This is a genomic window from Kitasatospora sp. NPDC096077 (genome assembly GCF_040303245.1).
GTDB lineage: Bacteria > Actinomycetota > Actinomycetes > Streptomycetales > Streptomycetaceae > Kitasatospora.
On record NZ_JBEOSV010000031.1, the window covers coordinates 1 to 54,232 of the forward strand.

General features: G+C 73.0%; 47 protein-coding genes, 4 tRNA genes and 1 pseudogene. 40 read left to right on the forward strand and 12 right to left on the reverse strand.

Annotated features, from left to right (window positions below; genetic code table 11):
- The 4 genes and pseudogenes from ABTZ03_RS24730 to ABTZ03_RS24745 all read right to left on the reverse strand — a co-directional run.
- Positions 1-191, reverse strand: a pseudogene (locus ABTZ03_RS24730) (ATP-binding protein); the annotation flags it as partial.
- Positions 172-594: a DUF742 domain-containing protein gene (locus tag ABTZ03_RS24735; RefSeq protein ID WP_350515256.1), complete on the reverse strand. Its 423-nt coding sequence runs from the start codon at positions 592-594 to the stop codon at positions 172-174. The pseudogene ABTZ03_RS24730 and the gene ABTZ03_RS24735, both read right to left, overlap by 20 nt.
- Before the next feature lie 161 nt (positions 595-755).
- Positions 756-1,169 (reverse strand): roadblock/LC7 domain-containing protein, encoded by a 414-nt coding sequence (locus tag ABTZ03_RS24740; RefSeq protein WP_030057391.1) that lies wholly within the window; start codon positions 1,167-1,169, stop codon positions 756-758.
- Between the two features lie 10 nt (positions 1,170-1,179).
- Positions 1,180-5,025 carry a sensor histidine kinase gene (locus ABTZ03_RS24745; protein ID WP_350515257.1) on the reverse strand — a complete coding sequence of 1,282 codons (3,846 nt, stop codon included), beginning with the start codon at positions 5,023-5,025 and terminating at the stop codon, positions 1,180-1,182.
- A 638-nt stretch (positions 5,026-5,663) separates the two neighbouring features.
- Here ABTZ03_RS24745 and ABTZ03_RS24750 point away from each other — a divergent pair.
- The 7 genes from ABTZ03_RS24750 (at position 5,664) to ABTZ03_RS24780 (ending at position 9,223) form a co-directional block, all read left to right on the forward strand.
- Positions 5,664-5,882, forward strand: coding sequence for a hypothetical protein (locus ABTZ03_RS24750; RefSeq protein ID WP_350515258.1), 219 nt, complete (start codon positions 5,664-5,666; stop codon positions 5,880-5,882).
- A 365-nt stretch (positions 5,883-6,247) separates the two neighbouring features.
- Entirely contained in the window at positions 6,248-7,048 is an 801-nt protein-coding gene (locus ABTZ03_RS24755) for a fumarylacetoacetate hydrolase family protein (RefSeq protein WP_350515259.1), read from the forward strand.
- 61 nt (positions 7,049-7,109) lie between these two features.
- A complete protein-coding gene (gltX, locus tag ABTZ03_RS24760) occupies positions 7,110-8,540 on the forward strand; it encodes a glutamate--tRNA ligase (RefSeq protein WP_502894574.1) in 1,431 nt (476 codons plus the stop codon).
- Between the two features lie 251 nt (positions 8,541-8,791).
- Positions 8,792-8,863 (forward strand) — tRNA-Gln (locus tag ABTZ03_RS24765).
- Positions 8,864-8,910: 47 nt separating this feature from the next.
- Positions 8,911-8,983 (forward strand) — tRNA-Glu (locus ABTZ03_RS24770).
- A gap of 26 nt (positions 8,984-9,009) precedes the next feature.
- Positions 9,010-9,082, forward strand: a tRNA-Glu gene (locus ABTZ03_RS24775).
- A gap of 66 nt (positions 9,083-9,148) precedes the next feature.
- Positions 9,149-9,223: transfer RNA gene (locus ABTZ03_RS24780), tRNA-Gln, on the forward strand.
- Positions 9,224-9,361: 138 nt separating this feature from the next.
- Here ABTZ03_RS24780 and ABTZ03_RS24785 read toward each other — a convergent pair.
- On the reverse strand, positions 9,362-10,075 hold the full coding sequence (locus tag ABTZ03_RS24785) for an IclR family transcriptional regulator (RefSeq protein ID WP_030246527.1): 714 nt from the start codon (positions 10,073-10,075) through the stop codon (positions 9,362-9,364).
- A gap of 232 nt (positions 10,076-10,307) precedes the next feature.
- Between ABTZ03_RS24785 and leuC the strand changes: the two genes are divergently transcribed.
- From leuC to ABTZ03_RS24805, 4 genes are all read left to right on the forward strand, one after another.
- Entirely contained in the window at positions 10,308-11,738 is a 1,431-nt protein-coding gene (gene leuC, locus ABTZ03_RS24790; protein WP_350515261.1) for a 3-isopropylmalate dehydratase large subunit, read from the forward strand.
- A 3-nt stretch (positions 11,739-11,741) separates the two neighbouring features.
- The gene (leuD, locus tag ABTZ03_RS24795; RefSeq protein ID WP_350515262.1) at positions 11,742-12,338 is read left to right on the forward strand and encodes a 3-isopropylmalate dehydratase small subunit; all 597 of its coding nucleotides are present in this window, start codon (positions 11,742-11,744) and stop codon (positions 12,336-12,338) included.
- Positions 12,339-12,601: 263 nt separating this feature from the next.
- On the forward strand, positions 12,602-12,871 hold the full coding sequence (locus ABTZ03_RS24800) for an SCO5555 family protein (RefSeq protein ID WP_502894575.1): 270 nt from the start codon (positions 12,602-12,604) through the stop codon (positions 12,869-12,871).
- Between the two features lie 133 nt (positions 12,872-13,004).
- Positions 13,005-13,739 (forward strand): HU family DNA-binding protein, encoded by a 735-nt coding sequence (locus ABTZ03_RS24805; RefSeq protein ID WP_350515263.1) that lies wholly within the window; start codon positions 13,005-13,007, stop codon positions 13,737-13,739.
- Between the two features lie 184 nt (positions 13,740-13,923).
- On the opposite strand, the gene ABTZ03_RS24810 is transcribed toward ABTZ03_RS24805, so the two are convergent.
- Positions 13,924-14,148, reverse strand: coding sequence for a hypothetical protein (locus tag ABTZ03_RS24810; RefSeq protein ID WP_350515264.1), 225 nt, complete (start codon positions 14,146-14,148; stop codon positions 13,924-13,926).
- Positions 14,149-14,186: 38 nt separating this feature from the next.
- Positions 14,187-14,870, reverse strand: coding sequence for a 2-phospho-L-lactate guanylyltransferase (gene cofC, locus ABTZ03_RS24815; RefSeq protein ID WP_350515265.1), 684 nt, complete (start codon positions 14,868-14,870; stop codon positions 14,187-14,189).
- Between the two features lie 230 nt (positions 14,871-15,100).
- On the opposite strand from cofC, the gene ABTZ03_RS24820 reads away from it, so the two are divergent.
- The 3 genes from ABTZ03_RS24820 to ABTZ03_RS24830 all read left to right on the forward strand — a co-directional run bounded on the left by ABTZ03_RS24820 (position 15,101) and on the right by ABTZ03_RS24830 (position 18,203).
- On the forward strand, positions 15,101-15,958 hold the full coding sequence (locus ABTZ03_RS24820; RefSeq protein ID WP_350515266.1) for a lysophospholipid acyltransferase family protein: 858 nt from the start codon (positions 15,101-15,103) through the stop codon (positions 15,956-15,958).
- 14 nt (positions 15,959-15,972) lie between these two features.
- Positions 15,973-16,971: an NAD(P)H-dependent glycerol-3-phosphate dehydrogenase gene (locus ABTZ03_RS24825; protein ID WP_350515267.1), complete on the forward strand. Its 999-nt coding sequence runs from the start codon at positions 15,973-15,975 to the stop codon at positions 16,969-16,971.
- Between the two features lie 86 nt (positions 16,972-17,057).
- The gene (locus ABTZ03_RS24830) at positions 17,058-18,203 is read left to right on the forward strand and encodes a D-alanine--D-alanine ligase family protein (protein WP_350515268.1); all 1,146 of its coding nucleotides are present in this window, start codon (positions 17,058-17,060) and stop codon (positions 18,201-18,203) included.
- Positions 18,204-18,272: 69 nt separating this feature from the next.
- On the opposite strand, the gene ABTZ03_RS24835 is transcribed toward ABTZ03_RS24830, so the two are convergent.
- A complete protein-coding gene (locus tag ABTZ03_RS24835) occupies positions 18,273-18,791 on the reverse strand; it encodes a DUF3515 domain-containing protein (protein WP_350515269.1) in 519 nt (172 codons plus the stop codon).
- 20 nt (positions 18,792-18,811) lie between these two features.
- The gene (locus tag ABTZ03_RS24840; protein ID WP_350515270.1) at positions 18,812-19,045 is read right to left on the reverse strand and encodes an Lrp/AsnC family transcriptional regulator; all 234 of its coding nucleotides are present in this window, start codon (positions 19,043-19,045) and stop codon (positions 18,812-18,814) included.
- 228 nt (positions 19,046-19,273) lie between these two features.
- Between ABTZ03_RS24840 and ABTZ03_RS24845 the strand changes: the two genes are divergently transcribed.
- From ABTZ03_RS24845 to thiD, 3 genes are all read left to right on the forward strand, one after another.
- Positions 19,274-20,239 (forward strand): thiamine-phosphate kinase, encoded by a 966-nt coding sequence (locus tag ABTZ03_RS24845; RefSeq protein ID WP_350515271.1) that lies wholly within the window; start codon positions 19,274-19,276, stop codon positions 20,237-20,239.
- A 167-nt stretch (positions 20,240-20,406) separates the two neighbouring features.
- Positions 20,407-21,432, forward strand: coding sequence for an ATP-dependent 6-phosphofructokinase (locus ABTZ03_RS24850; protein ID WP_350515272.1), 1,026 nt, complete (start codon positions 20,407-20,409; stop codon positions 21,430-21,432).
- A gap of 24 nt (positions 21,433-21,456) precedes the next feature.
- Positions 21,457-22,254 (forward strand): bifunctional hydroxymethylpyrimidine kinase/phosphomethylpyrimidine kinase, encoded by a 798-nt coding sequence (thiD, locus tag ABTZ03_RS24855; RefSeq protein WP_350515273.1) that lies wholly within the window; start codon positions 21,457-21,459, stop codon positions 22,252-22,254.
- 171 nt (positions 22,255-22,425) lie between these two features.
- Here thiD and rpmB read toward each other — a convergent pair whose 3' ends face one another.
- Positions 22,426-22,611: a 50S ribosomal protein L28 gene (gene rpmB, locus ABTZ03_RS24860; protein ID WP_014138233.1), complete on the reverse strand. Its 186-nt coding sequence runs from the start codon at positions 22,609-22,611 to the stop codon at positions 22,426-22,428.
- 282 nt (positions 22,612-22,893) lie between these two features.
- On the opposite strand from rpmB, the gene ABTZ03_RS24865 reads away from it, so the two are divergent.
- The 10 genes from ABTZ03_RS24865 to mutM all read left to right on the forward strand — a co-directional run bounded on the left by ABTZ03_RS24865 (position 22,894) and on the right by mutM (position 32,864).
- Positions 22,894-24,525, forward strand: coding sequence for a DAK2 domain-containing protein (locus ABTZ03_RS24865; RefSeq protein ID WP_350515274.1), 1,632 nt, complete (start codon positions 22,894-22,896; stop codon positions 24,523-24,525).
- 86 nt (positions 24,526-24,611) lie between these two features.
- On the forward strand, positions 24,612-26,843 hold the full coding sequence (gene recG / locus ABTZ03_RS24870; RefSeq protein WP_350515275.1) for an ATP-dependent DNA helicase RecG: 2,232 nt from the start codon (positions 24,612-24,614) through the stop codon (positions 26,841-26,843).
- A 125-nt stretch (positions 26,844-26,968) separates the two neighbouring features.
- Positions 26,969-27,502, forward strand: a complete 534-nt coding sequence (locus ABTZ03_RS24875) for a hypothetical protein (protein ID WP_350515276.1) — start codon at positions 26,969-26,971, stop codon at positions 27,500-27,502.
- A 121-nt stretch (positions 27,503-27,623) separates the two neighbouring features.
- Positions 27,624-28,208, forward strand: a complete 585-nt coding sequence (rsmD, locus tag ABTZ03_RS24880) for a 16S rRNA (guanine(966)-N(2))-methyltransferase RsmD (RefSeq protein WP_350515277.1) — start codon at positions 27,624-27,626, stop codon at positions 28,206-28,208.
- A 49-nt stretch (positions 28,209-28,257) separates the two neighbouring features.
- Positions 28,258-28,749 (forward strand): pantetheine-phosphate adenylyltransferase, encoded by a 492-nt coding sequence (coaD, locus tag ABTZ03_RS24885; RefSeq protein WP_350515278.1) that lies wholly within the window; start codon positions 28,258-28,260, stop codon positions 28,747-28,749.
- 182 nt (positions 28,750-28,931) lie between these two features.
- A complete protein-coding gene (locus ABTZ03_RS24890) occupies positions 28,932-30,137 on the forward strand; it encodes a F0F1 ATP synthase subunit B (RefSeq protein ID WP_350515279.1) in 1,206 nt (401 codons plus the stop codon).
- A 174-nt stretch (positions 30,138-30,311) separates the two neighbouring features.
- On the forward strand, positions 30,312-30,956 hold the full coding sequence (locus ABTZ03_RS24895) for a YceD family protein (protein ID WP_350515280.1): 645 nt from the start codon (positions 30,312-30,314) through the stop codon (positions 30,954-30,956).
- A 2-nt stretch (positions 30,957-30,958) separates the two neighbouring features.
- The gene (rpmF, locus tag ABTZ03_RS24900; RefSeq protein ID WP_030056747.1) at positions 30,959-31,132 is read left to right on the forward strand and encodes a 50S ribosomal protein L32; all 174 of its coding nucleotides are present in this window, start codon (positions 30,959-30,961) and stop codon (positions 31,130-31,132) included.
- Between the two features lie 20 nt (positions 31,133-31,152).
- On the forward strand, positions 31,153-31,941 hold the full coding sequence (gene rnc, locus ABTZ03_RS24905; RefSeq protein WP_350515281.1) for a ribonuclease III: 789 nt from the start codon (positions 31,153-31,155) through the stop codon (positions 31,939-31,941).
- A gap of 56 nt (positions 31,942-31,997) precedes the next feature.
- On the forward strand, positions 31,998-32,864 hold the full coding sequence (mutM, locus tag ABTZ03_RS24910) for a bifunctional DNA-formamidopyrimidine glycosylase/DNA-(apurinic or apyrimidinic site) lyase (RefSeq protein WP_350515282.1): 867 nt from the start codon (positions 31,998-32,000) through the stop codon (positions 32,862-32,864).
- Positions 32,865-32,871: 7 nt separating this feature from the next.
- On the opposite strand, the gene ABTZ03_RS24915 is transcribed toward mutM, so the two are convergent.
- Entirely contained in the window at positions 32,872-33,792 is a 921-nt protein-coding gene (locus ABTZ03_RS24915) for a DMT family protein (protein ID WP_350515283.1), read from the reverse strand.
- A 316-nt stretch (positions 33,793-34,108) separates the two neighbouring features.
- On the opposite strand from ABTZ03_RS24915, the gene ABTZ03_RS24920 reads away from it, so the two are divergent.
- From ABTZ03_RS24920 to ftsY, 6 genes are all read left to right on the forward strand, one after another.
- The gene (locus ABTZ03_RS24920; protein WP_350515284.1) at positions 34,109-35,449 is read left to right on the forward strand and encodes a DUF4381 domain-containing protein; all 1,341 of its coding nucleotides are present in this window, start codon (positions 34,109-34,111) and stop codon (positions 35,447-35,449) included.
- Positions 35,450-35,631: 182 nt separating this feature from the next.
- Entirely contained in the window at positions 35,632-36,132 is a 501-nt protein-coding gene (locus ABTZ03_RS24925) for a winged helix-turn-helix transcriptional regulator (protein WP_350515285.1), read from the forward strand.
- Positions 36,133-36,161: 29 nt separating this feature from the next.
- Positions 36,162-36,461 (forward strand): acylphosphatase, encoded by a 300-nt coding sequence (locus ABTZ03_RS24930; RefSeq protein ID WP_350515286.1) that lies wholly within the window; start codon positions 36,162-36,164, stop codon positions 36,459-36,461.
- 410 nt (positions 36,462-36,871) lie between these two features.
- On the forward strand, positions 36,872-37,075 hold the full coding sequence (locus tag ABTZ03_RS24935) for a hypothetical protein (RefSeq protein WP_350515287.1): 204 nt from the start codon (positions 36,872-36,874) through the stop codon (positions 37,073-37,075).
- A gap of 156 nt (positions 37,076-37,231) precedes the next feature.
- Positions 37,232-40,852, forward strand: a complete 3,621-nt coding sequence (smc, locus tag ABTZ03_RS24940; protein WP_350515288.1) for a chromosome segregation protein SMC — start codon at positions 37,232-37,234, stop codon at positions 40,850-40,852.
- A 48-nt stretch (positions 40,853-40,900) separates the two neighbouring features.
- A complete protein-coding gene (gene ftsY / locus ABTZ03_RS24945; RefSeq protein WP_350515289.1) occupies positions 40,901-42,130 on the forward strand; it encodes a signal recognition particle-docking protein FtsY in 1,230 nt (409 codons plus the stop codon).
- A gap of 182 nt (positions 42,131-42,312) precedes the next feature.
- Here ftsY and ABTZ03_RS24950 read toward each other — a convergent pair whose 3' ends face one another.
- Positions 42,313-42,990: a bifunctional DNA primase/polymerase gene (locus ABTZ03_RS24950; protein ID WP_350515290.1), complete on the reverse strand. Its 678-nt coding sequence runs from the start codon at positions 42,988-42,990 to the stop codon at positions 42,313-42,315.
- A gap of 611 nt (positions 42,991-43,601) precedes the next feature.
- Here ABTZ03_RS24950 and nsdA point away from each other — a divergent pair.
- The 7 genes from nsdA (at position 43,602) to ftsH (ending at position 54,121) form a co-directional block, all read left to right on the forward strand.
- Positions 43,602-45,056 (forward strand): transcriptional repressor NsdA, encoded by a 1,455-nt coding sequence (gene nsdA, locus ABTZ03_RS24955; RefSeq protein WP_350515291.1) that lies wholly within the window; start codon positions 43,602-43,604, stop codon positions 45,054-45,056.
- Between the two features lie 288 nt (positions 45,057-45,344).
- Positions 45,345-46,805, forward strand: coding sequence for an ammonium transporter (locus ABTZ03_RS24960; RefSeq protein WP_350515292.1), 1,461 nt, complete (start codon positions 45,345-45,347; stop codon positions 46,803-46,805).
- Positions 46,802-47,140 carry a P-II family nitrogen regulator gene (locus ABTZ03_RS24965; RefSeq protein ID WP_350515293.1) on the forward strand — a complete coding sequence of 113 codons (339 nt, stop codon included), beginning with the start codon at positions 46,802-46,804 and terminating at the stop codon, positions 47,138-47,140. Before ABTZ03_RS24960 ends, ABTZ03_RS24965 begins: the two co-directional genes overlap by 4 nt.
- Positions 47,141-47,268: 128 nt before the next feature.
- Positions 47,269-49,716 carry a [protein-PII] uridylyltransferase gene (locus tag ABTZ03_RS24970; RefSeq protein ID WP_350515294.1) on the forward strand — a complete coding sequence of 816 codons (2,448 nt, stop codon included), beginning with the start codon at positions 47,269-47,271 and terminating at the stop codon, positions 49,714-49,716.
- A 192-nt stretch (positions 49,717-49,908) separates the two neighbouring features.
- A complete protein-coding gene (gene ffh / locus ABTZ03_RS24975) occupies positions 49,909-51,474 on the forward strand; it encodes a signal recognition particle protein (RefSeq protein WP_350515330.1) in 1,566 nt (521 codons plus the stop codon).
- 107 nt (positions 51,475-51,581) lie between these two features.
- The gene (locus tag ABTZ03_RS24980; RefSeq protein ID WP_350515295.1) at positions 51,582-52,106 is read left to right on the forward strand and encodes a GNAT family N-acetyltransferase; all 525 of its coding nucleotides are present in this window, start codon (positions 51,582-51,584) and stop codon (positions 52,104-52,106) included.
- Positions 52,107-52,198: 92 nt separating this feature from the next.
- A complete protein-coding gene (ftsH, locus tag ABTZ03_RS24985) occupies positions 52,199-54,121 on the forward strand; it encodes an ATP-dependent zinc metalloprotease FtsH (protein WP_350515296.1) in 1,923 nt (640 codons plus the stop codon).
- Positions 54,122-54,232: the final 111 nt, after the last annotated feature.

A 54,232-nucleotide genomic window follows, 5' to 3' on the forward strand; every position in this document is an offset into this window, starting at 1 on the left:
CCGGAGACGTGGCTGATGTCGTCGATGCCTGCGGAGGCGGAGGTCATGACGGCTTCGGTGCGCAGGGGGTTGATCTCGGAGACGGCGCCGACGAGTGTGGTCTTGCCGACACCGAAGCCGCCGGCGATGACGATCTTCGCGGAGGTGGTGGCGCGGGTGGGGGCGGCCGCGTTAGAGCTTGCGAAGTCCACTGAGGACCCTTTCGAGCAGCGTGACGTCGGGCGTTCCGCCCGACTCGCCCGCGGCGGCGGGCTGGTGGATGGCGACGAGACCGGCCTCGGCCAGGTCGGCCACGAGGATGCGGGCCACACCGAGCGGCACGCCGGCCAGTGCGGAGATCTCCGCGATGGACTTGACCTCACGGCAGAGGTTGACGATCCGGGCGTGCTCGGGCAGCAGCCCGGTGGTGCGCTCGGCCGAGCCCGTGGTCGAGATCAGGGCCTCGATCGCGAGCTGGTACCGGGGGCGGGTCCGGCCGCCGGTCATCGCGTACGGGCGGACCAGCGGCTGCTGCTCGTAGCCGTCGGACTGCTGCCCGCCGTAGCCGCTGCCGTACCCGTTGCCGTAGCCGGCGGGTGTCGAGGGCGGGGTCATGGGTCCTCCTTGTGCTGCGGCCTTGGGCAGCCGGTTCCAGCTGGGGCGATGCCAGCTGAGGCGGGATCAGCTGCCTGAGGGTAGCTGAGGGTGGTGCGTCGGGTCCGGTCGGGTCGGGCCCGGTGCGGGATGGAACGGTGGGAGATCCGCGTGGGTTCCGGTCAGTGCAGGAGACTGCCCTGGAGTTCCGCGCGGAGTGCGGGGGTGAGGACGGCGCCGGCCCGGTCGACGAGCAGGGCCATCTCGTACCCGACCAGACCGATGTCGGAGTCGGGGGAGGCGAGGACGGCGAGGGCTGAGCCGTCGCTGACGGCCATCAGGAACAGGAACCCGCGCTCCATCTCGACGACGGTCTGGTTGACCTCGCCGCCTTCGAAGATCCGGCTGGCGCCGGAGGTGAGGGAGGTGAGGCCGGAGGCGACGGCGGCGAGCTGGTCGGCGCGGTCGCGCGGGAAGCCTTCCGACATGCACAGCAGGAGGCCGTCCGCGGAGACCACCACGGTGTGGGACACCCCGGGGGTGTTGTCCACGAAGTTGGTGATCAGCCAGTTCAGGTTCTGTGCGGCCTGGCTCATCTGGTTCAACTCAACGCTCCTGGTGATCTGCGCCGTTGCCGTCGCTCCGGCCACCGAAACTATCGAATCCGGGCTGCTGGGCACCATGCTGGAAGCCCGGCTGGTTGGCGGCCTGCTCGGCCCCGGCCCGGCGGCCCTGCTGGATGCCGCGGCGCAGGTTGGTCAGCCGGCCGCGGACCTCCTCGGGGGCCCGGGAGACCTGGGGGCCGTTCAGCGGCGAGGCCTCGGCGGTGCCGGAGACCAGGTTGGCCTGCGGGGTCCGGCGGGGGAGGCCGGACGTCGTGACACCGCTGGTCGAGGGCTCACGGACCTGCTCGGCCCGGCGCCAGCGCTCGTCGTTCGCGGACGGGCGCCACGGCGCGTCCCCGACGCCCGGCTGCGGCGGCTGCGGCTGACCGGGCTGCGGCTGAGCGGGCTGGGGCTGACCGCCCTGGGCCTGCGGGGCCTGCTGCGGGGCCTGGGGCTGAGCCGGACGCGGCTGCTGCGGGGCCTGCTGCGGCCGACCGGGCTCCTGGAACTCCGGTGCGGCGGTGCCGGGTCGGCGCGGCTGGTAGGGCCGCGGCCGGCCGTCGGCCTGCTGCGGGTACCACGGCTGCTCGCCGCCGGCCTCGGACGGGCCGGTCGGCAGGGCCATCGGTTCCGGCCGCTGCGGCACCTGCTGGGGCTGGGTCGGCTGCGGCTGGGTCGGCTGGGGCTGCGGCTGGGCCGGGGTCGGCACGTTCGGCAGCACCGGCTCCACCAGGCCGAGGCCCAGCGGGTCGCGCGGGTCGATCTGGCTGGCCTCGAAGCGCGGCCGGGCGAACTGCTGGGTGCTCTCCACCGGAGCCGGCTCGGCCGACGGCAGCGGCTGGGGCTGCTGCTGCGGGGGCAGTTGCGGCTGGCGGCCCTGCTGCTGCGGCGCGTCCGGACCGGGGCGCTGCGGACGGCGCTGGCCCGGCTGGCCCTGCGGACCCGGTCGGCCCTGCGGACCCTGCTGGCCGGGGGCACCGGGGCCCTGGCGGCCGGGGGTGCGCTGCGGCAGGCCGTCCTGCGGACGGTTGCCCGGCCGGGCGCCCTGCTGCGGGGCGCCGGGACCGCCCGGACGGCCGTGCTGCGGCTGCTCGCCGGTCCGCGGCGCCGGGGCGCCCGGACCGCCGTCGAACTCGCCGTTGGGGCGCGGACGTTCCTGGCCGGGACGGCCCTGGCCGCGGCGCGGCAGACCGTTCGGGCCGCCCTGCGGCGGGCCCTGGCGGCCGGGGGTGCGCTGCGGCAGGCCGCCCTGCGGCGACTGCTGCGGCTGGCCCTGCGGCGCGGGGCCCTGCGGCCCCTGGGCCTGCGGGCCGGACTGAGCGGGGGTCTGCGGGGTCTGCGGGGCCTGGGGCGGCTGGCCCTGACCGCGTCGCCGCGGCTGGGCCGGGCCCGGCTGGCCGGGACCCTGCTGGCCCGGCGGGACCGGGTTCTCGCGCAGCGACTTCCCGACCTGCCGGGTCGGCAGGCCGGTCCGGCCGCCGGGCGCACCCGGAGCGGTCGGGGCGGCGGGGGCACCGGGCGTACCGGGGGCACCGGGCGCGGTCGGCGCGGCGGGAGCGGCCGGACCGCCCTGGCCGAGCTGCGGACGGCCGCCCTGCGGGGCACCGCCGGCCGGGCCCTGCCCGAGCGCGGCCGGACCGGCCTGGCCGAGTGCGGCCGGACCGCCCTGGCGGCCGGGCATCTGGCGCTGCTGGCGCGGCGTCGGGGCGACCCCGCGCTGCTGCTTGCCCGGGCCGCCGGGCCCGCCGGGGCCGCCGGGGCCGGGGCGGCCGGCGCCGCGGCGCTCGGCGGAGTTGGTGACGTCGACCGGGAGCATGACCAGCGCGGTGGTGCCGCCGGAGTCGCTCGGGCGCAGCTGGATCCGGATGCCGTGTCGCAGGGACAGGCGGCCGACCACGAAGAGGCCCATGCGGCGGGAGACCGAGACGTCCACCGTCGGCGGGTTGGCCAGGCGCTCGTTGATCTCGGCGAGGTCGTCCGGGCTGAGGCCGATGCCGGTGTCGTGGATCTCGACCAGCACCCGGCCGTCCGGCAGGGCGTGGCCGGTGACCCGGACGCGGGTCTGCGGGCTGGAGAACGAGGTGGCGTTCTCCAGCAGCTCGGCGAGCAGGTGGACGAGGTCGTTGACGACGCGGCCGGCGACCTCGGCCGACGGCACGGCGGCCAGTTCGATGCGCTCGTACTGCTCCACCTCGGAGGCGGCGGCGCGGAGCACGTCGACCAGCGGCACCGGGCGGGTCCAGCGGCGGCCCGGGTCCTCGCCCGCGAGGACGAGGAGGTTTTCGCCGTTGCGGCGCATGCGGGTCGCGAGGTGGTCGAGCTTGAACAGGTTGGCCAGCTGGTCCGGGTCGGCCTCGCGGCTCTCCAGCTCGGAGATCAGCGACAGCTGGCGCTGGATCAGGCCCTGGCTGCGGCGCGAGAGGTTGGTGAACATCGCGTTGATGTTGCCGCGCAGGAGGGCCTGCTCGGCGGCGAGCCGGACCGCCTCGCTGTGCACCATGTCGAACGCGTGCGCCACGTGGCCGATCTCGTCGGTCGAGTCGACGGCGACCGGTTCGACGGCGGTGTCGACGTCGTGCGGGTCGCTCTCGGAGAGCGTCTTGACCAGCTCGGGCAGTCGGCGCTCGGCGACGTCCTCGGCCGCCTTCTGCAGGCGGGTCAGCGAGCGCACCATCGAGCGGGCGATCAGACCGGCGCCACCGAGGGCGATGATCAGGGTGAGGGCGACGGCGGCACCGATGATCAGGGCCTCGGTGTCGGCCTGGGACTGGAGGTCCTGGGCCTTGCCGTCGAGGTCCTCGATCAGCTTGGCCTCGATCCGGCGCTCTGCGGTGATCTTGGTGGTGGCCTTCTCGTACCAGTCCTTGTACGAGACCGGCTCGGTCTGGTGGATGCCGCCCGGCTGGAGGATCGAGCGCGAGTAGCGGTCGGCCTCGGCGACCACGTTGTTGTAGCTCAGCTGGCCGCGCAGGTTGTCCAGGTCGTGTGCGGTGTAGATGTTGTTGAAACTGGTGAGCGCGTTGTCGTACGTGGTGCGCAGGCGGATGCCGAAGGACTCGTCGCTCGCGCTCAGGTCGGGGGCCTTGGGGTTGGCCAGACCGGCGCTGATCAGCGCGCGCTGCTGCGAGGTGGCGTCCTTGGCCAGCGAGAACTGCTGCAGCGCGCGGGTGGCGACCAGCAGGTCCTTGTTGTTGGACGCGAGCGCGATGTCCTGGGTGATGCCCAGCAGGTCGCGGATGATCACGTCGTAGGCGGTGATCGTCGCCTGGATGTTCTGGTTGTTCTGGTACGGCGTGTTGCGCGCGTCCGCGATCGAGTTCAGGTCCTTGCGGATCTGGAACAACAGGGCCTTCCCGCCGGACAGTTCGAGGTTCTCGAACTTGTCGGAGGAGGCGGTGAAGGTGCGGCTGAGGTCGTCGGTGGACTTGCGGGCGGCGACGATCTCGTCGTCCATCGGGTCGTTCGGACGGTTGGTGATGTAGCCGGCGCTGATGTCGCGCTCGGTCTGCAGGGCGTCCGCGAGGTTGGTCGCCTTCTTGGCCAGGTCGGACAGGTTGGCCATCTGGGCGAGTTGCTGGGAGTTCTCCAGCGAGGTCTGGATGCGCAGGCCGCCGAGGACCAGCGAGACCATGACGGGGAGCGCGAGCAGGGCTATCAGTCGGGTGCGGATGCGCCAGTTGCGCATCGCGAGCCGGCTGATACCGGTGGCGCGGCGCCGGGTCAGGGTGGTCCGGAGTTTGTCCCGGGCGGACTTCCGGTCCGGGCCGTCCTCCTCCGGGCGGGGGACCTCGGGCGTTACGGGGTCGGCCGGGCCGCTGGGGGCCGCCGCCGGTTGAGGGGCTGCCACAGGCTCGTGCGACTCCGGGTTGCCCGCGGCGCCGCTACCCCTTTTGAAACGTCCCTGCACTGGCGTCGCAACCTCTGGACCGGGCGTCCCGCCGCGTCGCCACGGCCTGGACGGTGTCGAGTTTCCTTCCGCACCCCGGCCGGTCCGGGAGAGCGGGTCGCCGGGGTGGACTGCTCCCTACCCACGGTCCGTGGCATTCCAGCACAGCGAGGGAATCCCAACAAGGGCCGCTGGAACCAACGGTCGGGTACTACCGAACGCATGCGCGCTCTCACTGACTGTGCGGTAACCGGACCGGAATACCGCCTTTTTCGGACACTCGCCTGATACATGCCAACGTGGGCCGAGATCGACAAGAGTCGCAGACCTGCTGGAATGCCCGTTGTGTGCGCAATGTCGGATAATTCCGATGCGGCGATATGTCGGATATCTGTGATTTGCACGCTAATTTGTGAGTAAAATCACAGACTAATGTGTAGCTTTGGTCACGACCTCTGTGGAATGAGATCTCGTAACCTGGCTGTCTCCTGGCGCACGGCCCCGATCAGCCTGCCCAGAACCCCTCCGAATCAATCGGAACCACGCAGGCCGGTGCGGTCCCTGGTGATCGGCCCGGCCACGACCACGAGGTGCTCTCGATGTCCCTGGCGAAGAAGGCCACCAAGTCGACGCTGTCCTGCCGCTCCACGGCGAACCCGCGCCGGACCACGCTGGCCTCGGTCGAGGACTTCAGCAAGATCCCGGGCGCCCGCAAGCCCGAGGACGTCGTCACCTACGGCACCGAGCTGCCGGCCAGCACCGCCAACCCGCGCCGGGTCCAGCTGATGGTCGCCCCGGTCGTCACCCCCCGGGACTGACGCACACCGCCGCCGCCGAGGGCGCCGTGGACCCCGCACCCGCGGGATCCCACGGCGCCCTCTGGGTTTTCGCCCGCTCGCCTCCGGGGCGCTCCCGTCCGGTGCCGACGGTCGGCGCTCCCTCGCTCCTCCGTCGCTCCCTCGCTTCTCCCTTTCGGCACCGGCGCGCCCCTTCGGCTCGGGGCGGGGGACTCGCCCGCTCGCCGTTTCCGCCCGAACCGGGCCGAACCGGGGCAGAGCGGCCCGGAGGGGCCCCACGCGATAGCCTGGACGACGATTGACGGGGCCGCGCCCACCACGGGCGAGGCGCCCAGCAGCGCCCGGGGGCGCCCCGGGCGGCCGACGAAGCGAGGGGTAGCCCAGCCGTGCGCATTGCCAGGTTTTCCGTCCGGGAAGGAAGCCCTGCCGCCGGCAGCGTCTCCTTCGGCGTGGTCGAGGGGGATCCCTCCCAGCCCGACTCGCTGGTCGTCCACGAGCTGGCCGGTCACCCGTTCGGCCAACCCCAGCCCACCGGTGAGAGCTACCGCTTCCAGGACGTCCGGCTGCTCAGCCCGATGCTCCCCAACAAGATCGTGGCGGTCGGCCGCAACTACGCGGCGCACGCGGCCGAGCTGGGCCACGACGTCCCGGACGTGCCGCTGACCTTCTTCAAGCCGTCCACCTCGGTGATCGGCCCGACCGAGAACATCGCGTACCCGCCGTTCTCGTCGGAGGTCCACCACGAGGCCGAACTCGCCGTGGTGATCGGCCGGATGTGCCGCGAGGTGCCGCTGGACCGGGTGCCCGAGGTGATCCTCGGCTACACCTGCGCCAACGACGTCACCGCCCGGGACGTCCAGCAGCGCGAGGGCCAGTGGGCCCGGGCCAAGGGCTTCGACACCGCCTGCCCGCTGGGCCCGTGGATCGAGACCGACGTCGACCCGGCCGACCTCGCCGTCACCTGCACGGTCAACGGCGAGCTCCGCCAGACCGGTCGCACCTCCCTGATGATCCGCTCGGTCGCCGAGCTGGTCGTCCACATCTCCGAGGCCATGACGCTGCTGCCCGGCGACGTCATCCTCACCGGCACGCCCGCAGGGGTGGGCCCGCTCAACGTCGGCGACGAGGTCGCCGTCTCCATCGAAGGCATCGGCACTCTCACCAACAAGGTGATCAAGCGTGGCTAACACTGACCCGGCCGTCCGGGTTCGCTTCTGTCCGTCCCCGACCGGCAACCCCCACGTGGGCATGGTCCGTACGGCCCTGTTCAACTGGGCCTACGCCCGCCACACCGGCGGCAAGCTGGTCTTCCGGATCGAGGACACCGACTCCGCCCGCGACTCCGAGGAGTCGTACGTCCAGCTGCTGGAGGCCATGAGCTGGCTCGGCCTGGACTGGGACGAGGGCCCGGAGGTCGGCGGCCCGCACGCGCCGTACCGCCAGTCGCAGCGGATGGACATCTACGCGGACGTCGCCCGTCGCCTGCACGAGGCCGGCCACGCGTACCACTGCTACTGCAGCACCGAGGAGCTGGACGCCCGCCGCGAGGCCGCCCGCGCGGCCGGCAAGGCCTCCGGCTACGACGGCCACTGCCGGAACCTGACGGACGACCAGGTCGCCGTCTACAAGCTGGAGAAGCGCGAGCCGATCCTGCGCTTCCGGATGCCCGACCGGACCATCGCCTTCGACGACCTGGTGCGCGGCACGCTCACCTTCGAGCCGGAGAACGTGCCGGACTACGGCATCGTCCGGGCCAACGGCGCCCCGCTGTACACCCTGGTCAACCCGGTGGACGACGCCCTGATGGGCATCACCCACGTGCTGCGCGGTGAGGACCTGCTGTCCTCCACCCCGCGGCAGATCGCGCTGTACGCGGCGCTCGCCGAGATCGGTGTCGGCGAGGGCACCACCCCGCGCTTCGGCCACCTGCCGTACGTGATGGGCGAGGGCAACAAGAAGCTCTCCAAGCGCGACCCCCAGTCCTCGCTCAACCTGTACCGCGAGCGCGGCTTCATCCGCGAGGGCCTGCTCAACTACCTGTCCCTGCTGGGCTGGTCGCTGGCCGAGGACCGCGACCTGTTCGACATGGACGAGATGGTCGCCGCCTTCGACGTGGCCAAGGTGAACTCCAACCCGGCCCGCTTCGACCTGAAGAAGTGCGAGGCGATCAACGCCGAGCACGTCCGCCGGCTGGCCCCGGAGGACTTCGTCCGCCGGCTGGTGCCGTTCCTCCAGGGCGCCGACCTGCTGCCGGCCGAGCCGACCGCCGAGCAGCTGGACCTGCTGGCCCGGATCGCCCCGCTCACCCAGGAGCGGATGGTCGTGCTCGGCGAGATCGTGAACATGGCCGGCTTCCTGTTCGTCGACCCGGCCGACTTCACCCTCGACCCGGACGACGCCGCCAAGGTGCTCACCGCCGACTCCCGCCCGGTGCTGGAGGCCAGCATCAAGGCGCTGGAGGAGCTCGGGGACTTCACCCCGGAGCCGATCCAGGCCGCGCTGCGCGAGGCGCTGGTGGACGGGCTGGGCATCAAGCCCAAGTTCGCCTTCACGCCGCTGCGGGTGGCCGTCACCGGCCGCCGGGTCTCCCCGCCGCTGTTCGAGTCGATGGAGCTGCTCGGCCGCCCCGAGACGCTCCGCCGGCTGCGTTCCGCCCTGGACGCCGCTCCGACCGCCTGAAGCGGCCGCTGAGCGCCTCCTGAGCAGCCCCGCGGGCCCGGCCTGGTGCCGGGCCCGCGGCGCACCCGGAGGTCATCCGCCGGCCCCCTGGCCGCTGCCTGCGGTTATCGATTTTGGAGCCAGGGCAGACGTCGGGTAATGTTCTTTCTGCGCCGCCCGGGAGGGAACGGACGAGGGAGCGAAAGCCCCTCGGAACGGGACCGACCGAGAGGCGCAACGCCTGAGAAGGCCCCGCTGGGGTTCAACTCTGGTGGGGTATGGTGTAATTGGCAGCACGAGTGATTCTGGTTCATTTAGTCTAGGTTCGAGTCCTGGTACCCCAGCGCAGTACGACCGGCAACGGTCACCCGCAGTACAAGTGAAGATCCAAGCCCCCGTTGTGTAGCGGCCTAGCACGCTGCCCTCTCACGGCAGTAGCGCCGGTTCGAATCCGGTCGGGGGTACTGATCCCGCAAGGGATCGCCAGGATGCCCCCGTTGTGTAGCGGCCTAGCACGCTGCCCTCTCACGGCAGTAGCGCCGGTTCGAATCCGGTCGGGGGTACTTCAGAGCAGGAAGCCGATGGCTGTGGCCCTTCCGGGGGCATGACCATCGGCCCTTGCTTTGCGTTGGGGTATGGTGTAATTGGCAGCACGAGTGATTCTGGTTCATTTAGTCTAGGTTCGAGTCCTGGTACCCCAGCCAGAAAATGAAAGGCCCCGCCCGGCGGGGTCTTTTTGCTTTCCGGCACGAATATCTCGAAAGGCCCCGCTCGACTCCGAGCGGGGCCTTCGTGTTCTTCGGTGGGGGAGTGGGGGTGGGTGGGGGAGTCGGTCGGCCGGGTCAGCTCCGGCGCAGCGCCTCGGTGAGCCGGTTCGCGGCCTCGATGATGGCCTGGGCGTGCAGCCGGCCCGGGTGGCGGGTCAGGCGCTCGATCGGGCCGGAGACGGAGACGGCGGCCACCACGCGGTTGGAGGGGCCGCGGACGGGCGCGGAGACGGACGCGACGCCCGGCTCCCGCTCGCCGATCGACTGGGCCCAGCCGCGCCGCCGCACGCCGCTCAGCGCGGTGGCGGTGAACCGGGCGCCCTGGAGGCCGCGGTGGAGCCGCTCGGGCTCCTCCCAGGCCAGCAGGACCTGGGCGGCCGAGCCGGCCTTCATCGGCAGGGTGCTGCCGACCGGGACGGTGTCCCGCAGACCGGAGAGCCGCTCGGCGGCGGCCACGCAGATCCGCATCTCGCCCTGCCGGCGGTAGAGCTGTGCGCTCTCGCCGGTGACGTCGCGCAGGTGGGTCAGGACCGGGCCCGCGGTGGCGAGCAGCCGGTCCTCGCCCGCCGCGGCGGAGAGTTCGGACAGTCGGGGGCCGAGGATGAACCGCCCCTGCATGTCCCGGGTGACCAGACGGTGGTGTTCGAGTGCGACGGCGAGCCGGTGGGCCGTGGGGCGCGCCAGACCGGTGGCGGCGACCAGCCCCGCCAACGTGGCGGGGCCCGACTCCAGTGCGCTCAGCACCAGAGCGGCCTTGTCGAGAACGCCGACGCCGCTAGTGTTGTCCATGCGCTAAGACTGCAGTCTCATTCCGCGAGACGCAAGTTCAATCTCCGGCGAAAAGCGCCACCCTGGATGCAGCAGCCCGGGAGACATCCAGGATGGGACCTCGTCAGAGTGTCCGCATCGTGGACAGCGATCCGGTGTGCAGGTCTCGCGAACGCGCTCCGCAGGGGCGGCGTGGGCAGCTGACCTCGACGACACGAGAAGGCCGGCAACGCGGCCGGCTGGAGGGAATCCGATGGGACGGACACTCGCAGAGAAGGTCTGGGACGACCACGTCGTGCGGCGCGCGGAGGGCGAGCCCGACCTCCTGTTCATCGACCTGCACCTGCTCCACGAGGTGACCAGCCCGCAGGCCTTCGACGGGCTGCGGCTGGCCGGCCGGAAGGTCCGCCGCACCGATCTGACGATCGCCACCGAGGACCACAACACCCCGACCCTGGACATCGACAAGCCGATCGCCGACCCGGTCTCCCGGGTACAGCTGGAGACCCTGCGCCGCAACGCGGCCGAGTTCGGCGTCCGGATCCACTCGCTCGGCGACGTCGAGCAGGGCGTGGTGCACGTGGTCGGCCCCCAGCTCGGCCTGACCCAGCCCGGCACCACCGTGGTCTGCGGCGACTCCCACACCTCCACCCACGGCGCCTTCGGCGCACTGGCGTTCGGCATCGGCACCAGCCAGGTCGAACACGTGCTGGCCACCCAGACCCTGCCGCTGGCGCCGTTCCGGACCATGGCCGTCACCGTCGAGGGTGAACTCCCCGAGGGCGTCACGGCCAAGGACCTGATCCTGGCCGTCATCGCGAAGATCGGCACCGGCGGCGGCCAGGGCTACGTCCTGGAGTACCGCGGTTCGGCGATCCGGAGCCTGTCCATGGAGGCCCGGATGACCGTCTGCAACATGTCCATCGAGGCTGGCGCCCGGGCCGGGATGATCGCCCCGGACGAGACCACCTTCGCCTACCTCCAGGGTCGTCCGCACGCCCCGCAGGGCGAGGACTGGGACGCCGCCGTCGAGTACTGGCGGACCCTGGGCACCGACGAGGACGCGGTCTTCGACCACGAGGTGGTCATCGACGCGAGCACCCTCACCCCGTTCGTCACCTGGGGCACCAACCCGGGCCAGGGCCTCCCGCTCGGTTCGGCCGTCCCGGACCCCCAGGACTTCGCCGACCCGCAGGAGCGCGCGGCCGCCGAGAACGCCCTGGCGTACATGGGCCTCACGCCCGGCACCCCGCTGCGCGAGGTCGCCGTCGACGCGGTCTTCGTCGGCTCCTGCACCAACGGCCGGATCGAGGACCTGCGGGCCGCGGCCGCGGTCCTGGAGGGCCGTTCGGTCGCCGACGGCGTGCGGATGCTGGTCGTCCCCGGCTCGGTTCGGGTCGCCCTGCAGGCCGTCGAGGAGGGCTTGGACAAGGTGTTCACCGCCGCCGGGGCCGAATGGCGGCACGCCGGCTGCTCGATGTGCCTGGGCATGAACCCCGACCAGCTCGCCCCCGGGGAGCGCTGCGCCTCCACCTCGAACCGCAACTTCGAGGGCCGGCAGGGCAAGGGCGGCCGCACCCACCTGGTCTCCCCGCAGGTCGCCGCCGCGACCGCCGTCCTGGGCCGGCTGGCGGCCCCCGCCGACCTGTCCGCCGCATCCGCCAACGTCGCCGTGGAGGCCTGAGCCATGGAGAAGTTCACCACCCACACCGGCCGGGCCGTCCCGCTGCGCCGCAGCAACGTGGACACCGACCAGATCATCCCGGCCCATTGGCTCAAGAAGGTCACCCGATCCGGTTTCGAGGACGGCCTGTTCGAAGCCTGGCGCAAGGACGAGTCGTTCGTCCTCAATCGGCCCGAGCGCCGGGGCGCCACCGTCCTGGTGGCCGGACCGGAGTTCGGCACCGGCTCCTCCCGCGAGCACGCCGTCTGGGCGCTGCAGAACTACGGCTTCCACGCGGTCATCTCCTCGCGCTTCGCCGACATCTTCCGGGGCAACTCCCTGAAGAACGGTCTGCTGACCGTCGTGCTGCCGCAGGAGGTCGTGGAACGACTCTGGTCGCTCACCGAGAGTGACCCTTCGGCCGAGATCACCGTTGATCTGGAGAGGCGCGAAGTCCGGGCCGAAGGAGTCGTCGAGTCCTTCGAACTGGACGACAACGTCCGGTGGCGGCTGCTGAACGGTCTGGACGACATCAGCATCACGCTGGCGAACGAGGCCGACATCGCCGCCTACGAGGCGACCCGTCCGGCCTTCAAGCCCCGTACTCTGCCTGTCTCCTGAGTTCCCCTCAGAACAGGCAATCGGACGATCCACCGGATGGCCCGCGCTCCCCTTCGGGGGGGCCGGGCCATCCGGCGTTCCGGAGCACGAGTTAGCGGTGCCCCCTCCCCGGATTGCCCATTCGGCTTTGCGGAAGAGGGCCCCGCGCAAGTACAACTGCGGGTAGATGGCACAATCAGTACATGCACCGGCACCATGAACCTCCGTACGCGGGCGGCGAACCCGCGTCCGAGGAGTCCACGGGCCGGGGATCCGAACGCCGAATTGACGATCGGCCGGACGTCACCTCCGCAACACCAGCTGAGGCGCCGGACGACCAGGAAGTCGCAGCGCTCTACGCGCTTGTGGCCGAGCGGTTGAAGCAAGCTCACACCCGCGTGCATGCGCTGAACGTGTCTGTCGATGCAAAGACCGCTCTCACCCGTCAACTGCTCATCGTCACGGAGACCGCCAAGCGCGATCTTCCGGAGGCGGCAAGGCGGTTGAGTCGCTTTGTACATGACCTCGACGAGGGGCGCCCGCCCCTCGACTGAGGTCGCGGACGCGCAAATCCATTGCGACACTAGGGTGATTCGCGCGTTTGGTAATTGAAAGTCCGCAGATACATACCTAACGTGCGAAAAGAACGGATGGAATCATCCGGCGCCCGTTTCCGAAGGGGAAGACGTGAACAAGGCTCAGCTTGTCGAAGCGGTGGCCGAGCAGCTGGGCGGTCGCAAGGCTGCCGCAGAGGCCGTCGACGCAGTGCTCGACACCATGGTCCGTGCCGTTGTGGCCGGTGACCGGGTTTCGGTCACCGGTTTCGGCACCTTCGAGAAGGTGGAGCGCTCCGCGCGCTTCGCCCGCAACCCGCAGACCGGCGAGCGGGTCAAGGTCAAGAAGACCTCGGTCCCCCGCTTCCGTCCGGGTCAGGGCTTCAAGGACCTGGTCAGCGGCAGCAAGAAGCTGCCGAAGGAAGGCCCCTCGGTGAAGAAGGCCCCCAAGGGCTCGCTCACCCCGGGCAAGACCGGTGTCGCCGCGACCCCGGCCGCCAAGCGTGCCGCCACCAAGCGCGCCGCCACCGCTGCCGCCGCCGCCCCGGCCAAGAAGGCCGCCGCCAAGAAGGCGACCACCACGGCTGCCGCCAAGAAGACCACGGCCACCGCCGCGAAGAAGGCGACCGCCACCAAGAAGGCCACCACCGCCGCCGCCAAGAAGACCACGGCGACCGCGACCAAGGCCGCTGCGACCAAGGCCGCCGCGACCAAGAAGACGGCCGCCGTCAAGAAGGCGACCACCACGGCCGCCGCCAAGAAGACCACGGCCACCGCCAAGAAGGCGACCGCCACGGCCAAGAAGACGGCGCCGGCGAAGAAGACCGCCACCCGCAAGACCACCGCGCGCAAGGCCTCGGCCAAGTAAGTCCCGCGCGACCGTCCTCGGACGGGTCTTCGCTTCGGAGCCGCGGCCACCCGACCCCGCACTGCGCGGGAGGGGTGGCCGCGGCTCTTTCGATATCCGGGCGCTCAGTCAGGAATCGAGGGCGGCCGTCGGCCGGGCACGGGGAACCGTGCGACCTGCGGGAACCGGGCGGTGGAGGGGGGGCTCAGCGCCCGTCGGCCGGGTCGGGGAAGGTCTGCAGGGTCACGAAGACCACCCGGCGGGCCCCGCCGGTGCCCTCGGTGCGGATCCGCACCCGCTGGCCGGGCCGCAGCAGCCGCAGGCCGCCGGCGTCGAAGGCGGCCGTGTCGAACGGCACCGGGGTCCCGTCGTCGAGCAGCACGGAGCCGGCCCGGGTGGCGGGGTCGAAGGTGAACGCGGTGGCCTGCATGCCAGCAGCATAGCGAGGGGGTCGGACGATCCGGCCGGTCAGCAGCGGTCCAGGCGGGCGAACAGCGCACGGGTGTACGGGCCGAGGCCGAGCACCGCGGCCTCGCCGAGATCGGCGCCGGTGTCGACGTCCCGGCGCACCGACTCCACGTCCGGCAGGCGCAGTTCGAGCGCCCCGCCGGCCGCGTGCCGGGCCCGTGAGCCGTCCCCGAAGGCGGGGGAGAGCGGACGGCCGGGGGTGCTGGCGAGCAGGGTGGTGCCGAGGCCGGGGGAGTCCGCCAGGAAGGCCCGGCCGTCCGTCGGCACCGCGCCCAGCACCCGGGCGAGTTCGGCCGGGCGCAGGGCCGGCAGGTCGGCGGAGAGGGCGGCCAGCGGGGTCCGCGGGGCGAGGGCCAGGGCGGCCGAGGCGCCGTGCGCCAGCGCCCGGTTGAGGCCGCCGCCGGGTTCGTCGGCGACCACCACGGCGCCGAGCTCGGCCAGTCGGGCACCGGCGGTGGCGTCCCGGGTGACCACCAGGACGCGCGAGACGCCCGGGGTGGCCAGCGCGGCGGTGACCGTGTCCAGGGCGAAGGACAGGGCCAGCTCGGCCCGGTGCGGCCCGGCGTAGGGGGCCAGTCGGCTCTTCGCCAGGGCGAGCGGCTTGAGCGGCAGCACCAGCGACCAGTCGGCGGCGGGTGCGGCGGGCGCGACGGGCCCGCTGGGGCGTACGGTGTCCTGGGTCATCGGCGTCATTCTGTCGCCGGTCCCGGAGCCCTCGCCAGGCCGTCCGAGCTGTGCGGACGTGCGTTTGATCACGCCCGCCCGACGGGTTGGCGCGGTCGCTCGACAGCCGGTGAGCAGGCGGGCGACACTGTTCCGCGCCCGTGAGCCGGGCCCCGGTCGCAGCGGTGCGCGGCACCGGGAGGTCATGACCGCGGCACCCCACGTGCCGCATCGGATGAGAAGGAGCTGGGGTGGCCCGCCGCTCGTACGCCAAGTTCGGCAACGCCGACTACGGGATCTGGTACCGCTTCGCGGCCGTGCTGGTGAAGCCGGTGAACACCGTCCTGGTGAAGCCCGACTGGCGGGGCTGGGAGCACCTTCCGAAAGAAGGCGGCTTCATCGCCGCGGTGAACCACAATTCGATCATCGACCCGGTGATCTACGCGCACTGGCAGTACAACAGCGGCCGCCCCCCGCGGATTCTCGGCAAGTCCTCGCTGTTCTCGATTCCCTTCATCGGATTCATGCTGCGCAAGACCGGACAGATTCCGGTGTTCCGCGAGTCCACCGACGCCGCGCAGGCGTTCCGGGCCGCGATCGACGCCGTCAACAACGGCCAGTGCGTGCAGTTCTACCCGGAGGGAACGCTCACCCGGGACCCGGACCTGTGGCCGATGACCGGCAAGAGCGGGGTCGCCCGGGTCGCGCTGATGACCGGGGCGCCGGTCATCCCGGTCGCCCACTGGGGCGCGCACGAGATCATCCCGCCGTACGGCCGCACCGGCTTCGGCAAGGGCAGGTTCAACCTGTTCCCGCGCCACAAGGTGACCGTCGCGGCCGGGCCCGCGGTCGACCTGAGCAGGTACCAGGGCCAGGAGCTCACCGCCCAGGTGCTGAACGACGCCACCGAGGACATCATGACGGCGATCACCGCCGTGCTCGCCGACATCCGCGGCGAGCAGCCGCCGGCCGAGCGCTTCGACATGCGCAGGGCCGCCCGCCAGCGGGCCGCCGCCGCGCTGGCCGAGCGCCGCCGGGCCAAGGGCGCCCCCAAGGGCGACGCCCAGGACACCAACCAGGACAACGACACCGAGGGGACGGGCCGGTGACCCGCTGCGCAGTGATGGGGACCGGATCGTGGGGCACCGCCTTCGCGATGGTGCTGGCCGACGCGGGCTGCGAGGTCGTGCTGTGGGCCCGCCGCCAGGAGCTGGTGGACGCCGTCAACACCACCCACGAGAACCCGGACTACCTGCCGGGCGTCCGGCTGCCCGACTCCGTCCGGGCCACCACCGACGCGGCCGAGGCGCTGGCCGGCGCCGACTTCGCGGTGCTCGTGGTGCCCTCGCAGACGCTGCGGGACAACCTGGCCGCCTGGGCGCCGCTGATCGAGCCGCAGACCGTGCTGGTGAGCCTGATGAAGGGCATCGAACTCGGCACCGCCAAGCGGATGAGCGAGGTGATCGACGAGGTCACCAAGGTCGGCCCGGAGCGGGTCGCGGTGGTCAGCGGACCCAACCTGGCCAAGGAGATCGCCAACCGGCAGCCCGCCGCCAGCGTGGTCGCCTGCACCGACGAGGCGGTCGCCAAGCGGCTCCAGGCGGCCTGCCACACGCCGTACTTCCGGCCGTACACCAACACCGACGTGCTCGGCTGCGAGCTCGGCGGCGCGGTGAAGAACGTGATCGGCCTGGCCGTCGGCATGGCGGCCGGGATGGGGCTCGGCGACAACACCAAGGCGACGCTGATCACCCGCGGGCTGGCCGAGACCACCCGGCTCGGCGAGGTGCTGGGCGCTGACCCGCACACCTTCGCGGGGCTCGCCGGGATGGGCGACCTGGTCGCCACCTGCTCCTCGCCGCTGTCGCGCAACAACACCTTCGGGATGAACCTGGGCCGGGGGATGTCGCTGGCCGAGACCATCGCGGCCACCCGGCAGACCGCCGAGGGCGTCAAGTCCTGCGAGTCGGTGCTCGACCTGGCCCGGCGCAGCGGCGTCGACATGCCGATCGTCGAGGCCGTGGTGGACGTGGTGCACAACGGGCGGCCGACCCAGGAGGCGCTGCAGGCGCTGATGTCCCGTTCGGCGAAGGCGGAGCGCCGGCAGGCGCACCGGCCCTGATCCGGCGGGAGGCCCCGGACGGGCGGCGACTTCCGGAAAGGCGTTGACTTCCCGGAAACACCTCGCACGGTAGTCTCAAACCCGATATGAGCATCGAACAGACCTCCCCGAACCCGTCCGCCCCGAAGCCGCGCGTCGCGCTGGTCTTCGGCGGGCGCAGCTCCGAGCACGCGATCTCGGTCTCCACCGCGGGCAGCGTTCTCCGGGCGATCGACCGTGACAAGTACGACGTGCTGCCGATCGGCATCACCCACGAGGGCCGCTGGGCGCTGACCAGCGACGAGCCGGCCCGGATGGCGATCACCGACGGCAGGCTGCCGGACGTGGCGCACGTCGCCGAGGCCGTCGACGGGCAGGTCGCGCTGCCGGTCTCCCCGGGCAGCCGTGAGGTGCTGCTGAGCGAGCCGGGGAGCGCCCCCAAGGCCCTCGGCGAGGTCGACGTGGTGTTCCCGCTGCTGCACGGGCCCTGGGGCGAGGACGGCACCCTGCAGGGGCTGCTGGAGCTCTCCGGCGTCCCGTACGTCGGCAACGGCGTGCTGGCCAGCGCGGCCGGCATGGACAAGGAGTTCGCCAAGCGGATCCTGGCCTCGCACGGTCTGGGCGTCGGCCACTACACGATCGTGCGGCCGCGCGACTGGGAGACCGAGGCGGGCCGCGCCGCGGTGCGCGAGCGGGTCGCCGAGCTCGGCCTGCCGGTGTTCGTGAAGCCCTGCCGGGCCGGTTCCAGCATCGGCATCACCAAGGTCGGTGACCTGGCCGGGCTGGACGCCGCGATCGAGGAGGCCCGTCGGCACGACCCCAAGCTGATCATCGAGGCGGGCGTGTCCGGCCGCGAGATCGAGTGCGGGGTGCTGGAGTTCGAGGACGGCCCGCGGGCCAGCGTCCCGGCCGAGGTGCTGGTCGGCGAGGGCTTCGACTTCTACGACTTCGAGGCCAAGTACATCGACTCCTCCGAGGTGCGGATCCCGGCCGAGCTGACCGGGGCGGAGGTCGCCGAGATCCGGCGCCAGGCGGTGGCCGCGTTCGAGGCCTTCGGCTGCGAGGGCCTGGCCCGGGTGGACTTCTTCCTGCTGGAGGACGGCTCCTGGGTGATCAACGAGATCAACACCATGCCGGGCTTCACCCCGATCTCCGCCTACCCGAAGATGTGGGAGGCCAGCGGCGTCTCGTACGCGGAGCTGATCGACCGGCTGCTGCAGACCGCGCTGCGCCGTTCGACCGGGCTGCGGTAGCGGGTCCGTACGCGTCGGAGCCCGCTCCGCCACCGAGGCGGAGCGGGCTCCGACGGTTCCGCGGTCCGGTCAGCCCGGGATGTTGGCCTTCACCGCGTCGGTCAGGGCGGCCGCCGGGTCGAAGGGGTTCTGCGCGGCCCCGGCCGGGACGGTCACCTCGACGTAGGCGGCGCGCATGGTCGTCACGAAGCGGTGGCCGCCGTCGCCGAGCTGCTGGGACCACCAGGTGACGTCGTCGACGGTCGGGGACCAGTCCTTGGCGTGGTCGCCGTCCAGTTCCTCCGGCCGGTCGATGCCGCAGCGCAGCACCACCCGGTGCGAGTCGCCCCAGGCGGCCGTGTACGGCGAGGCGGGCGACGGGTCCTTGCGGGCGTGGCCGAGCAGCTCGGCGGGCAGCGCGGCGGTCAGCTTCCGGCAGTAGTCGGCGGCCTTCCCGCCGGGCTGCGGGGCCGCCACGTCCTGGTCGGCCGAACCCCAACTGCCGACCAGCAGGACGACCGTGCAGGTCAGCGCGACGGGCAGGGCCAGCCAGCGGATCGGTGCGGGGAGCGCCGTCAGCGCCTCGGGGATGCGGAGTCGTCGGGCCACCCGCCGATGGTAGCCGGGGACTACAGGTGGACCACCGGACAGGTGAGGGTGCGGGTGATGCCCTCCACCTTCTGGACCTTGGCGACCACCATCCGGCCCAGGTCGTCCACCGTCGGGGCCTCGGCCTTGACGATCACGTCGTACGGTCCGGTGACGTCCTCGGCGGTGATCACACCGGGGATCTTCGCGATCGTCTCGGCCACCGCGGTGGCCTTTCCTACCTCGGTCTGGATCAGGATGTATGCCTGTACCACGGGTGACCTCCCGGCGGCCTGGTTGGGGGGATCGCCGCCGGGACCGCGCGGTCTGGCGCAGGGGTGGGTGCGGGCTCGCCGGCAGGCTGATCACCACGCTACCGCGCAGCGGGCCGGGGAGGGGAGACTTCCGCACCCCCGAAGGGCGTACGCTGCGCGCGGGGGAGCGACGGGGACCGGAATCCGGAGGGCAGTGCCATCCGGGAAGGACATGCGAGAGGACGGCAGATGCAGGGGACCGTGGGCGAGCTCGGCGAGTTCGGCCTCATCAGGGAGCTGACCGCGCGGGTACCGCTCACCGACGCGGTCGACCTCGGCCCCGGGGACGACGCCGCGGTGGTGAAGGCGCCGGACGGCCGGGTGGTGGCCACCACGGACGTCCTGATCGAGCACCGGCACTTCCGCCGGGACTGGTCCACCGCCTACGACGTGGGCCGCAAGGCCGCCGCCCAGAACCTCGCCGACGTGGCCGCGATGGGCGCGGTGCCCACCGCGATCCTGCTCGGCCTGGTCGCCCCCGCCGACCTGCCGACCACCTGGGCCACCGAGCTGATGGACGGGCTGCGCGACGAGTGCCAGGTCGCCGGGGCGACGGTGGTCGGCGGCGACGTGGTGCGCGGCGACACCGTCACGCTGGCTATCACGGCGCTCGGCGACCTCCAGGGGCGCGCGGCGGTGACGCGCTCCGGCGCCCAGGTCGGCGACGTGGTCGCGGTGTGCGGCTGGCTGGGCTGGTCGGCCGCCGGACTGACCGTGCTGCAGCGCGGCTTCCGCTCCCCGCGGGCCTTCGTCGAGGCGCACCGCCGGCCCGAGCCGCCGTACCACGCGGGCCCGGCCGCCGCCGAGTTGGGCGCGACCTCGATGATCGACGTGAGCGACGGGCTGGTCGCCGACCTCGGCCACGTGGCCCGGGCCAGCGAGGTGGACATCGACCTCAGGGCCGCCGACTTCGACGTCCCGGCGCAGATGGCCGACATCGGTCAGGCGGTCGGGGTGGACCCGCTGGTCTGGGTGCTCTCCGGCGGGGAGGACCACGCGATCGTGGCGACCTTCCCGCGCGGGGTCCAACTCCCGTCCCGCTGGCGGGTGGTGGGCGAGGTGACCGGCCGCCCGCGGGGCTCGCGCAGCGGCCGGGTGACGGTGGACGGCGCGCCCTGGGACCGGGTCGGCGGCTGGGACCACTTCTCCGAATGAGCTACGGCGGACGGGGGATTCGGGCTGGACGCCGGTGCGGCACGTGACGCTCCCCAGGTGCGGCGGACGGGCTTCGAGGGTGCGATTTGCGTAGGCTTGCGTCATCCTGGCCCGCCCGCCGTCCGGCGCGGGTGGTCTGAACCACTGCGAGCGAGAGCACACCACACATGCGCATCGGTGTCCTGACCAGCGGCGGCGACTGCCCCGGCCTCAACGCGGTGATCCGCTCGGTCGTGCACCGGGGCACGGACGTCCACGGCGACGAGATCGTGGGCATCCTGGACGGCTTCCTCGGTCTGATCGAGGGCCGCACCCGGCCGGTCTCGCACGACGACGTCACCGGTCTGCTCACCCTCGGCGGCACCATCCTGGGCTCGGCCCGGGTGCAGCGCGAGCGGATCGCGTGGGCGGTGGAGAACGCCAAGACGCTGGCCCGGGACATCGGCATCGACGCGCTGATCGCGATCGGCGGGGAGGGGACGCTCACCGCCGCCAAGCAGTTCAGCGAGGCAGGGCTGCCGGTGGTCGGGGTGCCCAAGACCATCGACAACGACATCGACGCCACCGACGTCACCTTCGGCTTCGACACCGCGGTGCACGTGGCGACCGAGGCGATCGACCGGCTGAAGACCACCGCGGAGTCCCACCAGCGCGTCATGGTGGTCGAGTTGATGGGCCGGCACACCGGCTGGATCACCCTCACCGCGGGCATGGCCGGCGGCGCGCACGGCATCCTGATCCCGGAGAAGCCCTTCGACATCGAGGCGGTGGCCCGGATGGTCGAGGACCGCTTCGCCCGCGGCAAGAAGTTCGCCATCATCGCCGTCGCCGAGGGCGCCTCCCCGGTGCCCGGCACCATGCGCTTCGACCACGGCGAGGTCGACCAGTACGGCCACCGCACCTTCGGCGGGATCGGCAACCGGCTGGCCCACGAGCTGGAGAACCTGCTCGGCAAGGAGGCCCGCCCGGTCATCCTCGGCCACACCCAGCGCGGCGGCACCCCGACCGCCCGGGACCGGGTGCTCGCCACCCGCTTCGGCTGGCACGCGGTGGAGGCCGTCCACCGGGGCGCGTTCGGGCACTTCACCGCGCTGCGCCGGACCGGCATCGAGCTGGTGCCGATCGGCGACGCGGTGACCAGGCTGAAGACCGTGCCGGAGGACCGCTGGGCGGAGTCCGAGGCGGTGCTCTGAACCCGCGCGGGTAGGTTGGGCGGCATGCACTCCACCGCACCTCCCCGCGTGCTCACCGTCGCCGGCTCCGACTCCGGCGGCGGCGCCGGCATCCAGGCCGACCTCAAGGCGATGCTCGCCCTGGGCGTCCACGGCATGAGCGTGATCACCGCCGTCACCGCGCAGAACTCGCTCGGTGTCCAGGGCTACTGGGAACTGCCGGCCGAAGCCGTCCGGGCGCAGTTCCGCAGCGTGGTGGACGACATCGGGGTGCAGGCGGTGAAGACCGGGATGCTGGCCTCGATCGAACTGGTCGAGACCGTCGCCGAGCTGCTCGCTGGGGTGGACGCCCCGGTGGTGGTCGACCCGGTCGGCGTCTCCAAGCACGGGGACGCGCTGCTGGCCGCCGAGGCGGTCGCCACCGTCCGCGCCAGGCTGCTGCCGGTCGCCACCCTGGTCACCCCCAACCTGCACGAGGTGACGCAGCTCACCGGCCGCACCGTCGAGGACGAGTCGCAGATGCTGTCCGCCGCCGAGGCGCTGGCGGACCTCGGGCCGAGCTGGGTGCTGGTCAAGGGCGGCCACCTGGCCGGCGAGGCCGCCGACCTGCTGTACGGCGGGCCCGGCGAGGTGCACTGGTACCGCGCGCCGCGCTACGACAACCGGCACACCCACGGCACCGGCTGCACCCTGGCCAGCGCGATCGCGGCCGGTCTGGCCAAGGGCGAGTCGCTGCCCGAGGCGGTGGGCTCGGCCAAGGAGTACGTCACCGGCGCGATCGCCGGGGGCTTCGCCCTGGGTGCCGGGATCGGCCCGGTCGACCACGCCTGGCGCTGGCGCTAGTCCGTCCCGGCGGGCCCGTCCGGCCGTCCGGAGAACGACGACGGGCGGGCCCCCGAGGGGGTCCGCCCGTCGCCGGTGCGTCCGGAAAGCCTGACCGGTCCCGGAAACAGCGAAGCCGGCTCATCCGGGGATGAACCGACTCACTGGAGGACCGGCATGCCGGTCTGCGCGTCAGCGCGAGACCTTACCGGCCTTGATGCACGAGGTGCAGACGTTGAGCCGCTTCGGCGTCCGCCCAATCACAGCGCGCACCGTCTGGATGTTGGGGTTCCAACGACGGGGGGTACGGCGGTGAGAGTGGGAGATGCTGTTGCCGAAGCCCGGCCCCTTGCCGCAGACGTCGCAGTTGGCAGCCACAGGAGTCACTCCAAGACTTCAGATCAGTTACTTTCGAAAACCCCACTCAGCCACCAGAACACTCGCGTGCACCGGACCGGACAAGGGGGTGAGCCTGGACGGTTCCAGGCAACCGGAAGAGCATACAACGCTTGCTTCCGTCCCACGAAACTACCATGACCGGCCGAGTGATCGCTCCGGTCGCCGGTCCGGGCGGCCCTCCCCGGCCCCCGATAACCTGCCGTTATCACCCCTTGCCGTTCATCGCCCGGCCATGTCGGCGTCCCATCCGGAGGAGACCTGGTGCTGCACACGCTCGACGCCCCGGCCGTGCGCACCTGGTGCCAGCTCGCCCTGCGCGCGCTCGGCCAGGCCCGCGAGGAGATCGACGCGCTCAACGTGTACCCCGTCCCGGACGGCGACACCGGTACCAATCTCTACCTGACCGTCGAGTCCGCCGCCGCCGAGGTGGAGAGCCGCTTCGCCGACCCGGCCGCCGACCCGGCGCCCGGACTGGCCGACACCGTCCGGGCGATGGCCCGCGGCGCGCTGGTCGGGGCCCGCGGCAACTCCGGGGTGATCCTCGCCCAGTGGCTGCGCGGCACCGCCGAGACGCTCGCCGAGGGCGGCGGCGCCGAACAGCTGCGGGCCGCCCTGCAGCGGGCCGCCGACTCCGCCTACCAGGCCGTCGCGGAGCCCGTCGAGGGCACCCTGCTGACCGTGGCCCGGGTCGCCGCCCGCGAGGCGGTACGGGCCGGGGACGGCCTCGCCCAGGTCGCCGACACCGCCCACCGGGCCGCCCGGGACGCGCTGCGGCACACCCCCGAGCAGCTCGCCGTGCTGGCCGAGAACGGGGTCGTGGACGCCGGCGGACGCGGCCTGGTGGCCGTCCTCGGCGCGCTCGCCGACGCCGTCGCCGGCCACCAGCCGATGGGGCCGGTCGCGCTGCGCGGGGACGTCCGGGCGGTGGAGCGCTGCGCGACCCATCTGCGGCCCCCCGGCCCCGGCCACCCCGCCTTCGAGGTCATCTACCTGCTGGACGCGCCGGACGAGGCGCTGCCCGCGCTGCGCGAACGGCTCGCCGCGCTCGGCGACTCCCTGGTGATCGGCGGCGGCGACGGCCTGTGGAACGTGCACGTCCACGTGGACGACGCGGGCGCCGCGGTGGAGGCCGGGGTCGGTGCCGGGCGTCCGCACCAGATCCGGATCACCCACTTCGCCGAGGCCGCCGCCCGGGCCGGTACCGCCGCCGAACGCGGCGAACGCGAGGAGCGGGCCCGCGCGGTGCTCTCGGTGGTGTCCGGCGAGGGGCTGGCCGAGCTGTGCGAGCAGGCCGGCGCCGTCGTCCTGCACGCCGACCCGGACCGCCGCCCGGCCAGTGCCGAACTCGCCGACGCCGTCCGCGGCTCGGCCGCCCGCGAGGTGGTGCTGCTGCTCAACAACCCCGAACTGCGCGCCGCCGCCGGGGCCGCCGCCGACCAGCTGCGCGAGGAGGGCGTCCGGATCGCCGTGCTGCCGACCCGCTCGCCGGTGCAGGGCCTGGCCGCGCTCGCGGTGCACGAGGGCGGCCGCCGCTTCGACGAGGACGTGGTCGCCATGACCTCCGCCGCCGGGGCCACCCGGTACGCCGAACTCGCCGTCGCCGAGGGGGAGTCCTGGACCATGGCCGGGGTCTGCCAGGCCGGCGACGTGCTCGGCCTGATCGACGGGGACGTCGCGGTGATCGGCGCCGGGCTGGCCGAGGTCGGCGAGAGCGTGCTGGACCGGATGCTCGGTGCGGGCGGCGAACTGGTCACCCTGATCCTCGGCGAGGGCGCCGACCGGACCCTCGCCGACCGGCTGGTGGCGCACGTCCGCCAGCAGCGGCCGGAGGTGGACTCGGTGGTCTTCCACGGCGGCCAGGAGTCCACGCCGCTGCTCATCGGGGTGGAGTGAATCCCCGCCCCGCCCCTTCGGCTCGGAGGCGAGCGGGCGAGTAGCAGCCCGCTGTTCGTCGGTCCTGTGGTGTAGACAGGGGCCTGATGGGCGCTCTCGATGAACCACTGACCAAGCTCGTCGGCGACCGCACCGCGAAGGTGCTCGCCGACAGCCTCAAGCTGCGCACGGTCGGGGACCTGCTGCACCACTATCCGCGCCGCTACGTCGAACGCGGCCAGCTCACCAGCCTGGACGAGCTGGAGATCGACGAGCACGTCACCGTGCTGGCCCGGATCGAGAAGGTCACCCTGATCCCGTTCCGCGGCCGCAAGGGCGACCGGCTGGAGGTGGTGGTCACCGACGGCCGCAGCCGGCTCTCGCTGGTCTTCTTCAACCAGGGCTGGCGGCAGAAGGAGCTCAAGGCCGGCGCCCAGGGCCTGTTCGCGGGCAAGGTCGGCGTCTTCAACCGCAGCCGCCAGCTGGTCTCGCCCGACTACCAGCTGCTCGACGAGGACGCCGGGTCGGACGCCGCGAAGCAGTTCGCCGGCCGGCTCATCCCGGTGTACGGCGCCAGCGCGCAGATGCCCAGCTGGAAGCTGTCGATCTGCATCGAGACCGCGCTCACCAAACACCTCGGCGACGTCGGCGAGCCGCTGCCCGCCGAACTGCGCGAGCGGCACGACCTGATCCCGCTGCCCGAGGCGCTGGAGCTGATCCACCGCCCGCGCGGCCAGGCCGACCGCGAGCGCGCCCAGAGCCGGCTGCGCTGGGACGAGGCCTTCGTCCTCCAGGTCGCCCTCGCCCAGCGCCGGGCCGCCGACTCCGCGCTGCCCGCCAAGCCGCGCGAGGCCCGTCCCGGCGGTCTGCTGGACGCCTTCGACGCCCGGCTGCCGTTCACCCTCACCGAGGGCCAGCGGAAGGTCTCCGCCGAGATCGCCGCCGACCTGGCCACCGAGCACCCGATGCACCGGCTGCTCCAGGGCGAGGTCGGCTCCGGCAAGACCCTGGTGGCGCTGCGCGCCATGCTCGCGGTGGTGGACGCCGGCGGCCAGGCCGTCCTGCTCGCGCCCACCGAGGTGCTGGCCCAGCAGCACCACCGCTCGATCGTCGAGATGATGGGCGACCTCGCCGAGGCCGGCCTGCTCGGCGGCTCCGACCTGGGCACCCGGGTGGTGCTGCTGACCGGCTCGATGGGCGTCGCCGCCCGCCGCCAGGCGCTGCTGGACATGGCCTGCGGGGCCGCCGGGATCGCCATCGGCACCCATGCGTTGATCGAGGACAAGGTCCAGTTCCAGGACCTCGGCCTGGTCGTGGTGGACGAGCAGCACCGCTTCGGCGTCGAGCAGCGGGACGCGCTGCGTGCCAAGGGCGAACAGCCGCCGCACCTGCTGGTGATGACCGCCACCCCGATCCCGCGCACCGTCGCGATGACCGTCTTCGGGGACCTGGAGACCTCCGTCCTGGACCAGCTCCCGGCCGGCCGTTCGCCGATCTCCACCCACGTCGTCCCCGCGCTGGAGAAGCCCAACTTCCTCACCCGGGCCTGGGAGCGGGTCCGCGAGGAGGTCGGCAAGGGCCACCAGGCGTACGTGGTCTGCCCGCGGATCGGGGACGAGGAGCCGACCGCGGACCCGAAGGCCGCCAAGAAGCGGCGCAAGGCGGTCGAGGAGGACTTCGAGGACCTCACCACCCCGGACGCCGGCGCCGCGAGCGACGAACGGCGGCCCCCGCTCTCGGTGGTGGAGACCGCCGAGATGCTGGTGAAGGGCCCGCTGAGCGGCCTGCGGGTGGAGATCCTGCACGGCCGGCTCGCCCCGGAGGCCAAGGACGAGGTGATGCGCCGGTTCTCGGCCGGGGACGTGGACGTCCTGGTCGCCACCACGGTCATCGAGGTCGGTGTCAACGTCCCCAACTCCACCGCGATGGTCATCATGGACGCCGACCGCTTCGGCGTCTCCCAGCTCCACCAGCTGCGCGGCCGGGTCGGCCGGGGCAGCGCGGCCGGTCTGTGCCTGCTGGTCAGCGAGATGCCCGGGGGCAGCGCCGCCCGGGCCCGGCTGGACGCGGTGGCCGGCACCCTGGACGGCTTCGAGCTGTCCCGGATCGACCTCGAACAGCGCCGCGAGGGCGACGTGCTGGGCCAGGCGCAGTCCGGGGTGAAGTCCTCGCTCAAGGTGCTCTCGGTGCTGGAGGACGAGGAGGTCATCCGCACCGCCCGGACCGAGGCCACCCGGCTGGTCGCCGAGGACCCTGAGCTGGCCGCCCACCCGGAGCTGCGCACCGTGCTGGAGAGCCTGCTCGACGAGGACCGCGCGGCCTTCATGGAGAAGGGCTGAGCGGCCCGGGGAAGGGTCGGGCGGGTCCTCGGCCGGCCCGGATTGTCAGACCCCCGCGAGAGAATGTAGTTGTTCAGGGCGCACCCCCAAGGTGCGTACCTGGCACGACACTTGGGGGTCCTGCCATGGCATTCCGTCATCTCAACGAGCTCCCGCTGGGCGACAAGGTCTTCCGGATCGAACTCGCCAGCGACGACGACCGAGAGGTCACCCTCACCCTGACCGGCTGGCGCGAGGGGGCGGCCGCCACGCCGCTCGCCTCGGGCCGGCTCCGCCTGCCGGTCGAGGACGTCGCCTCGCTGCGGATCGCGCTCAACCGCGCGCTGCGGGCGCTGGCGATCGTCGCCGACGTCTCCGAGCCCATCCCCGACCGCGACGTGCTGCGCGAGCTGTACCCCGGCCACGGCGCCCCCTGGGTGCCGCAGCACGAGGAGGAGCTGGTCCGGCGCTTCCACGACGGCGAGACCGTCGCCCGGATCGCCGCCCGCTTCGGCCGCACGCCCGACTCCGTCCGGACCAAGCTGCGCGAGCTGGGGCACGACCCGCGCCGCCCCGAGTTCTGCCCGCCCGACGGCTGCCTGTCCTGGTCCCGCTACGCCTCGCCGGCCCTGCTCGGCGCGGCGGTCCCGGGCCAGGGCGCGGGCTCCGAGGCGAGCTGACCCTCCGCGCGGGCGCGGTGCGGCCCGGGGGAGAGCCCCCGGGCCGCACCCGCTCGGCGTGAGGGCGGGGCGGAGATCGGGATAGCGTGGTCGGGCAGCGACGAAAGGACCTTCCACCACCATGACCCGCGTGATCGCCGGGTCGGCCGGCGGCCGCCGGCTGGCCGTACCGCCCGGCCGGGGCACCCGTCCGACCTCCGACAAGGCCCGCGAGGCGATGTTCTCCACCCTGGAGGCGTTCCGCGGCACCCTGCACGGGGCCCGGATGCTGGACCTGTTCGGCGGATCGGGCGCGGTCGGCCTGGAGGCGCTGTCCCGCGGCGCCGAGCACGTCCTGCTGGTCGAGGCGGACGCCCAGGCGGCCCGGGTGATCCGGGAGAACGTCCGGACCATCGCCCTGCCGGGCGCCGAGGTACGGGCGGCCAAGGCGGAGAAGGTGATCGCCGGGCCGCCCCCGCAGCCCCCGTACGACCTGGTCTTCCTCGATCCGCCGTACGCGGTGACGGACGACGAGGTGCGCGAGATGCTGATCACAATGTCGGCTGGAGGCTGGCTCGCGGAGGACGCACTCGTCACCGTGGAGCGCAGCACCCGTGGCGGCGAGTTCGGCTGGCCCGAGGGCTTCGAGGTGCTGCGCTCCCGCCGTTACGGCGAGGGCACCCTCTGGTACGGTCGCGCCGCCGCCGGGGCCAGCGATCACGAGTAGCGGGCCGCGACCCGCAGCAGCCGTCACCCCACGAGGGAGCACACACGCCATGCGCCGAGCCGTCTGCCCCGGTTCGTTCGACCCGATCACCAACGGTCACCTCGACATCATCGAGCGGGCCTCGAAGCTGTACGACGTGGTGCACGTCGTGGTCGCGATCAACCCGAACAAGCAGGGCATGTTCACCATCGAGGAGCGGATCGGCCTGATCGAGGAGGTCGCCGCGCCGTTCGGGAACGTGGTGGTCGAGTCGCACCAGGGGCTGCTGGTGGACTACTGCCGGGAACGCGGCATCCCCGCGATCATCAAGGGCCTGCGGGCGGTCAGCGACTTCGACTACGAGCTGCAGATGGCCCAGATGAACCACGGTCTGACCGGCGTGGAGACGCTGTTCGTGCCGACCTCGCCGACGTACAGCTTCCTGTCCTCGACGCTGGTCAGGGAGGTCGCCTCGTACGGCGGCGACGTGTCGCACCTGCTGCCGGAGACGGTGCACCGCCGGCTGGTCGAGCGGATCGCGGAGCGCCGGGCCCAGCGGTAGCGCCGGGTCTTTCCTGCCGGTTCGTCATGGCTTGTCCGGGGCGGCGGAAGCGGGTTCGGCTCGGGCGTTGTGAGCTCGCCGCACGGGGGCCGTACAGTCTGTAGTCCTGCCCTGCGGTGAGGTCCACCGCGCCGGGCCTGCCTCCGCCGGACCGTCGGCGGCACACGGAAAGACGAAGCCCCGTGGACGTGCAGAACAAGGTCGACGAGATCGTGGCGGCGGTCGAGAACGCCCGCTCGATGCCGATGTCGGCCTCCTGCGTGGTGAACCGGGCCGAGCTGATCGGCCTGCTCAACGACCTCAAGGCGGCTCTGCCCGCCGAACTCGCCCAGGCCCAGTCGGTGATGGCCGACCACGAGCAGGTGGTGGCCGGGGCCCAGGCCGAGGCGGACCGGATCATCCAGGGCGCGCACGCCGAGCGCGGTTCGCTGATCTCCGACACCGAGGTGGTCCGCCGGGCCCAGTCCGAGGCCGACCGGATCCTGACCGAGGCCCGCGCCGACGTCGACACCCAGCGGGCCGAGGCCGACGACTACGTGGACAGCAAGCTCGCCAACTTCGAGGTGGTGCTGACCAAGACGCTCGGCGCGGTCGGCCGCGGCCGGACCAAGCTGCGCGGCGACGCGGGCTTCGAGGCCGAGGGCGAGACCGACGGCGAGGAGTTCCAGCCGCAGCGGCTCAGCCCGAGCCCCGAGGTCGACGAGTACGTCGATGTGAAGCTCGCCACCCTGGAGAACGTGCTCGGCGCCACCCTGGAGGCGGTCGGCAAGGGCCGCGACAAGCTGCTCGGCAAGCGTCCGATCGACGAGCTGGGCGCCTACCTGGCCGCCGCCGACGAGGCCCAGCAGGCCAAGGAGCGCGCCGAGGCGGTGGCCGCCGGCTTCGCCGAGGACGCCGACGGCGCCGACATCGCCTGGTACCGCGAGGACGTCCCGCAGCAGCAGGCCTGGCCCGAGCAGACCCCGGCCGCGGCCGGCTGGCCGGCGCCCGGCGCCGACCAGTACGCGGCCGCCCAGCACCAGCACCCCCACCAGCACCAGGAGCAGCACCAGGGCGGGCAGTACGCCGAGGTGTACGGCGGGGGCTTCGACCCGGCCGTCCAGGGTGACCCGTACAACACCCAGTGGGGCCAGCAGCAGGGCGGCTACCCGCAGCAGCAGCCCGACTACCAGGGCCAGCAGCAGCACCAGGGCCAGCAACCGGTCGGCTACGGCTATCCGCAGCAGCAGGACGGCTACGGGGCCCAGCCGTACGACGGCTACGGCTACCCGCAGCAGCCCGCCCTGCCCCCGGCCGTGCCGCAGCAGCAGCAAGGCCTGGACGAGACCAGTTTCTTCGACACCAGCATGATCGACATGACCCGGCTGCGGGAGCTCGGCGGCCGCTGAGCACGCCCCGGTGGACGGTGCGGGAGTCTCCTGACGGGACCGAAGTTGGGCCTGGCGGGAGACTCCGGTAGTCTGACCACTCCGGCATCCCCATGTCCGGCTCTCGGCTTGCCCTCGCGGCGCCGACCGGGACACGGGGGACCCAGCGTCGATTCCTATGGAAGTCAGGACACCTTGAACCGCCTCGACCACCGCGACCCCCTCGTGTTCGACACGCACGAGCTCGGTCGTCGTCCGGGCGCGATGCGCAAGGTGAGCCGGACCCTGGAGGCCCCCGAGGGCCTCGGGATCATCGACGTGATCGGCGTCCCGGAGAAGAGCCCGATCGAGCTGGAGCTCCGCCTGGAGTCCGTGGTCGAGGGCGTGCTGGTCACCGGCACGGCCGACGCCCAGGTCGAGGGTGAGTGCGTCCGGTGCCTGGAGCCCGTCGAGTTCGACATCGACGTGGACTTCCAGGAGCTGTACTACTACCCGGAGTCCGACGAGCGTCACCGCGCCCGGACCACCGGGACCGAGGACCTCGACGAGGACTCGGAAGAAGAGACTTACCGCCTGGAGGGCGACCTGTTCGACCTCCAGCCGGTGCTGCGTGACGCGGTGGTGCTCGCACTGCCGCTGCAGCCGGTGTGCCAGGAAGACTGCCTGGGCCTGTGCTCCGAGTGCGGAGCGCGCCTGAGCGACGACCCGACGCACCACCACGATGCCGCCGACCCCCGGTGGGCGGCTCTGCAGGGACTCTCCGCCACCCCCGGCGACGAGGGTGACGGGATCAAGAACAGCGACACCCGTGAGGGTCTCGCCGAGAACCAGGAGAAGTAGCCGTGGCTGTTCCGAAGCGGAAGATGTCGCGCAGCAACACGCGCCACCGCCGGTCCAACTGGAAGGCCGTTGTTCCGGCCCTCGTGGCGTGCGACCGCTGCCACGAGCCGAAGCTGGGCCACATCGCGTGCCCGAGCTGCGGCACGTACAACCGTCGCCAGGTCCTCTCGGTCTGATCGGCGGGGTGTACGGATCGATGTCGGACGGTAACTCCACCCGCAAGGCGTCCTCTGCCTCGAAGGGTTCTTCGGGCGGCGGCAAGGCCGGCGGGCCGGCTTCGACCGAATACGACGTCCTGGAAGGGCGCCTCGGGTACACACTTGAGCGCGCCCTTCTGGTACGTGCCCTGACCCACCGCTCGTACGCGTACGAGAACGGGGGCCTGCCCACCAACGAGCGCCTGGAATTCCTCGGCGACTCGGTGCTGGGCCTGGTGGTGACCGACACCCTCTACCGCGTCCACCCGGACGTCCCGGAGGGCACGCTCGCCAAGCTGCGCGCCGCGGTGGTCAACTCCCGCGCGCTCGCGGACGTCGGCCGGGGCCTGGACCTCGGCGTGTTCATCCGGCTCGGCAAGGGCGAGGAGGGCACCGGCGGCCGCGACAAGTCGTCGATCCTCGCCGACACGGTCGAGGCCGTGATCGGGGCCGTCTACCTGGACCGCGGTCTGGAGGCGGCGACCGAGTTCGTCCACCGGCTGTTCGACCCGCTGATCGAGGAGTCCTCTCAGCTGGGAGCCGGCCTGGACTGGAAGACCAGCCTCCAGGAGCTCACCGCCTCGGTGGGTATCGGCGTGCCCGAGTACGTGGTCATGGAGTCCGGTCCGGACCACGAGAAGACCTTCACCGCGGCGGCCCGGGTGGCCGGCGAGGACTTCGGCAGCGGCGTCGGCCGCTCGAAGAAGGAAGCCGAGCAGAAGGCCGCCGAGAGCGCCTGGCGCGCGATCAAGGAGAAGTACGCCGACCGGCTGCCCGCCGGCGCGTAGTGCTCCCGCAGTAGCCTTTCCTCCTGATCCCTTTCGACGCAGGAGGTCCGTTTCCCGTGCCCGAACTCCCCGAGGTCGAGGTCGTCCGCCGCGGACTGGCCAACTGGGTCGCCGGGCGGACCGTCGACGACGTCCAGGTGCTGCACCCGCGCGCGGTGCGCCGCCAGCCGGCCGGCCCGGCGGACTTCGCGGCCCGGCTGACCGGCACCACCCTGGGCACCGCGCAGCGCCGCGGCAAGTACCTCTGGGTGCCGCTGGGCAACGGGTTCTCGTTGATCGGCCACCTCGGGATGAGCGGCCAACTCCTCGTCCAGGACCCGTCCGTACCGGACGAGACCCATCTGCGGGTCCGGCTGCGCTTCACCGACGGCGGCCGCGAACTGCGCTTCGTGGACCAGCGGACCTTCGGCGGCCTGGCCGTCGAGGAGGCCGAGGACGGCGACCCGGAGGGCACCCCGGTCTCCATCGCGCACATCGCCCGGGACCCGCTCGACCCCCGCTTCGACGACGCGGCCTTCGCGGCCGCGCTGCGGGCCAAGCGCACCACGGTCAAGCGCGCCCTGCTCGACCAGACCCTGATCAGCGGCGTCGGCAACATCTACGCCGACGAGGCGCTGTGGCGCTCCAAGCTGCACTACGACCGCCCGACCGCGACCCTCACCCGCCCGCAGGCCGCGCTGCTGCTGGCCAACGCCCGGGACGTGATGACGGCGGCGCTGGCCGTCGGCGGCACCAGCTTCGACAGCCTGTACGTCAACGTGAACGGCGAGAGCGGCTACTTCTCCCGCGACCTCGACGCCTACGGCCGCGAGCACGAGCCCTGCCGCCGCTGCGGCACCGCGATCCGGCGGGCCGCCTGGATGAACCGGTCCAGCTACTTCTGCCCCCGCTGCCAGCGCGTGCCGCGCGCCAACGGGGGCTGAGCGACGGCTACTTGTGGGCGAGCTCGGGGTGCTCGGCGGAGGACTCGCCGAGTGCGCCGTGGTCGCCCTGGCCGAAGTAGGCGACGCCGACCGCGGACACCACCGCGAGTAGGAAGCCGACCACGCCGAGCCAGCCCAGGCCGGACTTGGAGGAGTCGCCGAGCCAGAGCACCCCGACCGCGCCGGGCAGCACCGTCTCGCCGACCACCAGGGCGGCGGTGGCGCCGTTCACCGAGCCGATCTGCAGCGCCACGGTGTGTACGTACATCCCGCCCAGGCCGCCGACCAGGATCGCGTACAGCGCCGGGTCGGAGATCAGCTGGACCAGGTCGAACGGCTCCACGCCGTTCAGGATGCGCACGCCGACGCCCAGCGCGCCGAAGCCGAGGCCGGAGAGCAGACCGGCGACGATCGCGCCCTTGGAGCCCATCCGGCGCACCAGCAGACCGCCGCCGACCAGCAGTACGGTGGTGATGATCAGCAGCCCCCAGTGGAAGGCCATCGCGGCGTGGTGCCCGCCCTCGGGGCCGGCCGAGACGGCCAGCAGCACCAGCGCCGAGCAGAGCACGCCGATCGAGGCCCACTCCAGCTGCTTGAGCCGGATCCCCAGCAGCTTGATGCTCAGCACCGCGGTGATCACCAGGTTGGCGCTGATGATGGTCTGGGAGAGGAACAGCGGCAGCAGCCGGGCGGCCAGCGCGCCGAGCCCGAAGCCGATCAGGTCGAGCACCGTCCCGGTGATGAACTCCCAGGTGACGGCGGCCTTCGCGGTGGAGGACAGGCTCGGCCCGCCGTGCTCGGTGGTCGAGGAGGTGGCACCCTTGGCCGCCTCCTCGCGGGCCGAGCGGCGGGAACCGACGGCCTGCAGGACCGAGCCGGTGCCGTAGCAGGCGGATGCCGCCACGGCCGTGACGAGGCCGATGATCACCAAGTGCTCCGATCGGGAGTCGGGTCAAGAACGAGTAATGGGACCAGCGGTCCGGGAACAGTGTGCCCCGTCGCGCGGTACGGTCGGGACGCACCCTCGGACCGCTCCGGGCCGGCCCCCGCACCGCTCCGGGCCCGCCGGGACGTACGTCCGGCCGTCCCGTCCGGTTCCCCGATCCCACCGGTCTCAGGGTTTACTCGGGGAAATCTCATCCGCGAGAAGGGGTGCCGCCCCGGCGGACGGCGGGGAATCCTGACATAACCAGTATGCGAAGGGTATGCCGTGCCCGGCGGCCGATCACGGTAGCGTCGAGGGCATGAGAACCCTTGCACGACGTTCCCGGGGCGCCGGGCCACTTGCCCTGGTGGCGGCGCTGCTCGGGGTGCTGCTCCTGTTCGCACCCGCCGCCTCGGCCGCCGGCGGCCTGAGCGACGCCGCGGCCGCGCTGAAGAAGGGCCAGGTCTACGTCGCCCCGACGATGCAGGACCGCTTCAGCCAGGCCCAGGCGGACGCGCTGACCAAGAAGATCGAGAAGGCCGACAAGCCGATCTTCGTCGCGGTCGTCCCCGAGGCCGCCAACAAGGCCACCATCGGCACCGACCTGCGCACCCTGGTCGGCATCGACGGCGTGTACGCCGTCTGGCACGGGGACAACGACTTCCTGGCCTACAGCGACCGCGGCGCGATGAGCGCCGGCGCGGCCGGCCGGATCGCGGGCGCAGTCCACCGCGCCGACAAGGGCGACATCAACGCCACCCTGAACGACTTCGTCGACCAGGCCGCCCCGCAGACCAAGGGCACCGGGGTCAACCACAGCACCTCGATCGCCTGGGTGATCATCCCGGTGCTGCTGGTGGCACTGGCCGGCGCCGGCGTCTTCTTCCTCTTCCGCCGCGCCAAGAAGCGCAAGGAGGAGCAGGCCCGGGCCGAGCTGGAGCAGCTGCGCCGCGTCGTCGACGAGGACATCACCGCCTTCGGCGTCGAACTGGAGCGGCTCGACTTCAACCCGAGCGCGCCGGACGCCGACGACGCCCAGCGCACCGACTACGGCCACGCGCTGGACTCGTACGAGAAGTCCAAGCGGCTGATGACCGAGGCCAAGCGGCCCGAGGACGTCAAGCAGGTCACCGAGACGATCGAGGACGGCCGGTTCCAGCTGGCCGCCCTGGCGGCCCGGCGCGCGAAGCGCCCGCTGCCCGAGCGTCGCCCTCCGTGCTTCATGGACCCGCGGCACGGCCCGTCCGTCAAGGACGTCGACTGGGCCCCGGCCGGCGGCTCCCCCCGGGCCGTCCCGGTCTGCCAGGCCGACGCGGACCGGGTCGCGGCCGGCCTCGACCCGGCGGTGCGCACCGTCGACACCGAGCACGGCCCGCAGCCGTACTGGAACGCCGGCCCGGCCTACGCGCCGTACGCGGGCGGGTACTACAGCGGCTTCGGCGGCGGTGGCCTGCTGCCCGGCCTGCTGGTCGGCACCATGCTCGGTTCGATGATGAGCAGCCCGGCCTACGCGGCGGCGCCGATGATGGAGGGCGGCCACGGCGGCTACCAGGACCAGTACGAGGGCGGGGACTTCACCGGCGTGGACTTCAACGCGTCCGACTTCAGCGGCGGCGACTGGGGCGGCGGCGACGACTTCGGCGGCGGCGGGGACTGGTGACCCGCTGACCCGCTGATCGTTCCGCGATCCCGACGGCCCCGCCGGTTCCGACCGGCGGGGCCGTCCGCGTACCCGGCGCGGGATCGACGCGTGAGTACCCGGGGCGGGACCGAGCTGCGGGACCGAGCTGCGGGTTCGAGCTGCGGGTTCGAAAAGCCAACCCGGTGTGGCAGGCTGGCGCTGTGACCCCCGACACCCCGCCCCGCGCCCCGGCCGCCGTCCCCGGCCGACCCTGCTCGATGGCCGTGGCGCTTCAGGTGGTGGGCGAGAAGTGGGCGCTGCTCGTGGTGCGCGAGCTGTTCTACGGCAACCACCGCTTCGACCGGATCGCCCGCAACACCGGTGCCCCGCGGGACCGGCTGACCGCACGGCTGCGGGCCCTGGAGGAGGCCGGGGTGGTCGAGCGCCGCCCGTACAGCGAGCGGCCGCCGCGCTACGAGTACCACCTCACCGCGGCCGGCCGGGACCTCGCCCCGCTCGCCCACGCGCTGCGCACCTGGGGTGACCGCTGGCTGGTGCCGGACTCCCCGGTGACCTTCGCCCATGCGCCCGAGGACCACCCGCCGCACCCCTTCGACCCGGCCTGGGTCTGCCGCACCTGCGGCCGGGAGGCCCGCCGCGGCGAGCTGCACGCCGAGGTGCACACCCCGGGCTGGACGGTCGAGGGCCCGGTGGAGCTGTGACCGGCGGCTTCGCCGGTTAGGGTCGTGGCATGCACGGTCGCGACGCCCACAGTGATGAACCGGTCCGGGTGACCGCCTGGGTCCGGGGGAAGGTCCAGGAGGTCGGGTTCCGCTGGTGGACCAGGGCACGGGCGCTGGAGATCGGCCTGACCGGCTACGCCGGCAACCTCGGCGACGGCCGGGTGCAGGTGGTGGCCGAGGGCCTGGCCGCCGACTGCGAGCTGCTGCTGGCCCTGCTGCGGGGCCCCGACACGCCCGGTGCGGTGAGCGGGGTGACCGAGATCTGGACCGCCGTCGGTGCAGGCTACGAAGGTTTCGAGATCCGCTGAGCCCGCTTTTCCGGGGTGACACTCCCGCGTCCCGGAAATGATCGGCAAGCGTCGGTGTCATACGGTTGCCATTCGGGCAGACTCGTGGTTGACTCCGCATCGAACGATGATCCACGAGCACGTGGTGGACCCGGGCCCGAGACCCCCAGGCGTGACGACACCGCCGGGCAGGTGACAGGGGCGCGGTAGCGTGCGGTGATCGTGTTGACCCGTACCGTCTTTGGTGAGACGCTTGAAGCCCGCGCACACGATCGCGTTCCCCGGCAGGTGCATGCCCTCGTGAGCCCAGCTCACGGTGGTTGTGCCGTAGTGCCCAGCCAGCACTTCCGGTGCGCGCCGCGCGTGCGTCCCCCTTCCCCCTAGACCTGTACCGTTCCGGTTCGGTCACTCAGCGTGGAGGACCATTCATCATGGCAAAGGCGCTTCTCGGGTACGTCGGCGGCCCCGACCCGCGAATGCTCTCCGAGATGCGACGGCTTCAGCAGCGCGTCCAGGACCTTGAAGCCGAGCTCCTTCGGATGCAGGCTGAGAACGACGCACTCACCGCTGTCGCTGACGAGCACTCGCTGCTCAGCAGCATCGATCTGGATCAGCGGGAGCCGGCTCTCACCTGAGCCCCGCCCGGTCCTCACAGGTCGACGCCGCTGTGCACTGAGCCGCCCCGAAAGGGACGCAGCTTTGCAAGGGACGCCCGGATGTGGCGTCCCTTCGTCGTGTCGGACTCCGGATACAGTCGGTTCCCGTCGTGAGCGAATGAGGGGACCGGCCGCGTGCACCTGAAGAGTCTGACGCTGCGCGGGTTCAAGTCCTTCGCCTCCAGCACCACCCTGCGCTTCGAGCCGGGCATCACCTGCGTGGTCGGCCCGAACGGCTCCGGCAAGTCCAACGTGGTGGACGCGCTGTCCTGGGTGATGGGCGAGCAGGGCGCCAAGACGCTGCGCGGCGGCAAGATGGAGGACGTCATCTTCGCCGGGACCAGCGGGCGCGCCCCGCTCGGCCGCGCCGAGGTCAGCCTCACCATCGACAACGCCGACGGCGCCCTGCCGATCGACTACTCCGAGGTGACGATCACCCGGACCATGTTCCGCAACGGCGGCAGCGAGTACGCCCTCAACGGCGAGACCTGCCGGCTGCTGGACATCCAGGAGCTGCTCTCCGACTCCGGCATCGGCCGGGAGATGCACGTCATCGTCGGACAGGGGCAGCTCGACTCCGTGCTGCACGCCGACCCGATGGGGCGGCGCGCTTTCATCGAGGAGGCGGCCGGCGTCCTGAAGCACCGCAAGCGCAAGGAGAAGGCGCTGCGGAAGCTGGACGCGATGCAGGCCAACCTCAACCGGGTGCAGGACCTGGTCGCCGAACTGCGCCGCCAGCTCGGACCGCTCGGCCGACAGGCCCGGGTGGCCCGTCGAGCCGCCGGCATCCAGGCCGACCTGCGGGACGCCCGGTTGCGGCTGCTCGCCGACGACCTGCTCGCCCTGCGCCGGGCCGTCGAGGCCGAGGTCGCCGACGAACTGGCCCTGCGGCTGCGCCGGACCACCGTCGAACAGGAGCTGACCCGCGCGGTGCAGCGCGAACGGGTCCTGGAGGCACAGGTCCAGCAGCTCGGCCCGAGCCTGGAGGCCGCCCGGCAGACCTGGTACCGGCTCTCCGCGCTCGCCGAGCGCAGCCGCGGCACGATCGGCCTGGCCGAGGCCCGTGCCCGGCACGCCGCCGCCGGGGGCGCGGCCGAGGAACGGCGCGGCCGGGACCCGGAGGAGCTGGAACAGGAGGCCGAACGGGTCCGGGCGGAGGAGGAGGCGCTCGCCGAGGCACTGGAGGAGGCCCGGTACGCACTGGCCGAGGCGGTCGAGCACAAGGGCGAACTGGAACGCGGGCTGGCCGCCGAGGAGCGCCGGCTGCGGGACGCCGCCCGGGCCATCGCGGACCGCCGGGAGGGCCTGGCCCGGCTCCAGGGACAGGCCGCCGCCGCCCGCTCCAGGGCCGGCTCGGCGCAGGACGAGATCGGTCGGCTCACCGAGGCCAGGGACGAGGCGCTGCTGCGCGCCGCGGCCGCCGAGGGCGAACTCGACGAACTCCAGCAGCAGGTGGACGGCCTGGCCGGGGACGACGAGCAGGCCGAGACCGGGCACCGACGGGCCCGCGAGCGGCTGGCCGAGGTCGAACGGGACCTCGCCGCGGCCCGGGAGACGGCCGCGGCGGCCGAACGGGAGCGGGCCGGGCTCGGCGCGCGGCACGAGGCGCTCTCGCTCGGGCTGCGCCGCAAGGACGGCACCGGCGCGCTGCTGGACGCGGGGGAGCGGCTGACCGGGCTGCTCGGCCCGGCGTCCGCGCTGCTGCGGATCGAGCCCGGCCACCAGGTGCCGGTCGCCGCGGCGCTCGGGGCGGCCGCCGACGCGGTGGCCGTCGACTCGCCGGGCGCCGCCGTCGACGCGCTGCGACTGCTCCGCGCCCAGGACGCCGGGCGGGCCGCGCTGTTGGTCGCCGGGGCCGCCGAAGCCCCGGTCGGGACGTACGAGTTGCCGGACGGTGCCCGCTGGGCCGTCGAACTGGTCGACGGTCCGGCCGAGTTGCTCGCCGCCGTGCGCAACCGGCTGGCCGGGGTGGCGGTGGTCGCCGACCTGGACCAGGCGTTGCGGCTGGTCGCCGACCACCCCGAACTGTCCGCCGTCACCGCCGACGGGGACCGGTTGGGCGCCGGCTTCGCCCAGGGCGGCTCCGGCGGCGCGCCGAGCCTGCTGGAGACCCAGGCGGCCGTGGACCAGGCGGCCCGGGAGCTCGGCGAACTCGACCTCCGCTGCGCCGGATCGGCCGAGCGGCTGGCCGAACTCACCGGACTCCGCCGGGAGTCGGCCGCCGAGGTCGAGCAACTCGGCGAGCTGCGACGGCAGTCGGAGAAGGAGCGGGCCCAGGTCGCCGGAGCGCTCGGCAGACTCGGCGGACAGGCCCGGGCCGCCGCCGGCGAGGCCGGCCGACTGGCCGCGGCGGTCACCCGGGCCGACCAGGGACTCGCCGAACTGCTGGCCACCGCCGAGGAGTTGGCCGAACGACTGGCCGCTGCCGAGGAGTCGGCGGACGCGGGCGAGGACGAGCCGGACCACACCGAGCAGCAGCGGCTGGCCGAGGCGGCCTCCGCCGCCCGGCAGGCCGAACTGGAGGCCCGGCTCGCGGTGCGCACCCACGAGGAGCGGGTCCGCGCGCTGGCCGGCCGGGCCGACCAGCTGGACCGGGCCGCCCGGGCCGAGCGCGAGGCGCGCGCCCGGGCCGCCGAGCGCCGCCGGCGCGCCGAGCACGACGCCCGGGTCGCGAACGCCGTCGCCGCGGGCGCCCGGCAGCTGCTGGCCTGTCTGGAGGTGTCGCTGGCCCGCGCCGACGCCGGGCGCGCGGCGGTCGAACAGGCGCTCGCCGAGCGGGAGCACGAGCTCCGGGAGCACCGGGAGCACGGGCGCGGCCTCAAGGAGGAGCTGGACAAGCTGGTCGACGCCGGGCACCGGGACGAGGTGCTGCGGGCGGAGAAGCGGCTGCGGATCGAGCAGCTGGAGGCCCGCGCGCTGGAGGAGTTCGGCATCGACGGGGGGGAGCTGCTGGCCTCGTACGGGCCGGACCAGCCCGTCCCGCCGGGCACGCCGGAGGAGGGGCGGGAGCCGGGGGAGCCGTACCCGTACGTCCGGGCCGAGCAGGAGCGGCGGCTGCGGGCCGCCGAGAAGGCGTACCAGCAGCTGGGCAAGGTCAACCCGCTGGCGCTGGAGGAGTTCTCCGCGCTGGAGGAGCGCCACCGGTTCCTCGGCGAGCAGCTGGACGACCTCAAGCGCAGCCGGCGGGACCTGCTGGACATCGTCCGGGACGTGGACCAGCGGGTCGAGCAGCTGTTCACCTCCGCCTACCACGACACCGCCGCCCAGTTCGAGGGCGTCTTCGCCCGGCTGTTCCCGGGCGGGGAGGGGCGGCTGGTGCTGACCGACCCGGACAACATGCTGACCACCGGGGTCGAGGTGGAGGCCCGGCCGCCGGGCAAGAAGGTCAAGCGGCTGTCGCTGCTGTCCGGCGGCGAGCGCTCGCTGACCGCGGTGGCGCTGCTGGTGGCCATCTTCAAGGCGCGGCCCAGCCCGTTCTACGTGATGGACGAGGTGGAGGCGGCGCTGGACGAGACCAACCTGCGCCGACTGGTCGGGATCATGGAGGAGCTGCGGGAGAGCTCCCAGCTGATCGTGATCACCCACCAGAAGCTGACCATGGAGTCCGCCGACGCGCTGTACGGCGTGACCATGAAGGGCGACGGGATCTCCCAGGTGATCAGCCAGCGGCTGCGGGAGGGGGCACGTCCGAGCGGCCGGGCGGCGGGCGGGCACCGGGAGCGGGGGCCGGCAGGCGTCCGTACGGTGACGGTGTAGGGCGGCTGCGGTCCAGAACGGCTCCGGTCACGGATACTGGGGGGCGTTATGGAATACGTGATCCTTGCCGTAGTCATCGCCGTGATCGCCGTCGGCGCGATCGCGGGCCTCGTCGTTTCCGGCAGACGACGCCAGCAGCTGCCCCCGAAGTCGCAGGCGCCGGTCATCACGGCGCCGAAGACCACCCCGCAGGAGCCCCAGGTCGGCGAGGAGGCCGCGCCGCCGACCGAGGAGCCGCGCCGCACCGTCGAGGAGGTGCCGCTCCCCGAAACGGCCGAGACCGCCGAGGTCGTCGAGGTCGTCGAGATCGAGGCGCCCGCCGAGGCCGAGGCGACGCCCGCCATCGAGGTCCCCGAGCCCACTGCCGGCCGGCTGGTCCGGCTGCGCTCCCGGCTCTCCCGCTCGCAGAACTCGCTCGGCAAGGGCCTGCTCTCGCTGCTCTCCCGCGAGCACCTGGACGAGGACACCTGGGAGGAGATCGAGGAGACGCTGCTCACCGCGGACGTCGGCGTCACCCCGACCCAGGAGCTGGTCGAGCGGCTGCGCACCCGGGTGAAGGTGCTCGGCACCCGCACCCCCGACGAGCTGCGCGCCCTGCTGCGCGAGGAGCTGGTCGAGCTGGTCGGCAAGGACGCCGACCGCACCGTCCGCTCCACCAAGCACGAGGAGGGCCCGGCGGTGGTCCTGGTCGTCGGCGTCAACGGCGTCGGCAAGACCACCACCACCGGCAAGCTGGCCCGGGTCCTGGTCGCGGACGGCCGCAAGGTGGTGCTCGGCGCGGCCGACACCTTCCGTGCCGCCGCCGCCGACCAGCTGCAGACCTGGGGCGAGCGGGTCGGCGCGCGCACCGTGCGCGGCCCGGAGGGCGGCGACCCGGCCTCGATCGCCTTCGACGCGGTCAAGGAGGGCATCGCCGAGGGCGCGGACACCGTGCTGATCGACACCGCCGGCCGACTGCACACCAAGACCGGCCTGATGGACGAGCTGGGCAAGGTCAAGCGGGTCGTCGAGAAGCACGGCCCGGTGGACGAGGTGCTGCTGGTGCTGGACGCCACCACTGGCCAGAACGGCCTGATCCAGGCCCGGGTGTTCGCCGAGGTGGTGGACATCACCGGCATCGTGCTGACCAAGCTGGACGGCACCGCCAAGGGCGGCATCGTGGTCGCGGTCCAGCGTGAGCTGGGCGTGCCGGTGAAGCTGATCGGTCTGGGCGAGGGTGCCGACGACCTGGCGCCGTTCGAGCCGGGTGCGTTCGTGGACGCGCTGATCGGGGACTGACCGGTTCTTCCCGTGTGAGGGTCCGCTCCTTCGGGGGCGGGCCCTTCTTCCTGTCCGGAACCTCCCGCCCCGAGTCGAAGGGGCGCGCCGGTGCCGAAAGGGAGAAGCGACAAGCGAGGGGCGAGCGCCGGAGCGCCGACCGTCGGCGCCGGGTCAGAGCGCCCCGGAGGCGAGCGGGCGGGTCACGAGGCGATCCAGGCGGGCTCGGCGGTGCGCTCGCGGCTGCGGTGGCAGGCGTAGGCCAGGGTGCCGAGCAGCAGCCGGGCCTCGGGCGGGCAGCCGGCGTTGTCGCGGGTGGGGCGGCGCAGCCAGCGGACCGGGCCGAGCTCGCCGAGCACGGTGGGCGGGGCGGCGACGTAGCTGCCCTCGCCGTGGCAGCTCAGGTCGAGCGCGGCGTCGTCCCAGCCCATCCGGTAGAGCAGGTCGGGCAGGCGCCGGGCGGTGCCGGCGGCGACCAGGAACTGCAGCCGGCCGGTGGGCGGGGCCAGGACCGGGCCGATCTGGGTGCCCATCCGCTCCAGCCGGACCAGCGCCTGGAGACCGGCCGGTTCGGGGACGTCCAGGACGTCGAAGGCGCGTCCGGTGGGGAACAGCACCGAGCCCTCCGCGCCGGGGGCCGCGGCCCGGCTCTCGGCGCCGGGCACGGGGTGCAGGCCGGGCGCCGCGCAGCGCTGGGCGCCGCAGGGACAGCGGGTCGGGGTGGTGGTGCCGGTGGCCGGGTCGCCGGTGGCGACGGTCCAGCCCCAGCGGCCGGTGTACTCCGCGGCGGCCTGGGACGCGGTGACCTTGGTGCGGCGGCGCGCGCCCAGCGGTGCCAGCCGCAGGTGCCCCAGTCGAAGTTCGCCGAACAGGTTGTCCATGCCTCCCCCAACAGGTTCTCGTTGCCGATGGTTACGGGACGGTGACTGTGTGTTGATTGTCCGTTGCGTGGTGCGTTGTGCGGTGGCGGCGCGCAGCGCTTGGCGTGCGCCTGTTGCGGTGGTGCGCCTCGGGCGCCGCCTTGTGGGGGCGGCGTCGATGCCGGATCGTCGGGTGCGTGAGGCGGTTGCCGTCCCGAGTGGGTGGCGAACTCGCCTGGGATCGCGGTGGATTGCGGGGACTGCCGGGTCTTCCGGGACTGGCCGGGCGACTTGGCGGCCCGCATATGCCGGACCGTCGCGACTACCTAGTGAAGCGTGTGCCCCCGGGCTTCGGTTCACTCCTGGGGGTGGCGAAAGGTGGCGTTTCGCCAGGGGCGCTCCCACGGGTGCCTCGCAGGGCACTACGTTCAGCACACGGACGTGGTCGGAGAATCCTGCTCCGGGCCGTCGGGGAACGGGAGTTGGGGATCTGACGCACCGTCCGTGACGATGGCACACCAGTACGACGAGGCGGTACGCAACACCTCAGGAACGGCACGTCCGGCAAGAGCCCGCAACCGTCGGGCGGTCACGATCGGGGCCCCGCAGGGGCCGGGCGGGATGGGACTCCCATGGCAGAGAAGCAACCCAACGAGAAGCTGACCACGTGGTTCGCCCGCAGCGGCTGGTCCAAGGGGGAGTTGGCCCGCCAGGTCAACCGCCGGGCCCGCCAGATCGGCGCCCACCACGTGTCCACCGACACCTCGCGGGTGCGCCGCTGGCTCGACGGGGAGCAGCCCCGGGAGCCGATCCCCAAGATCATGTCGGAGCTGTTCTCGGAGCGCTTCGGCTCGGTGGTCTCGATCGAGGACCTCGGCCTGCGCGCCGCGATCCCGGTCTCCACCGTCGGCGGCGGGGTGGACCTGCCGTGGAGTGCCCCGCAGACCGTCCAGCTGATCAGTGACTACTCCCGCAGCGACCTGATGCTCAACCGCCGGGGCTTCCTCGGCACCTCGCTCGCGCTGACCGCCGGCGCCGCGCTGATCGAGCCGATGCAGCGCTGGCTGGCCCCCGGCCCGACCGGCGTCCCCACCCCGATCCTCACCGCGGCCAACGGCGGCGAGGCGTTCACCGGCCGGCTCTCCGAGCCCGAGCTGGAACTGCTGGAGCAGACCACGGTCATGTTCCGCCAGTGGGACGCCCAGAACGGCGGCGGGCTGCGCCGCAAGGCCGTGGTCGGCCAGCTCCACGAGGTCACCGACCTGCTGCAGGAGACGTACAACGAGGACACCACCAAGCGGCTGTTCCGGCTCACCGCCGAACTCGCCCACCTGGCCGGCTGGATGTCCTACGACGTCGGGATGCACCCGAGCGCGCAGAAGTACTACGTGCTGGCCCTGCACGCGGCCAAGGAGGCCGGCGACCGCCCGTTCGGCGCGCTGATCCTCACCGACATGAGCCGCCAGATGATCCACCTCAACCGGGGCGAGGACGCCCTGGAGCTGATCCACCTGGCGCAGTACGGCAGCCGGGACACCGCCACCCCGCGCCAGCAGTCCCTGCTGTACGCGATGGAGGCGCGCGCCTACGCCACCATCGGCGAGGTGAACCGCTGCGCCCGGGCGATCCGGCTGGCCGAGGACACCTTCACCGACATCCGCGAGGGCGACGGCGACCCGGACTGGCTGAAGTTCTTCTCGCCGGCCGAGCTGAACGCCGAGAACGCCCACTCCTTCCGCGACCTCGCGTACCACTCGGACAACGCCCAGCTGTACGCCTCGCTGTCCGCGCCGGTGATGGAGCGCGCGGTCGACCTGTTCCGCCAGGACGACGACCACGTGCGCTCGTACGCCTTCAACCTGGTCGGCATGGCCAGCGTGCACCTGCTGCAGAAGGAGGCCGAGGAGGCGGCGCGCTACGCCGAGCAGGCGGTGGACATCGCGACCAAGGTGCGCTCGGAGCGGCTGAACTCCCGGGTCCGCAAGACCACGGAGGCCGCGGCCGCCCGGTTCCAGGGCGTGGACGCGGTGAGCCGGCTCCAGGAGCGGGTGGTCCAGGACATCCCGGAGTTCGTCTCGGTGGTCTGAGCGAACCCCGGCCGGAGACTCCACCGACCGTGACGGCCGCCGCCGCCACGGTCGGTGGCATTTCCGCCCGCGGGCGCCCGGGTGGCGGGCACGTTAAGCCATCCGGCCCACCGGCGGGGCCGTGGTTCACGCGCCCGTAACCCGGGCGACGCACGCGTCACGGCCGCGAAACAACCGACCGCACTGGCCGAAACCCGCCTTCGGCACTCTCCTCTTCATCGCCGACACCCCGGGTGCCACGGGACGCGTTCCCGGGGGCGGAGCGGCTTGGACGCAGAGGAGACGCCGATGCCGGACGGCTTCAGCGCGGGCGACACCGCCTTCGTGCTCATCAGTGCGGCCCTGGTCATGGTGATGACCCCGGGCCTGGCCTTCTTCTACGGGGGCATGGTCAGGGCCAAGAGCACACTGAACATGCTGGCGATGAGCTTCCTCTCGCTCGGCATCGTCAGCGTGCTCTGGGTCCTCTACGGCTACTCGCTCAGCTTCGGGCCGGACGCCTTCGCCGGGCTGATCGGCAACCTGGACTTCCTCGGGATGCGCCACATCGGACTGAACGAGCTGACCGGGTCGATCCCGGTGACGGCCTTCGCGATCTTCCAGCTGATGTTCGCGATCATCACCCCGGCGCTGATCTCCGGCGCCGTCGCGGACCGGGCCAGGTTCTCCGCCTGGGGCCTGTTCATCGCGCTCTGGGTATCGGTGGTCTACTTCCCGGTCGCCCACTGGGTGTTCATGGTCGACAACGGCAACGGCGGCTGGCTGGGCGACAGAAACGGCGTGATCGACTTCGCCGGCGGCACGGCCGTGCACATCAACGCCGGTGTCGCGGGCCTCGCGCTCTGTCTGGTGCTGGGCAAGCGGGTCGGCTTCAAGAAGGACCCGATGCGCCCGCACAGCCTGCCGCTGGTGATGCTCGGCTCCGGGCTGCTGTGGTTCGGCTGGTTCGGCTTCAACGCCGGCTCGGCGCTGGCCGCCAACGGCGTGGCCGCGATGGCGATGGTCAACACCCAGGTCGCCACCGGTGCGGCGCTGGTCGGCTGGCTGGTCTACGAGAAGCTCAGGCACGGCGCGTTCACCACGCTGGGCGCCGCCTCCGGCGCGGTCGCCGGACTGGTCGCGATCACCCCGGCCTGCGGCTCGGTCAGCCCGCTCGGCGCGGTGGCGATCGGCCTGGTCGCGGGCGGGGTCTGCGCCGCCGCCGTCTCGCTCAAGTACCGCTGGGGCTTCGACGACTCGCTCGACGTGGTGGGTGTGCACGCGGTGGGCGGGGCGATCGGCTCGCTGCTGATCGGCCTGTTCGCCACCGGCGGGGTCGGCCAGACCGCCAAGGGCCTGTTCTACGGCGGCGGGTTCGGCCAGCTCGGCAAGCAGGCGATGGGCGTGGCGGTGGTCGCGGCGTACTCCTTCGTGCTGTCCTGGCTGCTGGCCAAGGCGGTCGACAGGCTGGTCGGCTTCCGGGTCCCCGAGGAGGTCGAGGTGGCCGGCATCGACCAGGCCGAACACGCCGAGTCCGCCTACGATTTCAGCGCCGTCGGTGCGGGGCTGGCCCGGGCGTTCCCGACCCTGGGGCTCGGCGCCGGGTCCGGTTCCGCACCCGGCTCCCCGTCCGGCTCCGCGGCCGGATCCGCGCCGGGGGCCGCCTCCGGTACCGCGACCGGCACCGCCGCCGGCCCCGCGGCCGGGGGGAAGCCCGCCGGGAAGCCCGCTGCCAAGTCCGCCGAGAAGACCGAGGTCGACGCCCGATGAAGCTCATCACCGCCGTGATCAAGCCGTACCGCCTGGACGAGGTGAAGGCCGCCCTGCAGGCCTTCGGGGTCCACGGCCTGACCGTCACCGAGGCCAGCGGCTACGGCCGCCAGCGCGGTCACACCGAGGTCTACCGGGGCGCCGAGTACACCGTCGACCTGGTTCCGAAGATCCGGATCGAGGTGCTGGTCGAGGACGAGGACGCCGACGACCTGATCGACGTCCTGGTGAAGGCCGCCCGGACCGGGAAGATCGGCGACGGCAAGGTGTGGAGCGTCCCGGTCGACACCGCCGTCCGGGTCCGCACCGGCGAACGCGGCCCGGACGCCCTGTGAGGCACTGACCGATCCGGCGGGCCCGCCCCTCCCCGGGGCGAGGGCCCGCCCGTCGGCGCATCCCCGCTCAGCCGTACCACGGCTCATCCGTACGACGGCTCACCCGCACCACGGACGGGATCCCGCGCATGACCACCGAGAACAGCCCCGCCGAGCCCGCCTCCCCACCCACCGACCACGCGGCGGCCCGGGCCGCGCTGCTGGAGCGGCCCGGGCTGACCGGCCGGCCGCGCCGGGCCGCGCTCGCCCGGCTCACCGACGACTGGCTGGCCGGACTGCTGGCCGCCGCCGGCGCCCCGTTCTTCGGCGTCGCCCTGGTCGCCGTCGGCGGCTACGGCCGGGGCGAGCTCTCCCCGCGCAGCGACCTGGACGTCCTGCTGCTGCACGACGGCCCGATCGACCGCGAGCTGCCCGAGCGGATCTGGTACCCGGTGTGGGACGCGGGCGCCCAGCTCGACCACTCGGTGCGCACCCCCGCCGAGGCCCGCGCCGTCGCCGCCACCGACCTCAAGGCCCAGCTCGGCCTGCTGGACGCCCGGCACCTCGCCGGGGACGCGGCGCTCACCGCCGCGCTGCGCTCCGCGGTGCTCACCGACTGGCGTGCGAGCGCCCCCGCGCGCCTGCCCGAACTGCGCGAGCTGGGCCGGGAGCGGGCCGAGCGGCACGGCGAACTGTCCTTCCTGCTGGAGCCCGACCTGAAGGAGGCCCGCGGCGGCCTGCGCGACCTGGTCGCGCTCGACGCCGTCGCCGCCAGCTGGCTCGCCGACGCGCCCCGGGACGGCCTGGACGCGGCCGCGCTGCGGCTCGCCGACGTCCGCGACGCGCTGCACCTGGCCACCGGCCGGGCCACCGAGCGGCTCGGCCTCCAGGACCAGGACCAGGTCGCCGAGCGGCTCGGGGTGCTGGACGCCGACACCCTGCTGCGCCAGGTCTACGAGGCCGCCCGGACCATCGCCTACGCCAGCGACGTCACCTGGCGGGCGGTGGACCGGGTGCTCGCCGCCCGGTCCGGCCGCGGTCGCCGGGCGGTCCGGCGGGGCTTCCCATTCACCGGGGCCGGCCGCGGCAGCGGCGCGGTGGCCCGGGGCGCCGTCGACCGCCGCCCGCTCGCCGAGGGCGTGGTCGAGCAGGACGGCGAGGCGGTGCTCGCCCAGGCCGCCCGCCCGGCCGCCGACCCGGTGCTGCCGCTGCGGGCCGCGGCCGCCGCCGCCCAGAACGGGCTGACCGTCTCCTACGCCACGGTGCGCCGACTGGCCGCCGAGTGCCGTCCGCTGCCGGTGCCCTGGCCGGACGAGGCGCGCGAGCAGCTGGTCACCCTGCTGGGGGCGGGGGAGGCGGCCGTCCCGGTCTGGGAGGCGATGGAAGCGGAGGGCCTGGTGACCAGGCTGCTGCCGGACTGGGAGCGGGTGCGCTGCCGGCCGCAGCGCAACGCGGTGCACCGCTGGACGGTGGACCGGCACCTGGTGGAGACGGCGGTCCGGGCCGCCGCGATGACCCGCCGGGTGGCCCGGCCGGACCTGCTGCTGGTCGCCGCCCTGCTGCACGACATCGGCAAGGGCTGGCCCGGGGACCACAGCGAGGCCGGCGAGGTGATCGTCCGCGACCTGGCCGCCCGGATGGGCTTCCCCGCCGAGGACACCGAGACCCTGGCGGTGCTGGTCCGCCACCACCTGACCCTGGTGGAGACCGCGACCCGGCGGGACCCGGACGACCCGGCCACCGTCGAGGCCGTCACCAAGGCGGTCGGCTCGCTGCTGGAGCTGGAACTGCTGCACGCGCTCACCGAGGCCGACGCGCTGGCCACCGGTCCGGCGGCGTGGAGCGGCTGGCGGGCCTCACTGGTGGACGGCCTGGTGGCGCGGGTCGCCGCCGAGCTGGCCGGGGGCGGCGCCCCGCCCCCGGAGGCGGCGCCCAGCACCGAGCAGGAGCGGCTCGCGGTCGAGGCCGCCCGCACCGACGCCCCCGCGCTGTCGCTGCTGGCCCAGGCGGAGGGGACGGCCCCGGGCACCGAACCGATGGGCGTCGAACTGACCCTGGCCGTCCCGGACCGGCCCGGGCTGCTCGGCACGGTCGCCGGGGTGCTCGCCCTGCACCGGCTGACCGTCCGCTCGGCCGGGCTGCGCGAGCTGGACCCGATCGGCGCGGGCCCGGTGCTGCTGCTGTCCTGGCGGGTGGCGGCCGAGTACGGCGAGCTGCCGGAGGCGGCCCGGCTGCGCGCCGACCTGCGGCGGGCGCTGGACGGCTCGCTGGACGTCTCCCGCCGGCTCGCCGAGCGGGACGCCGCCGCCCCGCGCCGCCGGGGGATACCGACCCCACCGCCGCTGGTCGCGGTGGCGCCGGCGGTCGCCTCGGCGACCGCGACCGTGCTGGAGGTCCGCGCGCACGACGCCCCCGGGCTGCTGCACCGGATCGGCCGGGCGCTGGACGGGGCGGGCGTGCGGGTGCGCACCGCGCACGTCTCCACGCTGGGTGCGGAGGCCGTCGACTCCTTCTACCTGACCGATCCGGCGGGCCGTCCGCTCACCGCCGAGCGGGCCGCGGAGGTGGCGGCGGCGGTCCGCTCGGCGCTGGGCTGAGGGCCGCTCCCGGGCCGGTCCGGGGCCGGTCCGCGAGCCGGTCCCCGGCGGGGGTGCGGGCCGGTCCCCGGCGGGTGCGTGAGCCGGTTCGCGGATCCGCCGTACGGGGGTGGAGACCGTACCCGGGGCGGCCGGATACCCTGGGGGACGACGACCGTACTGATACCGATGCCGCAGAGGACCCGCGCCGACGTGTTCGACACCCTTTCCGATCGCCTCGCAGCGACGTTCAAGAACCTCCGGGGCAAGGGCCGCCTGAGCGAGGCGGACATCGACGCCACCGCCCGCGAGATCCGCATCGCGCTGCTGGAGGCGGACGTCGCGCTGCCGGTCGTCCGGGCCTTCATCAAGCAGGTCAAGGAGCGCGCGGCCGGCGTCGAGGTCTCCGGTGCGCTGAACCCGGCGCAGCAGATCATCAAGATCGTCAACGAGGAGCTCATCGCGATCCTCGGCGGCGAGACCCGCCGGGTGCGGTTCGCCAAGAGCGGCCCGACGGTCATCATGCTGGCCGGTCTGCAGGGTGCCGGTAAGACCACTCTCGCGGGCAAGCTCGGCGCCTGGCTGAAGAAGCAGAAGCACACCCCGCTGCTGGTCGCCTGTGACCTCCAGCGCCCCAACGCGGTCACCCAGCTCCAGGTGATGGCCGAGCGGGCCGACGTGGCCTTCTACGGCCCGCAGCCGGGCAACGGCGTCGGCGACCCGGTGCAGGTCGCCAAGGACTCGATCGAGTACGCCAAGCAGAAGCAGTACGACGTCGTCATCGTCGACACCGCCGGCCGCCTGGGCATCGACGCCGAGCTGATGCAGCAGGCCGCCGACATCCGCGCCGCGGTGAACCCGGACGAGGTCCTGTTCGTCGTCGACGCGATGATCGGTCAGGACGCGGTCACCACCGCGCAGGCCTTCCTCGAGGGCGTCGACTTCACCGGTGTCGTGCTCTCCAAGCTCGACGGCGACGCCCGCGGCGGTGCCGCCCTGTCGGTCGCCCACGTCACCGGCCGACAGATCATGTTCGCCTCCAACGGCGAGAAGGTCGACGACTTCGACGCCTTCCACCCGGACCGGATGGCCTCGCGCATCCTGGGCATGGGCGACGTCCTGTCGCTGATCGAGAAGGCCGAGCAGACCTTCTCGCAGGCCGAGGCCGAGAAGATCGCCGCGAAGCTGCGCGGCGGCCCGAAGGCCTTCACACTGGACGACTTCCTGTCCCAGCTGGAGCAGGTCCAGAAGATGGGCTCGATCTCCAAGCTGCTCGGCATGCTGCCCGGCATGGGCCAGATCCGCGAGCAGATCAACAACATCGACGACAAGGACGTCAACCGGGTCGGCGCGATCATCAAGTCGATGACCCCGGCCGAGCGCGCCGAGCCGGAGCTGATCAACGGCTCCCGCCGGGCCCGCATCGCCAAGGGTTCGGGTGTCCAGGTCGGCGAGGTCAAGAACCTGGTCGAGCGGTTCTTCGACGCCCGCAAGATGATGTCCGCGATGGCCTCCGGCAAGGGCATGCCCGGCATGCCGGGGATCCCCGGCATGGGCGGCGGCGCGAAGAAGTCCGGCAAGAAGGCCCCGCAGGCCAAGGGCAAGCGCAAGAGCGGCAACCCGCTGAAGCGCGCGCAGGAGGAGGCCGCGGCCGCCGAGCGCCGCGCGCTCGGCCCGGGCGCCGGCCAGGGTCCGGCCGATGGCGGCGCGTTCGGTCTCGGTGCGGGCAAGGGCCCCTCCGACTTCGAACTGCCCAAGGAGTTCAAGGACCTGCTGTAGTCCTCTGCGGTCCTCTGCAGTCCTCGGCCGGTTCTGGTCGACTGTGATCGGCCCGTCGTCCGGTGATCCCCGGGCGGCGGGCCGTTCGCGTGCCCGATGATGTCGGCATGCGAGTGATGATCAGGGCCCCGAGGGCCGAGGACGAGGTTGCGTACGCGGAGGCGGTCCGACGGTCCGCCGAGCACATCGGACGGTGGAACCCGGTCGAGCCGGACGGGCTGCCGGAACTGCTGGGGCGCCAGGGGGCGGGCCTGCGCACGTTCCTGATCCTCGACCGGGAGACCGGCGGGCTGGTCGGCAAGGTGAACGTCGCCAACATCGTGATGGGCCGGTTCTGCAACGCCTCGCTGGGCTACGACTCGTACCTGCCGTTCGCCGGCACCGGGCGGATGACCGAGGGCCTGCGGCTGGTCCTGGACCGCTGCTTCGCCCCGCAGTCGGCCGACGGGCTGGGCCTGCACCGGCTGGAGATCAACGTGCAGCCGGAGAACGACCGCTCGATCGCGCTGGCCAAGCGGCTGGGCTTCCGGCACGAGGGCTTCACCCCGCGGATGCTGTTCCTCCAGAACGACTGGCGCGACCACGAGCGGTTCGCGCTGACCGCCGAGGAGTGGCCGGGCAGCGCGGCATAACCGCCGGTCGGGGGCCTCGGCACGGCCGGACGGCGGCTCGGGCGCGGCGTTGCGGTTGGCCCGCCCGAGCGGCTGTCCGTATTGTCCGGTGGGTGACCGAACCCGTGCCGCCGCGCCAGACCCCCGACCAGCCCTGGCGGTCCGAGGGCGCCCCGCCCCCGCCGCCGCCCCGCCGCCGGATGCCCGGCGGCTGGGCGGGCCTCGTCCTCACCGCACTCGTGGTGTTCCTGATCTCCGACCTGCTGCTGTCGTTCTTCGGCAACGAGGGCGCCACCACGATCTCCTACACCGAGTTCAACAACCAGCTGAACAAGGGCAACATCACCAAGATCTACTCCAAGGGCGACGCGATCGAGGGCACGCTCAAGAGCGCCCAGCCCAAACCCGACGGCGGCAAGGGCGACTACACCGAGTTCGACACCCAGCGCCCCTCCTTCGCGGGTGACAACCTGTGGGGCACCCTGCAGCAGCAGGGCGTCGAGGTCACCGCGACCTCCCCGGTCCAGCAGCGCAGCTTCCTCACCAACCTGCTGCTCTCGCTCGCCCCGATGCTGCTGCTGGTCTTCATCTGGGTGCTGCTCGCCCGCCGGATGGCCGGCGGACTGGGCGGCGGGCCGCTCGGCCGCAAGGCCCCGCCCAAGCCGGTCACCGCCGACCAGGGCAAGCGCACCACCTTCGCCGACGTGGCCGGCATCGACGAGGTCGAGGCCGAACTCACCGAGGTGGTCGACTACTTGAAGAACCCCGAGCGGTACCGCAAGCTCGGCGCCAAGCTGCCGGGCGGAGTGCTGCTCAGCGGCCCGCCGGGGACCGGCAAGACCCTGCTGGCCCGGGCCGTGGCCGGCGAGGCGGACGTGCCGTTCTTCTCCGCCTCCGCCTCGGAGTTCATCGAGATGATCGTCGGCGTCGGCGCCAGCCGGGTCCGCGAACTGTTCGCCGAGGCCCGCAAGGTGGCGCCGGCGATCATCTTCATCGACGAGATCGACACCATCGGCCGCCAGCGGGGTGCCGGCGGCGGCATGGGCGGGCACGACGAGCGCGAGCAGACGCTCAACCAGATCCTCACCGAGATGGACGGCTTCACCGGCTCCGAGGGCGTCATCGTGATCGCCGCGACCAACCGGGCCGACGTGCTCGACCCGGCCCTGCTGCGCCCCGGCCGCTTCGACCGCCGGATCACCGTCAGCCCGCCGGACCGGGAGGGGCGTGCCGCGATCCTGCGGATCCACACCCGGAGCGTCCCGCTGGCCGGCGACACCGACCTCGTCCAACTGGCCAAGGTCACCCCCGGGATGACCGGCGCCGAACTCGCCAACCTGGTCAACGAGGCCGCCCTGCTGGCCGTCAAGCGGCAGCAGGACGCGGTCAACGAGCGGGACCTCTCGGACGCCCTGGAGAAGGTCCAACTCGGCGCCGTGCGGCCGCTGGTGATGCCGCAGGAGGAGCGCGAGCGGACGGCGTACCACGAGAGCGGGCACGCGCTGCTGGGCATGCTCCAGCCGGGTGCGGACCCGGTCCGCAAGATCACCATCGTGCCGCGCGGCCGCGCCCTCGGCGTCACCCTCTCCACCCCGGAGAACGACCGCTACTCGTACACCGAGCCCTACCTGCGCGGCCGGATCATCGGCGCGCTGGGCGGGATGGCGGCCGAGCAGGTGGTCTACGGGGTGATCACCACCGGCGCGGAGAGTGACCTGGAGCAGGTCACCAACATCGCCCGCGGGATGGCCGGGCGCTGGGGGATGAGCGAGCGGGTCGGGCGGCTCACCGCCGTGCCGGCGGACGCCCAGGGCGCGTACGGGCTCTCGGCGGCGCCCACCACGCTGGACGCGGTGGACGAGGAGGCCCGGCGGATCGTCGCCGAGTGCTACGAGGACGCGGTGCGGATCCTGACCGAGCAGCGGCCCCGGCTGGACGCGCTGGCGGCGGCGCTGCTGGAGGCGGAGACGCTGGACGAGGAGGCGGCCTACCGGGCGGCGGGGGTGCCGCGGAAGGCCGCCGACGAGGAGGCGTGAGCCGGTGGACCGGGGGGGGCCCCCCGGGGGGGGGGGGCCCCCCGCGGGGGGGGGGGGGGGGGGGGGCGGGGGGGGGGGGGGGGAGGGGGGGTGGGTGTTAAGGTGTTAATA

What these genes read in the sequence shown, in the direction of transcription:
- ABTZ03_RS24735 (WP_350515256.1), bottom strand. Translation starts at nt 594, where the DNA reads ATGACCCCGCCCTCGACACCCGCCGGCTACGGCAACGGGTACGGCAGC.
- ABTZ03_RS24740 (WP_030057391.1), bottom strand. Translation starts at nt 1,169, where the DNA reads ATGAGCCAGGCCGCACAGAACCTGAACTGGCTGATCACCAACTTCGTG.
- ABTZ03_RS24750 (WP_350515258.1), top strand. Translation starts at nt 5,664, where the DNA reads ATGTCCCTGGCGAAGAAGGCCACCAAGTCGACGCTGTCCTGCCGCTCC.
- gltX (WP_502894574.1), top strand. Translation starts at nt 7,110, where the DNA reads ATGGTCCGTACGGCCCTGTTCAACTGGGCCTACGCCCGCCACACCGGC.
- ABTZ03_RS24785 (WP_030246527.1), bottom strand. Translation starts at nt 10,075, where the DNA reads ATGGACAACACTAGCGGCGTCGGCGTTCTCGACAAGGCCGCTCTGGTG.
- leuC (WP_350515261.1), top strand. Translation starts at nt 10,308, where the DNA reads ATGGGACGGACACTCGCAGAGAAGGTCTGGGACGACCACGTCGTGCGG.
- leuD (WP_350515262.1), top strand. Translation starts at nt 11,742, where the DNA reads ATGGAGAAGTTCACCACCCACACCGGCCGGGCCGTCCCGCTGCGCCGC.
- ABTZ03_RS24810 (WP_350515264.1), bottom strand. Translation starts at nt 14,148, where the DNA reads ATGCAGGCCACCGCGTTCACCTTCGACCCCGCCACCCGGGCCGGCTCC.
- cofC (WP_350515265.1), bottom strand. Translation starts at nt 14,870, where the DNA reads ATGACCCAGGACACCGTACGCCCCAGCGGGCCCGTCGCGCCCGCCGCA.
- ABTZ03_RS24825 (WP_350515267.1), top strand. Translation starts at nt 15,973, where the DNA reads ATGGGGACCGGATCGTGGGGCACCGCCTTCGCGATGGTGCTGGCCGAC.
- ABTZ03_RS24830 (WP_350515268.1), top strand. Translation starts at nt 17,058, where the DNA reads ATGAGCATCGAACAGACCTCCCCGAACCCGTCCGCCCCGAAGCCGCGC.
- ABTZ03_RS24845 (WP_350515271.1), top strand. Translation starts at nt 19,274, where the DNA reads ATGCAGGGGACCGTGGGCGAGCTCGGCGAGTTCGGCCTCATCAGGGAG.
- ABTZ03_RS24850 (WP_350515272.1), top strand. Translation starts at nt 20,407, where the DNA reads ATGCGCATCGGTGTCCTGACCAGCGGCGGCGACTGCCCCGGCCTCAAC.
- thiD (WP_350515273.1), top strand. Translation starts at nt 21,457, where the DNA reads ATGCACTCCACCGCACCTCCCCGCGTGCTCACCGTCGCCGGCTCCGAC.
- recG (WP_350515275.1), top strand. Translation starts at nt 24,612, where the DNA reads ATGGGCGCTCTCGATGAACCACTGACCAAGCTCGTCGGCGACCGCACC.
- ABTZ03_RS24875 (WP_350515276.1), top strand. Translation starts at nt 26,969, where the DNA reads ATGGCATTCCGTCATCTCAACGAGCTCCCGCTGGGCGACAAGGTCTTC.
- rsmD (WP_350515277.1), top strand. Translation starts at nt 27,624, where the DNA reads ATGACCCGCGTGATCGCCGGGTCGGCCGGCGGCCGCCGGCTGGCCGTA.
- coaD (WP_350515278.1), top strand. Translation starts at nt 28,258, where the DNA reads ATGCGCCGAGCCGTCTGCCCCGGTTCGTTCGACCCGATCACCAACGGT.
- rnc (WP_350515281.1), top strand. Translation starts at nt 31,153, where the DNA reads ATGTCGGACGGTAACTCCACCCGCAAGGCGTCCTCTGCCTCGAAGGGT.
- ABTZ03_RS24920 (WP_350515284.1), top strand. Translation starts at nt 34,109, where the DNA reads ATGAGAACCCTTGCACGACGTTCCCGGGGCGCCGGGCCACTTGCCCTG.
- ABTZ03_RS24930 (WP_350515286.1), top strand. Translation starts at nt 36,162, where the DNA reads ATGCACGGTCGCGACGCCCACAGTGATGAACCGGTCCGGGTGACCGCC.
- ABTZ03_RS24935 (WP_350515287.1), top strand. Translation starts at nt 36,872, where the DNA reads ATGGCAAAGGCGCTTCTCGGGTACGTCGGCGGCCCCGACCCGCGAATG.
- ftsY (WP_350515289.1), top strand. Translation starts at nt 40,901, where the DNA reads ATGGAATACGTGATCCTTGCCGTAGTCATCGCCGTGATCGCCGTCGGC.
- ABTZ03_RS24950 (WP_350515290.1), bottom strand. Translation starts at nt 42,990, where the DNA reads ATGGACAACCTGTTCGGCGAACTTCGACTGGGGCACCTGCGGCTGGCA.
- nsdA (WP_350515291.1), top strand. Translation starts at nt 43,602, where the DNA reads ATGGCAGAGAAGCAACCCAACGAGAAGCTGACCACGTGGTTCGCCCGC.
- ABTZ03_RS24960 (WP_350515292.1), top strand. Translation starts at nt 45,345, where the DNA reads ATGCCGGACGGCTTCAGCGCGGGCGACACCGCCTTCGTGCTCATCAGT.
- ABTZ03_RS24965 (WP_350515293.1), top strand. Translation starts at nt 46,802, where the DNA reads ATGAAGCTCATCACCGCCGTGATCAAGCCGTACCGCCTGGACGAGGTG.
- ABTZ03_RS24970 (WP_350515294.1), top strand. Translation starts at nt 47,269, where the DNA reads ATGACCACCGAGAACAGCCCCGCCGAGCCCGCCTCCCCACCCACCGAC.
- ABTZ03_RS24980 (WP_350515295.1), top strand. Translation starts at nt 51,582, where the DNA reads ATGCGAGTGATGATCAGGGCCCCGAGGGCCGAGGACGAGGTTGCGTAC.